The sequence below is a fragment of the Klebsiella sp. G-Nf4 genome (assembly GCF_002810615.1).
Classification (GTDB): Bacteria; Pseudomonadota; Gammaproteobacteria; order Enterobacterales; family Enterobacteriaceae; genus Klebsiella; species Klebsiella variicola.
Map to the genome: position 1 here is coordinate 56,544 of NZ_PION01000002.1, position 55,895 is coordinate 112,438.

Genomic DNA, 55,895 nt, shown 5'->3' on the forward strand with positions numbered 1-55,895 from the left:
TTTTCACCGGGAAGCGCTGCGAGACGTGAACCCAGTTAATGCTTTTCTGGATCAGCGGCAGCCCTTCGATGACGCTCCCACCTTCGGGCTGGACCCCGGAGCCGACCGAATCCACCACGCCGTTAAAGGTCCGGTTGTGGTTGGTCATCACGGTGACCCGCGCCGCCACGCCGGGGCGCACGTTGTTCAGGTCGGTTTCGCGGAAGTTAGCGATCACATACCAGCGATCGTCATCCAGCAGGGTAAAGACTGGCTTCAGCGCCGAGGCGTACTGGCCGACGGTGGTTTTCAGCGCCACCACCACGCCGTTGAACGGCGCGCGCACTTCGGTAAATTCCAGATGCAGTTCAGCGAGGGCGATTTGCGCCAGGATCCCGGCGCGTTGCGCTACCATGGCATCCACGCCGGTCACGGCAGCCGAGGCCTGTCTGGCCTGCAGCAGCGTGGCCTCCAGCTCCGCCCGTGCCGCTTTCTCAGCGGTGCGCGCCTGATCGAGATCTTCCTGGGAGGCAAACCCCTGCGGCACCAGCGGCTCAAGGCGGGTGCGCGTGGAGGTGGTCTGCTTGACCAGCGCTCTGGCGCGCTCGACGGCGGCCGCCACCGACTGGGCGTTATACTCCTGCGCTTTGATGGTGCGCTGGGTCAGCATGATCTGCGCGTCGAGGGTCGTCAGCCGCGCTTTCGCGTCATCGAGCATCGCCTGATAGGGGCGGGGGTCGATGCGGAACAGCAGATCGCCTTTTTTCACCCGCTGGTTATCGCGAATGGGCATCTCCACGATGCGTCCGCTGACCTCGGGCACCACATCAATGGTATCGGCATAAACATAGGCGTCATTGGTCTCCGGCGAGGTTTGCAACTGCCAGATAACCAGGATCAGCGCCAGGATAGCGGCAAGGACCAGCGCCAGCAGAGGCCACTTTTTGCGTAACAGGGGAGTGCGGGAAGTTGTCATAAGCGATCAGTGAACAAAAAACAGAAACCACAGCAGCGTGGCGAACAGGAACATCAGCGCGACATAGCTGAAGACCAGGGGAGAAAAGCGTGGCTGCCAGCCTTTACGGGTAATCAGGATATGGCAGGGGATCAGTAAAAACACCCCGCCCAATAAGCAGAAAAACCAGCCGGGGAACGCGGCGCCCAATACCGGGATCGCGGGCGAAAGTGAGCAGCCGGAAAGCGGTAAGACGAGCAGTAACCGCGCCGGGCGGGCGATGGTGGCAATATGATTCAATAGAGCATCCATGAGTGATCATACCAGTGTGTGATGAGTGTAATCGCCTCGTTGCGGGAATGAAAGTCAATGGATCGCCGACTGCGGGATCCTTACCCGATGGGAAAGCATGATGTGAGGCGCTAATTCCCACGCTTACGCGTAGTCAGCCTCGACGTGTAGGACTATGCTTAGCCTGAAACATAAAAAAAGAACGAGGCAATGTCATGGATAAGGAATTACTGGAAGCGGGCTACCGGGTCTACACCGGAGAGAAAATCGACGTCTACTTTAATACGGCGATCTGTCAGCATTCGGGGAACTGCGTGCGCGGCAGCGCGAAGCTTTTTAACCTGAAGCGTAAACCGTGGATTATCCCGGATGAAGTGGATGTGGCGACGGTGGTAAAAGTGATCGATACCTGCCCGAGCGGCGCCCTGCACTATCGTCATAAATAAGCGAGGAGAAGATGGAAATACTGGAAGGGCACAACAAGTTTTATGTTAACGACGCGCAGGGAAACCAGGTGGCGGAAATTGTTTTTGTTCCCACCGGCGAACACCTCAGTATTATCGAACATACCGATGTTGATCCCAGCCTGAAAGGCCAGGGCGTGGGGAAACAGCTGGTGGCGAAGGTGGTGGAAAAAATGCGCCAGGAGCAGCGGAAGATCATCCCTCTCTGCCCGTTTGCCAAACATGAATTCGATAACACCCGCGAATACGACGATATTCGCGCCTGACGTACCGGCACCGGTGCCAGCCGGTGCGCTTTTCTCGCGCCATCAACGATCCGCCGGATCGCGCTGATGGGAAAAGCGGCGGATCAGATCCGGGAGATGCTCGCGCCGCATCGGCGGTGAAAACAGATAGCCCTGGAAACGGTCAATACCCAACGATTTTAACTGCGTAAACTTCGCCAGCGAATCCACCCCTTCCGCCACACAGCGGCTGTCGCTTAACTGGCAGTAGTAGGCCAGGCTTTTTATCAGCGCAAGCGCTTTTGGATCGTGCTGGGCGTCGTTGACGATGCTCATATCCAGTTTATAAGCATTGAAGTGCAGTCGACGCGCCGGAAAGATGACGCTCCCCTGAGAAAAGCAGTCGTCCAGCATCACCCGCACGCCAGCTCGTTGCAGTTCCTCCACCTGGGCGGTGGAGCGGCTCTGACGGCGAAAATCGATGGTTTCAGCATATTCCAGCACCAGCCTTTCCACGCCCTCTGGCTGCCGGAGCTGCTGGCGAGCGGCTTCCACCATCCGCAGCAGGCTATCACTGGCGGCGAGCGAGGAAGGAATATTGACCGAAAAATAGAAAGTACCCGGATGCTCATTAATATTCTGCACGGCCTCCTGCAGGACAAAAGCCGTGAGCAGCAGCCAGGCGTAGTCGGCGCGAAACTGCGGCAAAAAAGCCTGCGGATGGAGAACCTGGCCGCGGTGGCGCCAGCGGATCAGGATCTCCACCCCCTGTAGCTGTGAGCGACTATCGACGATAGGTTGAAAAACCGGGAAGACCTGACGATCGTGGATCGCTTGTACCCATTCCTGTTCAAACGCCGACAGTGAGCTGGCGGATGAGCGCGGTAGCAGCGTGCGCGGAAAGCGGGGGGCCAGATGCGGGTGATATTCCACCAGCTTTTTCACCCCGGCCAGCCGCTGGGTGTAGAGCGTTTTCTGGCTCAATCGGAGACGCTGGGCCTGCTCGCCTATCGTCTGCCCTTGCAGCAGGGCGAGGATCACTTTGAACTCGGCATGGCTCAACCCGGCGGCTCGTTTGTCGTGGAGCAGGGCGGCTTCACTGGCAAGCCGCTCAAGTCGCGGTGCGTTCTCCAGCCGATCGGCCAGCTCCGTGCAGGACAGATCGGCGGGGGCGGTATGGACGTTGCGCAGACGATCCGGATGACTCACCTGATAAAGCAGCGTTTGCCACAGCCAGATGGCCGGGCTGCGGCTCAGAATCAACATCGGTAACGGCTGCGAGGTCTGGTCGAGCAGCCTGGCCGCCTGGCGCAGCGTGGTGAGCATCCACAGGGGATCGTCAGGGAGAAACACCACGATCCGCTTCACGGCGGTCAGCTCCCGGAGGGACACGCCCTCGACTGGCAGCTCAACGGGCCGCTTCGCGGCGTTCAGCATCAGCTGGCTCAACCCGCGGGCGGCCAGCGAGCAGGGTGAGAGGATATAGTCGGTCATCATTGATAGACAAAGGTGATGCCGATGATCGACTGCACGTTGCCGGCGGTGACCTGGCCTGTGGTCCGGGCATAGGTTGCCGTCAGACCGAGATTAACTGGCGAGGTACTGACGGTGCCCAGCGAGACCGTGCTGTTCGCCGGCACGGCGCTGCCGTTGCGGGTCAGCTGAACGCCTATCCCCTGCGCCGGCGAGGCGGAGGCGGTATTGGTGAAGATCGCGTTGGCGCTATCCGCGGTGGTGCCGGAGAGGTAATACCCCAGCTGCTGGCTTTGCGCGCAGTGCACGGTGAGCGGCACGGCCATCGATCCCGGGTAGTCGGGGAGGGTGACGGTGACATCGCGGGCGGAGACATCGCAGCCGCCGGTGGGGACCACCACGTCGTTGTTGGCGTAAATGTTCCAGATGAACTGGAAGGAGTCGCTATTGTAGTTGTTGGTCTGATGCAGGATCAGCACCGCGATTAACGATCCTGCGGTGATCGCCACCCCACCGGCGGTGCTGACCGGCGTCAGATACAGGACGGTGGGCCAGGGCTTATCGGTCCGTGAATCGTAAACCACCCGCGCCGTTTCCGTGGTGGTCGGGAAGGGGTAAGAGGTGCCGTTATATTTCACGGTGCCGGAGAAACTCGACAGCACGCCGCCGTAGGCGGATCCGCGCTGCAGGGTGACGTAGTCAGTGATCGTTTCCGGATAGTCGTTATGGCAAAAAATCTGCGTGGAGAGGTCGACCACCAGGTTTTGCCCGACATTAACCGCCGGTGTCAGATTAACGTAGACGTTGGCTGACCCGCCGCCGATGGGGATCGTTGCCCCGGTGGCTGTTTTGCAGGCAAAGGACCAGGCGTTCATCGACCAGCCCAGCAGCAGCAGGGTGGTGAACAGGGGGATAATTTTTTTCATCATGATGCTCTCCTGGCTCAGGCGTAGGTATAGGTGACGTTAATCACCGCCTGAATGGTGCCTTGCGTGGCGCCGCCGTTGACGGACAGGGCTCTAACCTGCAGCGGGAAGCGAGCGGACTGGCTGGCCTCATCCACCTGTACCGACTGGCTGCTGCCATTGTTCAGCGTGGTGCCATCCTCGCTCTGCAGTTCGAGCTGAATATTGCCCGCCGTTCCCTGGTTTTTGTAATAGCCGGTACTGTCCGCCGTCCCGCTGAAGGTGGCCTTCACCCGTGAAGTACCCACGGGGCAGTTACTGAGATCCAGCGCCACGCTGTGCCAGGCCGATGCCGAGCCCGCGCCGATCAGGCTAAAGGTATAGAGATCGCCCAGCTCGACGGTGGCATTGACGGTGGAGACCGTGCAGGGTCTGGCCACCACCTTCCCGTTGACGGTGAGGGTGACGTCGGCCGCCCGCAGGGAAGCGCTCGCGGTTAACAGGCCGGCCAGCAGCCAGCCCACGTGGGTCCATTTCATTTCAGCCTCCGCTTACTGAAATTCCAGCGTGAATGTCGCTGTCGCATTGACATGCCCGGCGGTGACGGGCACCTGAGTGGCCATCAGACGGGCGTAAAAGTTGAGAATGTTGGTCTGGCCCGGCGTCAGCGTGGTCCAGGACATGGCTGACGACGGCGCATTGACCGGCAGCCGGGACTGCTGCTGATCGAGAATTTCCACCCCCATTCCCGCCGCCGCCGAGGCGCCGGCATCGAGTTTTAACAGGCTGGTGTTGACGCTGTCCGCCACGCCGGTGAAACCGACCTTCACCGCGGTGACGGAAGTGCCGCAGGGCGACAGCACGATGCGGAACGGCACCGGCGGCGTCGTCGCCCCGACGGCATAAAACTGCTTCGCGGCGTTGTCCTGAAAATCGACGGTGAAGTCCTTCGACTCGCCGGCCACTGCGCAGGCGTTGTCGCGCACATAGCCGCTGATGGTGATCGTGCTATCGGCAGCGAAGGCAAACGGCGTCACCAGGGTGAGCAGGGCGCCCAGCAGATACTGCAGTGTTTTCATCATGATCTCCTTAGCGGCACGCGGCCGACAGCTGGCTGAGCGCCTGCTGCTGACTCTCCGGCGGCAGACGATAATCGGCCACGCACTGAGCGTCCGGGCCATCGCCCCATTTCACCCGCACCTTGCCCGCCAGCGGCATCCCGCTCAGGTAGACCTGGCCGTTATCCGCGACGATGCTGCCGCTCTGGTTGCTGTCGCCGGTGGCGAGGGCGCCAAACGGCACCGGTTTGCCGCGGTGGGTCAGCGTCATCAGGATCTTCATCCCCACCTGCGCGTTAAAGTTGGCGCGGACGATCGCCCCATGGGTGGGCACCACGCTGACCACTGCATCATCAAGGTCGACATTGTCCGCCAGGGTGTTGGTGTCCAGCGCGATCCGGTTTTCGCGATACTCGGTGGCATAGGGCAGGACGGCATACCCACGCCAGTCGGTGCGTACCCCGGTCTGGTTTTCCACTTTCACGCCGCCAGCGCCGGGGGCTTTCACCAGCACCACGGTATCGTTCAACGGCTGGCTCAGGGTAATGCCGTTGGCGTGCGCCAGCACGCCGCCGCTGACCCCGTAGTAGAGCTGTTTAAAGCCGTCGCTGCGGCTGTAGCCGACGTTGGCGTTGCCGTAGCCGCCGCGGTAGTTGAGCGCGGTATAGCCTGTGCTCCCGCTGTCGCCGTTGCCGCCGCCGGCATAGCCGGTCTGTACGCTATAGCTGAGGTTGTTGTCTTCCAGCAGGGTGCCGTACAGGCCCGCCAGATTGGTCATGCGGCCATTAAGATCGTGCGACAGGCTGTAGCTGGCGCTGGCGTGCCGCCAGACCGAGCGGCTATCGGAACGCAGCCAGTGGCTGAAGGGGATATTGACGTTGACCGCCAGCATCTGATCGCGCCCTTGCTGCCAGGCGTTTTTGGTCAGACTGTAGCTTAGCGACCAGTTGATATCGTTTACGGCGGCGTTGAGGCCGGCCTGCAGTTGCTCATCGGCATCGTCGGTACCCCAGTAGGTCTGGTGGCTGCCGCTGAGATAGAGGGTGGCGGTGCGCCCCAGCTGCTGGGTCACGCTCAGCTGCACCTTGCCGCGCTTGCTGTAAGCCAGATTGTAGTAGTCGGTAAATTTGGGTTTCACCTGGATAACGCCGTCCTGGGTTTCCACACTGTAGCCGCTCATCCGGCGGTAGGTGGTATCGGCAAAGTTATAGTAGCCGCGGGTGGAATAGCGGTAGCCCACCAGCTGCAGGTTAGTGCCGGTCTCATCCAGGGATTTGTTATAGAGAAAACGCACCGACTGCCCCTGATGCTCGCTGTCGTCAGCCAGCGTGGCGTTGGCCTGGGTGATATCCAGCGACAGGGCGCCGAAATAGCCCATGTTTTTCCCCACCCCAAGGTTAAAGGCGCGATAGCGGTCCGCCAGCTGAGTGCCGCCGTACAGGGTCCAGCCCGCCGGCAGGCCATGCATGGCCGTGCTCTGGAAAAAATCGGGCGTTTCCTGCTGGCTGTTGCCGCTGCGGTACTCCCCGGCGGTGAGGGCGAAGCGGGTATGGCCTTCACGCTGCAGCACCGGCACCGTTGACCAGGGCACGCTGAAGACCTGGCGGGAGCCATCCGCTTCTTTAATCGTGACCTGCAGATCGCCGCCATTGCCCGCAGCGTAGAGATCGTCGATGGTAAACGGCCCCGGCGGCACCGTGCTCTGATAGATTTCATAGCCGTTTTGCCTGATTGACACCTGCGCCGTGCCGCGGGCGATCCCGTGGATCACCGGCGCGAAGCCTTTCTGGCTGTCCGGTAGCATATTGTCGTCCGAGGCCAGCTGGGCGCCGCGGAAATTGATCCCGTCGAAGACATCGCCGTTGGTATAGCTGTCTCCGAGGGTGAGTCGCGAACGCAGAGGCGTGATGTCCCGCTCAAGCCAGCTGTTAACGTGCTGCCAGCGGTTTTCACTGGAGGAAGCGCTGCCGCTGCCGCTACTGTAGCTCCACGTGCTGTTATCGCGCAGACGCCAGGCGCCAAGGTTCAGGCCGCTCTGCAGATTCAGATAGGCGTAACGGCTGCTGCCACCCGTGGTGTTATGGACGTTATTGCCCGTGAAGTTATAGTTAATCAGCCCGGCGGTGATACCGTCATCCCACAGCTCCGGCGGAATATAGCCGCGCGCGCGGGTGCCCATAAATGCCTGGGGCACGGTGAGATACAGACGCTGTTGGCCAACGTCAAAGCGCGTAGTGGCTTCGCTGATAAGCGTCGTTAGCGGCACGCAGGCTGCGCTGTCCAGCGAAGCCATGCCCGGCACCCGCCCGGTATCCACGCCCATACTCGCCAGCTGGCCGCGCGTCAGACAGGGTGACAAGCCATGGCCCTGCGCGTTGGCCTGGAAAGTGACGTCCCGGGTGGTCATAAAACCATTGTTGAGATAAATATCGACGCGATAGGTGCCTGGAGGCACCTCCTGGCCTTTTTCAAATCCCGACAGGTCAGCCACCGCCGCCGGATCGTCAGCTAAAAAGCGGGGGTTAAAATAGAGGTCCGCCCGCACGGCAAACGGTAGTGAGCTGAGCCACAGCGTCAGCGCCGGAGTAAGCAGGCGCCGGGCGCTTCGGCAACCCCAATGGTCCAGTCCATATTTTCGATGTGACATAATCCCTCCGGTCCGACGTTGCCCGGCTGTCAGTGCTTCTGGTCATGCGCAGCGTGGCCCGCGCGGCGGGGTACTCTGGGTTAACGTAGTACGCCATTCATTTTCGGCGTCAGCGCGCCGTAATCGTTAATCGTGCGATAGGTGATGGTGTTCCCGGCATCTGCGGGCAGCTTGACGCTGGTTTTGCCCATCGGCGGCACGAGGGCGTTTTCCAGAATGCGCGTCCCGGCGTTCAGTTCGGTCACCGTCAGGTAATAAGGGGTTGGGTTCGTCAGCGTCAGCGACGATCCGCTGCGGCTAAAGGTCAGCTTTTCCGCTGCCTGATCCGGGGGCAGGGTCAGTTTTCCCGGACGGTAGTAGAGCTTGATGCGGCTGATAATCGCCAGCTGCAGGGTATTGTCGCTGAGCTTGGATTTATCCATCGAGGGGATCGCCTTCACGTTCATCCAGAACAGGCTTTCCCGATCCTGCGGCAGCTGGTTATTGGTGGCGTCGATAATGCGCAGGGTGTTCTCTTTTTTGCCCTGCATGGCAAACAGCGGGGGAGTGATGACAAACCGGCCATCTCGCTGACCATCGGCATTTTCCACCCATGACTGAATAAGCCAGGTGCTGTTGTCATCATTATTGGTCACCGCGAGCTGGACTTGTTTCTGTCCCGCCGGGTAGATAACCCGGGTCGCGCCCAGCGCGACGCCCGCCTGCGCGCTGGCGCTCAACGCACCGGCGACGAAAAGTAAACATCCCGCCAGTATGCCGCGTGTCGTCGTTGCCATTTTTCTCACGTTATCTCCTTGTCTGCTCACCGTGTTGTCCTGTTTGTCTGCGGATTAATTACTGATAGGTCAATGAGAACCAGGCCTGGGCGTTGGCCGCGCCGCCGGTGACCTGGCGTCCGGTCGCCCGATATTTGGCGACAAAATTGAGCGTCGTTGGTCCGCGGTAGAGCGGTACCCAGCGGTCAGGCGGACGATTGAGCGGCAATTGCTGGCCCTGACTGTCGAACAGCGCAATGCCAATCCCGCTGGCGATCCCCGGGCCTTCGCCCACCGAGAGCACATCGGGATTTTTACCATCAGCCACACCGTGAAATGCCACGCCCACATGCTGGCTGACTGCGGTACTGCAATCCTGTAAATGAATCGCGAAAGGGATCGGGTTACTGTCTTCCCCGACATCATGAAATCGGTTACTGCTGATCTGCCCCAGATTGACTGTCATCTGCCGATCGCCCGCTTCGACGCGGCAGGAACTCGCCATAATCAGGCCCTGAAAACGCATGCTGCCCCCAGGCAGCGTGACGTTCCACTGATTACCGGCCAGGGCCAGCGGGGGTAGTAGCAGCAGCAGACCTGATTTCATTCCCTGCATCGTTTCACTCCAGTTGGAAATAGAGAGCGGGCCCTCCTGGCCCTGATTGCCTCCCTGCGTGGATCGGGCCTTACTCGTACTGCACTTTGAACGTGGCATCCGCGTTCGCCGTACCGGCGGTCGCTGCGCCGGTCGCGTAGTAACGCGCCTGGAACGGGATAATGTTGGTGCCGTCATTCAGCGTGGTCGCGGCACTGAAGGTGGCGCCGTCCAGCGCCAGTGGCGTGCCGGTGTTGTCGAGGATCTGCACGCCAACGTTGGTTGCGCCGCCAGCGGCTGAGTTTTGCAGTGCCAGAACGGTGGTGTTGCTGCTGTCAATGGCGGTACCGGAGAAAGCGACGGAAGCTTTGGTCGCCACTGTGGTGTCGCAGTCATCCAGCTGGATGTTGAAACCGACGGAGGAGCTGGTGCTACCCGCGGTGGCAAGTTTCGCTGAACGCACCTGACCTAACTGGACGGTTTGATCGATAGAGCCGGCATCTACCGCACAGGCCGCATTGACGACTTCCCCTTTAAAATGCACTGTCCCGCCGTTGACCGTGGTGGTATCGGCCAGCGCCGCCGCGGAGCTCAGAGACAGGGCTGACACAACAACCATTGCCAGTGTTTTGATTTTCATACTGTTTTCCTTTGAACGATGTCGAAATAACGAACCGGATTGGCAGCCGATGTGCCTTCCAGGCATTTCAGATTTCAGCCGAGTAGTCAGGCTGCCGGCTCTGCACAGTTTTCACCCAACTGATGAGACAATTGGGGCCATTTTGACTCGTCGGGATAAGTGACCTGTTTTTGGTTTTACTCTGGCGTTTTTGTGGTTTTAAATTCTGCGTGATTGGCTTTTTATGGGTATATTATCTGGATGAGTAGGAGGGAGTGCGAAAGGTATAGCGATGGTGCTGGCGAAGGATCGCCGGTGCAGCTGGAATCTGATGAGAGAAAAGTGAGTGATTTCGGGATTAAAAACACATAATAATCAATACAATATGATTTTTTCTGCAGAAATATGGCGCAGTGAGTTGCAAAACATTACAAAACATTTTTATGATATAAACAGTTTGGCCCCAATTGACCTGTTCGCAATTAATTATATTGCCTTAAATCAATCAGTTAAATCGTTTTTCTGTTGCAAGCCTTTTTCCTCTAAAAGATTATTTCTTTCCCAAATTCCGGCAAAACGTGCCGCATTACTGGCGGTGTAGCGTACCGTGTGACGAATATTACGATGTCCCAGATAATCCTGTATCAAACGGGTATCTGTACCTCTTTCCGCCAGTTCATAGCCGCAGGCGTGACGCAGCATATGGGGGTGCGTGTGCGTGACGGTGCCCGCATTTTCGCCGGCGGAGCGAATAATACGATACGCTTGCTGGCGTGAGAGTGGCGTTCCGCGACGAGAGATAAACAGCGCGTCGGTTTTTGCCGCCGCTTTCCAGCCGGCGCGGACCAGACTCCAGCGTTCGATCGCCTCGCGCTCATCAAAGCGCAGCGGATGAATAGTCGAAAAACCATTCTTTAGCCGCCGTACATTGACCCGTCCTTCATGCAGATCCAGATCGTGATAGTGCAGATCCAGCAGTTCGCTGATGCGCATGCCGTGACGAAAGGCAAGCAGGATGAGACAGTAGTCCCGTTCGCCGGTAGGTCCCTGACGAGCGGCCTGCATCATTGCCTGAACTTCTTTGGCGGTAAGAAAACGACGTCGGTTCACAATATTGGCTCCTGAAAAAGGGGATGAATGACCGTCACGGCGAAACCTTACGCCATGACGAAAAGAATACGTAATGCTAAAACGTTGTAGGGTGAAGTTGATTAACCACGAATAGATAGCACATTACATTGACTGATACTAAAAATATCGCCGGGCGATAATTCTTAATTTTAAAGATTTTAATCGTTGTCTCAATAGCATCTATAGATGTTATCGCCAGGTGTATAAATTAAAAGGACTTTTTTCTGATACGTGCTGCAATTGAAAAAAACGGTGCAGAAATTTTGTTCGAGCAATAAATAATTTGGTCAAATCCAGAATGAACGCAGGGTTAAATTGGCGTGAAGCTGGAGGGAATAAATAAGAACTTGCGGGAACAGTAAGCATAATTAACGCAGGGTTAATGATAATACATATTTTAATTTTCGGGCAGGTTGCGGGACAACGCCATCCGTGGCGTCAAGGTTATTAGATCAAAGACGATCGCTGTTTGTCGCGCGTATTGTCCCAAATGCCATAGAAGCGTCCCGCGTTGCTGGCGGTATACCAGACGGTATGGCGGATATTGCGATGCCCGAGGTAATCCTGGATCAAACGGGTATCGATTCCCATATTGGCCAGCGCAAAGCCACAGGAGTGGCGCAGCATGTGCGGGTGGATCTCCAGCGGTAATCCCGCGAGATCCCCTGATGAGGCGATAATCTGATAAAACTGCTGGCGAGAAAGGGGATTACCTTTGCGGGAGAGAAACAGCCATTCGCTGGCTGCCTGCGGCCAGCTGCTGCGAATGGCCAGCCATCGCTTTAGGGCGTGGATCTCTTTCTCCAGCAATGGATGGGTGGTCGAAAACCCCTTTTTGAGCCGATGGATATAAACACATCGGGCAGCAAGGTCGATATCCGATATTCGTAGACGGCAGATCTCGCTGGCTCGCAGACCATGGATGAAGCACAGTAATGTCAGGCAATAATTCCGTGCGGCATAGAGGCCGGTATCGGCGGCTTTAAGTAAAGACTCGATTTCATTCTGAGTCAGGAAGTTCCTTTTTTTTATATCGGCGTTATTCGTCATGGTTTTCCCTTTTATTGCAGACATATTTCTCTCTGTCCAGGCCTGCGTCAGGTCATTGTTAAATTCGACAGCCTTTTTATTTTGAAGCAGCGTGCTGATAACGTTTTAATCTCATGCGAAAGCGTTTCACCGGGTGAAGGCAAAATCTGAACGTTATCGCTGAGTGAGCGTGCGGTATCATAGGTTATCTCCATCACCAACGATAAGACGCCGCAAGCAGAAGGGTAAAGAAAGGGCTAGCGGGTTGAAGTGGCGTCGCTTTCCTGGTGGTTTCCACGTCCTGTACATCCCTGATCCTCTTGATGATGCCCGCATGATGATGAAGGCACGGGCTTCCGGCCACGGCAAGACGGCCATCAATGCCGTCATGATTTATTGCCTGCATGCTGGGCAACATCGCGCCAGCAAAACACTCTCCCGCGCCGACAACGCCCGGGAATAGCGTGAGAAACCTCTCAGACAGAATACAACTCTGAATCGTCTGGATAGCATTCACTGCAAAACTACAACAGCGATTAAACCATACTGCAAAAAGCCTGGGGATAATAGCCATTGTCTGTATGAGGGCACTTTACGCTGTATTTCAGAAAATAAGCTTAATCTAAAGGGGAGTAAAGTTGATAGGAATCAGGCACGGTAAGCGCCGGTAGCGGCGATATCAGTGGGCTGGAAGAAAGGGGGCATCATGAGTATCGGGATATTGTCTGACGATTAGGTGGGAATATTCTGCTCTATGCTAAGAATAAGGTGCAGGCAAAAAACGTCAGCCAGACAACTGAAGTATGAGGGGGGCGTTAAAGGCTCCGGCGGCGGGAGGGCTTACGTCCTTAAGACGCCGAAGCCTGCAGGTTCACCATTTTTCGTCACGTGCTTCCTGACGACCTTCACGGCGGTTTTCCCGTTTATCGTGACGGCAGCTGGCGTTGCTTTGATTGTTATTGCGGACGCATTCCTGCTTGGTATCACGACCTTGCTCGCGACTATCCTGACGGATATCGCGGGCGTCCTGACGCTTTTCGCCGCGCCAGGTCGCCTGCGCCGAAAGAGAGGGTACCAGCAGCGCGATGCAAAGCAGGGTAAATAAGCCTCTTTTCATTAGGATTGATCCTGTCGTAGAGTACAATAAAAAAATAGCAGTTAAAGAATATTCTTGCCGGAAGCGCAGCATAATAAATGACAAAAAAATGCCCGAACAGAAATAAGTTATTTATTTTTGTCTGTAATTTTTCGAGTCACTATTCCTTTTAAAGGGTATTCGTAAACGATAAGCAATAACTCATAAAAAGATATGTCTATGGTATGCTGAAGATATTGAGGCATTTTGCGCTAATATGGTGTAGAGAAGGCAGCGATCGGTAGATAATGCTGAGCTCTGTGACTACGAACATTCACGTGAACAGCGACGACAAATTCCTCGCCCTTCAGGGCTGACACTCTCGCTCGTCTGTCGTGAAGTTGCTGTCAGGCGGTTTACGTTTACTACAATGGCATAATGATGAATACTCCGATTGCGCAGCGCGACTGGCGCCTGCTGGCGGCCGGGAGCGGCGGGCTCCTTTTGCTGGTGGCCGGCATCATGTTGCATAGCCACTGGGGCGATTTTCTCCAGTGGTGCCTCGCCACCCAAATAACCTTACATCGCTATCTGGTGATGTATCTTTTGCTGCTGAATAACCACCAGTACAGCGGCGGCGTCTGGCTGTTAGTGGGCGCCTTTCTCTACGGCGTGCTGCACGCCATCGGGCCGGGTCACGGCAAGTTTATCGTCACGACTTACCTGAGCACCAACCCGGAGAGCCTGACGGCGGCGCGGGTGGTGCCCTTTCTCGGCAGCCTGTTGCAGGGCGTCAGCGCCATCCTCTTTGTCTTTATTCTCGCGGTAGGACTGAATCTGGCCGCCGGCGATCTCAGCGCCAGCCGCTGGTACGTTGAGAAGATCAGCGCCCTGACCATCGGCGCCTTTGGAATTTACATTATCTTTCGCGCGCTGCAGAGCCTGGGGCCAGGCAAGAGCGTGATTCGCGCCATAACACCGGCGCATCAGCATGATGCCTCATGCGGCTGCGGGCACCACGGCGTGGGGCACGATCTGCACGGCGCCGACTGGAAAACACGCCTTGGCGTGGTGCTGGCCATCGGCGCCCGCCCCTGCAGCGGGGCAATCATGATCTTGCTGTTCGCCAACGCGCTGGGGATTGTCAGCTGGGGCATCGCCGCGGTGATGACCATGGCGCTGGGCACCGGACTTTCGATCCTCGCGCTGTCACTGACGGTGCACTATGCCCGCCACCGGGCGGTCAACAGGCTGACGGTGGGGAGTCGTCCGCGGCCCTGGCTGGTGCCGCTGGTGAAGATCCTCGGCGGGCTGGCGCTGATCCTCTTTGCCGCCGGGTTGTTTTTCACCGTGGTGCCGATCAGCGCCAACGGCGACTTTATCGCCGCCGGCTGTTAACGACTTTCCAGCAGTCGCATCAATACCCGCAGCGCCTGATCCAGTTGCAGGCGTTCGCTGTCACTGAGTCCTGCCAGCAGCTGACGTTCATTATCGACATGGGTCTCCACCGCCTGATCGATCCGCTCACGCCCGACAGGCGTCAGGGCGACCAGCATACTGCGGGCATCCTCCGGGTTCGGCAGGCGGGTAATAAATCCGCGTTTCTCCAGCGCCTTCAGGCGATGAGTCATGGTGCCGGAGGTGATCATCAGCGTGGAGAAGAGCTGGGTCGGCGAAAGAGTGAAAGGGGGGCCGGCGCGGCGCAGCGTCGCCAGCATATCAAACTCCCAGCGCACCAGATCGTGGCGCGCAAAGGCCACTTCCACCTGCGGCTCCAGCAGCATGGCGCATCGTTTCAGGCGGCCTATCGGCCCCATTGGGCTGCAGTCCAGATCCGGTCGCTCCCGCTGCCACTGGGCGAGAATGCGATCCACGGCGTCGATCGCGGGTGATTTGTCCATCAGTGCTCACTTGTCTTGATGTCAAGATACTTGTCGGTACATACTTCAGTCACCAATTTAGCTTGAAGTGAAGATAAAATCATGGCTTTTCTCTCACGTAGTCTGATGATCGACTTACTGCTCACCGCGCTGGCGCCCGCTATCTGGGGGACGACCTACATCGTTACCTCCCAGTTCCTTCCTCCCGATCGGCCATTTATCGCTGCGCTGCTGAGGGTGTTACCGGCAGGCATCGCCCTGCTGATCTGGAGCCGTCGCTTCCCGCAGCGCGGCGAGTGGGCGAAGCTTATCGTTACCGGCATTTTAAATATCGGCGCTTTCCAGGCGCTGCTGTTTATCGCGGCCTATCGCTTACCCGGCGGTTTAGCGGCTGTGATTGGCGCAATCCAGCCGCTGCTGGTGATGCTCCTCGCCTGGTGCGTTGACCGGCAGCGCTCGCCCTGGCTGGCGGTGTTCTCCGCCATCGCCGGCATACTCGGTATGGCCATGCTGCTGCTGTCGCCGCACACTGTCCTCGACCCGCTGGGTATCGGCGCGGCGTTTCTCGGCGCGATCAGTATGGCGCTGGGCACCTGGCTCTCCCGCCGTTGGGCGCTCTCCTTGCCGATTGTCGCGTTGACCGGCTGGCAGCTGGCGATTGGGGGAGTGGTGCTGGCCCCGGTGGCGCTGATCGTTGACCCCCCTCTGCATCAGGTGACAGCGCTGCAGGTCGCAGGCTATCTGTGGCTGTGCGTCGCGGGCGCCATGCTGGCCTATGGCCTGTGGTTCCGGGGGATTGGCCGCCTCTCGCCGGTGGCGGTGTCGGCGATGAGTCTGCTGAGCCCGGTGACCGCTGTGGTGCTGGGATGGATTTTCCTTGGACAAAAGATCCAGGGGATGGCGCTGGTGGGGTTGATCGTGGTGCTGGCGAGCGTGCTGTCTATCCAGCGCGCGCTGGCGCGCCAGGCGGCGGGAGCAAAAACGAAAAAAGCCCCATAACGGGGCTCGACATTGCTGCGTGCGGGGTGGGCGGCGGGAGCCAGACCAGCCACCCGCAGGCGGCCTGTCCGGCAGCTCCCTCTGCAACCATTCGCTTATTTAGACAGCTCGGCGGTCATATGGACCTGGTTGCCGGTGTACGCTTCGGTGATGTGGTAGGAAGCGCCTTGTTCTTTCGCAATGGTCGCGATTTTCGCTTCTGCGCTGTCCAGGGTATCTGCTGTCACGCTCACCGGATGAGCGAAGCTAGCGAAAGAAACCAGGGAGAGCATACCGGCAGCGGCGAGTAATTTTACGTTTTTCATGGTGTTTGTCCTTTTAACTTTTATGGTGGAAAGCGTGTTTGCTTTCGATGGACTTATAATAAGTCTGCTAACTATAACGCGCGTTGCAAAAAGTGCGATTTAGATCACATTTTTATGGCGGTGAGATGATGAAAAGATGACAAAGAGATGAATGAGTTTATTTTTTTTTACTTTAAAAACAATGGATTAAATATTTCCCTCTGGAAGGGGATATCGGACGAACTGCTCACGTTCAGGGGAAGGAATGCGCCTCATTCACGCTGAGGTCATTCAGTGCGTGAATGGATTGGTGCTATTTTCACCACTTTCAGGACGGATTCAGACTTATCGCGATGGCTTCCCGACGGCTTTTTCGGCATGCTATTACGGTCATTTCTCTTATGGTCTTGCGTTAGACTTCCTGCGCTGTAAACAACCACCGCTTCGTTTTCACCTATCAATAACCATTTATTAATAGCTGATTGGTATCTGTTATATAACTTAATGAAACGTGAACAAATGTATATTTGTCGGCGAATAAATAGCATTCTTTGACGCCGATAGCACCAGCGAACTTATATTTTTAAGTTCGTCACCTGACGCCTTAAATATTGCGGCTCCCGGTCAGTCGAAGATTCTATTAGCAGTGGCATAAATCAGCATCGCCTGATGTTTCTGGTTCTATGCGAATTCACAGTGTGCTCATTGATTCGTAATTCACTCTGACAAGGAAATGGCAATGAAAAAGGTTCTTCTCTCTGCAGCAATGGCAACCGCGTTTTTTGGCATGACTGCTGCCCATGCAGCTGATACCAATGTTGGCGGCGGCCAGGTTAATTTCTTCGGTAAAGTTACCGATGTATCCTGTACTGTTTCTGTTAACGGCCAGGGCAGCGATGCGAACGTTTACCTGTCTCCGGTAACCCTGACTGAAGTTAAAGCGGCAGCAGCGGATACTTACCTGAAACCGAAATCTTTCACCATTGACGTCTCTAACTGCCAGGCTGCTGACGGCACCAAACAGGATGACGTAACCAAACTGGGCGTGAACTGGACCGGCGGTAACCTGCTGGCTGGCGCAACCAGCAAACAGCAGGGTTACCTGGCGAACACCGAAGCTTCCGGTGCCCAGAACATCCAGCTGGTGCTGTCTACCGACAACGCCACCGCGCTGACCAACAAAATCATCCCGGGTGACAGCACTCAGCCGAAAGCGAAAGGCGATGCTGCTGCTGTAGCCGATGGCGCGCGTTTCACCTACTACGTTGGTTATGCGACCAGCGCACCGACCACGGTAACCACCGGTGTGGTCAACAGCTACGCGACTTACGAAATTACCTATCAGTAATTCCGCCAGAAAATAAAACTGCCCCGGTATGGGGCAGTTAATAACAATAATAAAGCGGCGATGTCCGCCGCTTGTATTTTTATTCTGAGGTCAGCATGAAGCGTATTGCCCTTTTTTTCTGTTTCATTTTTAGTTTTGCGGCCCATGCCAACAACATTATTGTTAACGGTACCCGCTTTATTTATCCAGGAAATGAAAAAGAAATAACGGTACAGCTTTCAAATAACGCCGACCGTCCGGCACTGGCGCAGGCCTGGCTGGATAATGGCGATGCCGATGCCACACCGGATACCATTACCACCCCGTTTATTATCACCCCGCCGATCTCGCGCGTTGACGCCAAAAGCGGCCAGACGCTGCGTATTAAGCTCGGCAGCAGCGCCGGTCTGGCAAAAGATAAAGAGACATTGTGGTGGCTGAATTTGCTGGAAATTCCGCCAGTGGTGGCCGATCAGAAAAATGAAGGCCAGAACGTGCTGCAGCTGGCGATCCGTTCCCGCTTTAAATTTATTTACCGTCCTGCCGGACTGGGCAACCGCGATGCGGCGGCCGAGAAGCTGGTGCTCACCGCCAGCGGCAGCAGTCTCGCCATCAACAACCCGACGCCGTTCTACATTACCGTCAGCCGTATTTCCCGCGACGGCGGTAAAGCCCTGAACAGCAAAACCGTGATGCTGGCGCCGCAGTCCAGCCAGACGGTAGCACTCTCCTCCGCCGTCAACCGCGGCGAAACCCTGACCGTTAACAACATTAATGACTATGGCGCCGATGTCGCAGTGAAAGTGGCCGTTAAATAAGGGAAAAGCTAATGAAGCAGAGGTCATTCTGCCCGGGAAGATTAAGCACCGCGATCGCCCTCGCGCTGTGCTGCTTTCCGCCATTTTCCAGCGGACAGGAAAACCCGGGAACGGTATATCAATTTAACGACGGCTTTATTGTCGGCAGTCGCGAAAAGGTCGACCTGTCACGCTTCTCGACCAGCGCGATCACCGAAGGCACTTATTCCCTTGATGTCTACACCAACGACGAGTGGAAAGGGCGCTACGATCTGCGCATCGCGCGCGACAAAGACGGTAACCTTGGCGTTTGCTACACCAAAGCGATGCTGACGCAGTACGGTATCGCTGCGGAAAAGCTGAACCCACAGCTCAGCGAAAAGGAAGGCTATTGCGGTAGCCTCAAATCCTGGCGTAACGAAGAAAACGTCAAAGACAACCTGGTCCAGTCCTCCCTGCGGTTGAACATTTCGGTGCCGCAGATCTATGAAGATCAACGTCTGAAAAACTATGTCAGCCCGGAGTTCTGGGACAAAGGCATTACTGCGCTCAATCTTGGCTGGATGGCCAACGCCTGGAACAGTCACACCTCTTCGGTCGGCGGTTCGGATAACAGCAGCGCCTATCTTGGCGTCAACGCCGGTCTGTCGTGGGACGGCTGGCTGCTGAAGCACATCGGTAACCTGAACTGGCAGCAGCAGCAGGGCAAAGCGCACTGGAACAGCAACCAGACCTATCTCCAGCGTCCCATCCCGCAGCTCAACTCCATCGTCAGCGGCGGGCAGATTTTTACCAATGGTGAATTTTTCGACACCATCGGTCTGCGTGGGGTCAACCTTTCTACTGATGACAATATGTTCCCGGACGGCATGCGCTCGTATGCCCCGGAAATTCGCGGCGTGGCGCAGAGCAACGCCCTCGTCACCGTGCGCCAGGGCAGCAACATTATCTATCAGACCACCGTTCCGCCCGGGCCGTTTACCCTGCAGGATGTCTATCCTTCCGGCTATGGCAGTGACCTTGAGGTCTCGGTGAAAGAGGCGGATGGTTCGGTGGAAGTGTTTAGCGTGCCTTACGCTTCCGTCGCCCAGCTGTTGCGCCCGGGAATGACCCGCTACGCCCTTTCCGCCGGTAAAGTGGATGACAGTTCTCTGCGTAACAAGCCGATGCTCTATCAGGCCACCTGGCAGCACGGTATCAACAACCTGCTGACCGGCTACACCGGGGTTACCGGTTTCGACGACTATCAGGCCTTCCTGGTGGGGACCGGGATGAACACCGGCATCGGCGCGCTCTCCTTTGACGTGACCCATTCGCGGCTGAAGAGTGATACCCATGATGATTCGGGGCAGAGCTATCGCGCCACCTTTAACCGCATGTTTACCGATACCCAGACCAGCATCGTGCTGGCGGCGTACCGCTATTCGACAAAAGGCTATTACAACCTCAACGACGCGCTGTATGCCGTCGATCAGGAAAAAAACAGCCGCAGCAACTACACCCTGTGGCGGCAGAAAAACGGCATGACCTTCACCGTGAACCAGAACCTGCCGGACGGCTGGGGCGGGTTTTATCTGAGCGGTCGCGTCTCCGACTACTGGAACCGCTCCGGGACCGAGAAGCAGTATCAGGTCAGCTACAACAACTCATTTGGTCGTCTCTCCTGGTCGGCGAGCGCGCAGCGCGTTTACACGCCAGACAGCTCCGGTCATCGCCGCGACGATCGTATTTCACTTAACTTCAGCTACCCGCTGTGGTTTGGCGATAACCGCACCGCCAACCTGACGTCGAACACCTCGTTCAACAACTCGCGCTTTGCCAGCTCGCAGATTGGTATCAACGGTTCGCTGGACAGTGAAAACAACCTTAACTACGGCGTGTCGACCACCACGGCCACCGGTGGCCAGCACGATGTGGCGCTCAACGGCAGCTACCGTACGCCATGGACCACGCTCAACGGCAGCTACAGCCAGGGCGAAGGCTATCGCCAGAGCGGCCTGGGCGCCAGCGGGACGATGATCGCCCACAGCGGCGGCGTGGTGCTCTCGCCGGAAAGCGGCTCGACGATGGCGCTGATTGAAGCCAAAGACGCTGCCGGCGCCATGCTCCCGGGGTCGCCGGGCACCCGTGTGGACAGCAATGGTTACGCCATCCTGCCGTATCTGCGCCCGTACCGGATTAACGCCGTCGAGATCGACCCGAAAGGTAGCCTTGACGATGTCGCCTTCGATCGCACCGTGGCGCAGGTTGTGCCGTGGGAAGGCAGCGTGGTTAAGGTGGCGTTCGGCACCACGGTGCAGAACAACCTCACGCTGCAGGTGCGCCAGGCGAACCATGAGCCGCTGCCGTTTGCGGCGAGTATTTTCTCTCCTGATGGTAAGGAGATCGGCGTTGTCGGCCAGGGCAGCATGATGTTTATCAGCGATGCGAATGCCAAACGCGCGATTGTGAAGTGGAGCGGCGGGCAGTGTTCGGTGGATCTGGGACCGCAAACAACAAAGGATAGCGTATGTCGCTGAGGAAATTACTAACGCTTTTTATCGTCTTAATGGCGCTGGGAACCACCTCGTCCTGGGCCGTCTGTACGCGCCTTTCTTCGCCAACGGTAATGCTGGACATGGTGGTGGGCAGGGTGGTGGTGCCTCCGGATCTGCCGGTGGGGTCGGTGATCCTCACCCGCGACTGGACGATGAGCGCCCCCGGCGGCGCGAGCTATCGCTGTACCTCCGGCACCAACCGCTTCGCGGCGAAGATTGTTGCGCCAGGGGCCACTGACCTCGGGAATAAAATCTATTCCACCAACGTGCCGGGTATCGGCATGCGTTTCAGCCGCGGCGGCGCGACGGTCAATATCGTCTATCCCGACGTCTTTTCGTCGCGGGTATCAGGTACCACCAACTATTCGCTGGAGGGGTCGCGCTTTACGCTGGAGATTATTAAAACCGCAGCGACCACCGGCAGCGGCACCCTGGCAACAGGGAAATACACCTCCTATGACTGGGAGAGCGGCGGCAACCCGATCCTCGAAACGTATCTGAGCGCCAACGCCATCACCGTGGTCTCGCCCTCCTGTACGGTGATGAGCGGGAAGAATATGAATGTCGATGTCGGTTCCATCAGACGCAGTGACCTGAAAGGGGTGGGGACTACCGCGGGCGGGAAAGATTTTAATATCGACCTGCAGTGCAGCGGCGGCCTGAGTGAAACCGGGTATGCCAATATCAGCACCTCGTTCTCCGGAACGCTGGCTACCAGCACGACGGCGACCATGGGCGCGTTGCTCAATGAAAAGGCCGGCAGCGGCATGGCGAAAGGCGTCGGTATTCAGGTGCTGAAGGATGGATCGCCGCTGCAGTTTAATAAGAAATACACCGTTGGTCGCTTGAACAATCAGGAGACTCGCTACATCACCATACCGCTGCACGCGCGCTTTTATCAGTATGGGCCGACGACCAGCACCGGCGAGGTGGAGTCGCATATGATCTTTAACCTGACGTACGATTAATACGGGAGGGGGAATGAAGGGATTGCCGAAACACACTATCGCGTGGCTGCTATTCTGCGGCAGCCTCGCCGCCCCCTCGGCGTGGGGTTTCGAGACTAATTATGACCGCGGACGGGTCGAATTTGCCGGGCGGGTGACGGATATCTCCTGTAGCGTCGCGCTGAATGGCGGTCAGCATGCCGGCAATGGCAACGTCTGGCTGGCGCCGGTCAGTCTGGCGGAAGTACACGATCGCGGGGCCGGGGCGTTTATGAAGCCGCAGTCTTTTACCCTGGCGCTGTCAAACTGCCAGTTGCGCCATGATGGCGGGGCCGCCTCGCAGGACGAAGTGCGACGTGTCAGCGTTCGCTGGATCGACGGGTTTTTACTGACGGCGGTTGGGAATGAGAATGCGGGCTATCTGGCCAATACCTTGCCAGATGGGGCGCAGAATATTTATCTGGCACTGTCGACCAATGATAATAATACGCTGGATAAAAGTAATAAAATTGTCCCGACGGACCCGCAGCAAAATCAGGTGCATTTGCAGGAAAGCGCGGTCAGCGGTGGCTTGTTTACCTATTACGTGGGCTACGTTTCCCCAACGCCAAAAAGCGCCACTAGCGGGCCGATTACCAGCTGGGCAACGTGGGAATTAGTTTATAATTAAGCAATGTTAAAAAGCCGGGAAATCCCCGGCTTTTTTATCTGCGAATATCGTCAGCGACCAGTTGTTCAATACTGACTTCCTGCCAGTAATGCCCCTGAATGGCAAACCACTCCATTCCCTGCAGCCATTTTTTATGGGCTTCGCTTTCCACACCTTCAATAATCACATTGTGATGATTGCGGGATAAAAAGGTCACCAGTGCATCCATCAACTGGCGGCCGGACTCTTTGCGCATCAGATGCCAGAAAAAATCTTTATCAATTTTGACATAGTCAAAATGATAACCTCTGATGGCGTTAATCCCCGCATAGCCTGAGCCGAAGTCATCGAGCCACAGCGAGGTATCTTGCGGGCTTTGCCAGGCGGCCAGGGAATTATTGAGAAGATTCTCGGCGTTTTCGGTCACTTCAAAATGGACGCAGCTGAGTGCGGTAATTTTATCTTTTATTTCCTTCTGGCGCAGCAGATTCAGGATATGGTCATCGACGTTAATCGTGGCGGAAATGTTGTTGCGTAAAAACCATTCTTTATGTTTTTCAATCAATGCCAGTTGCTCGAGAAAAATACGCTCACGAACCGCCGCGGTAGCATGACGAAAAAAGTATTCAGGAGAGACGGGAAGATTATCGAAGCGGCTCAGGCATTCGACCGCGACTAAGGTACCTTGTGGAGAAAACATTTTCTGAAAGACGTAGCGTACAGCGATATCATTACGAGATAAAATGTTGTCTTCGGTTATTTTAGTGTTCATTATCCCTCATCACGAGGTTAGTCAGACAATAGGCAGAGGATACACTAATTATAGGCTACCTGATGATTAATGGGAATGGCAGGAAATGTAAATCAACAGCGAATAAGTACGCTTTATCCGCTATTGATTTACTGGAGCATAATTTAACATTGATGGAGTGCGGCAATACGCTGGTTCATAGCGCGGGAATTATCAATGCCCAGCTTTTGCATGATATGGATACGATGGCTGTGAACCGTTTTATGGGCAATGCCGAGCAGGGCGGCAATACGCTTGTTATTATTGTTGGCAATCAGCAGTTCGAGGATCTGGCACTCCCGCGGCGACAGCTGTTTGCGCAACCTTCGTGGTGGCAGCTCGCTGGCGCCCTCTGCGCGCTTGACGATAGAAGAAAAAAAAGATAACGGACATTTTTCGCTAATAATCATAGCATTATCAACAGTTATCAACTCTCTGCACAGCCCGGCAATGTCGCTTTTTACTACCAGCACCGGCTGCTGGCAGCGCTGCAGGGAAAGGCGGAGCGCGTTCAGCAGGTCGACGATTCTGATGGCAGAAATATCCTTATTAATTAAATTGAAAATAACCGTCTGGGCCAGAGGTAGATGTTTCCCATGGATAACATCGCCATAACCCAGACGCGTGGTATTTTCATGGCTATCAATAAGGTAGTGATAGATTGAGTGACCAATGAGATTATCATTGGAGTACAGCAATATACTGTCCAAGGGTATCAGATTCTCTTTTTGCGCTTGGCTTCTAAGATCAGGTCCAGCAGTATCTTCTCTATTCTGCGCTGGTCGTCGAGATGGCGGAACTTAAACTGACAAGATATCTGGTAGTAGCTTTCACTCTCTTCATTGGCGTCATCAAGGGTGATAACAATGACATTCTTTACCACCAGGTCGATGGTGATCTCACCATATTCCGCAAGCATCAGCACAGCATTTTTCAGCAAGGCGTTATGGTTGAGAAATTTCAGATTCGGCGTCCTGGTGATCAATGCGCAACCGCCATCTGAAATGTCTTTGATGTCGAAAAGATAGTTTTCGCCATTTTTATGGCGACCGCGGCAATAAAAGTCATGTTCGTGGCGTAAACGAAAGCGGGGATCGCGGCGGCGCTGTACGACCTGCAGACATTCAGGCAAAGAAAAGGCGTAGCGGATACCTTTATCCACACCGCTATTGTCATGTTTTGTCAGGGGGGCATTAAACTCAATTTTCCCTGAATCGCTATGCAGGAGAAAGCGAATTTTATGCCCCGGCGGGATTTTGCGATGGGTCTGAATATGGAACTCGGCAAAATCCACACGTGTCAGTTGGGTTACGATACTCGTGTTGTTAAAAAATATTTCAATTTCAGTACGTTTGCGCAACTCCTCTCTGAAAATAGCAATAATTTCATACTTACTGGTCTTTATCGTTCCCTCTGTCATGTGCTTCCCTTGTAAATAGTTGTCGTGAGGCGTTTGATTTTTCTTATAGCAATAGCAACATTCTGATTGGGTTAATCAGATGTTTTTATGAGCGTTTGATGTTATTGACTATCTTTGCAGCCAGATTGATATGTATAAACTTGGAATTCGATATTGTGTTTCCTGTAATCAAGAGTTTCAAATTTTGGTCATGACAAAAACGACAACGGCCTCCATGCTGGAGACCGGTCGAAGGATAAAAACATAAGTTTGATTAACGGGGATAATGAGAAAACGATCGTCGATCACACCCCATTTGTAAGATCTATAGTGCCAGCAGTGTTGAGGTTTTTCCAGGCAAATATTAAGGATAGATGTCGTTCCCCCCTTTCTCCCCACGGGTCAGGGGCGTGCGCGGGTGGCGATATTATCGAGGATGCGCAGGGCGTCTGCCGGCAGGACCAGCTGCGCGGCGGCAATATTTTCCGCCAGATGCGTGCGGGATGACGTGCCGGGGATCAGCAGAATATTCGGTGAACGCTGAAGCAGCCAGGCCAGGGCGACCTGCATCGGCGTCGCCTCAAGCGAGGCTGCGACCTCGTTCAGCTCCTGCGCCTGCAGCGGCGTAAAACCGCCCAGCGGGAAGAAGGGCACCCACGCGATGTGCTGCGCGGCCAGCGCATCGACCAGCGCGTCGTCGGCGCGATGGGCAATGTTATAGAGGTTTTGCACGCAGACGATGGGCGTCATTTTCTGCGCATCCGCGACCTGTTTTGCCGTCACGTTGCTGAGGCCGATATGGCGGATCAATCCCTGCGCTTTGAGCTCCAGCAGGGTAGTGAGCGGCGCCTCCAGCGAGCCTTCTACCGGGCCGTGGGGGCTGAACATACTGCGCAGGTTCACCACCTCCAGCACGTCGAGCCCCAGGTTACGCAAATTATCCTCGACGGCCTGGGTCAGCTCGGTAGGCGACATGGCCGGCAGCCAGTTGCCCTTCTCGTCGCGGCGGGCGCTAACCTTGGTGACAATACACAGGTCGTCAGGATAGGGATGGAGCGCTTTGCGGATCAGTTGATTGGTCACATGCGGACCGTAAAAATCAGAGGTATCGATATGGTTTACCCCGGCCTCGACGGCAGCCCGCAGGACGCGCACCGCCTCCTCGGGATCTTTCGGCGGGCCGAAGACGCCGGGGCCGGCCAGCTGCATCGCGCCATAACCCAACCGATAAACCTGGCGATCGCCGAGCGTGCCGCGACCGGATAAGGTGACACTGGACATACGAACTCTCCTTACGGTGGCTAAGCCGTAAGTGTAATCCGCTCAGGGGAAAGGGAAGGGCGAGAATGTTGTCAGAATGTGCGGCAGCGGCTCAGGAAAGCCGCTGCCGCCAGAGGCGATTAGCCGAAGAACATCACTGAAACGCAGAGCAGGCCGACCACCAGCGTAATGGCGTTACCCACCGAGCGGTACGGTTTAAGCGCCGGAATAAGCCAGGTGGACAGCGTGGGCATGATAAACAAAATCATGGCGATAAGCGGCCCGCTGATGGCGTAGATCATCGAAATGGCATTTGGATTGATAAAGCACACCGCAAAGGTGAAGGCGGAGACCAGCAGGATCGACATCGCCCGATTGAAGGCGCGGCTCTTGCGCACGCCGACCAGCGCCAGCGAACTCTTGACGATTTCGCTGGCGCCTTCAATCACCCCGAAGTAGGTGCCAAGGAAGGATTTCGACATGGCAACCACGGCGACGATGATGCCGGTCACCGCCAGCCAGCCGGGCGCGCCTGGCACCATCGACAGGGCGGAGAGGATGGTCACCCCCTGATCGCGGGCGCTTTCAATATAGGTCGCCGGGATCGCCAGCAGACAGCTGAAGACGAAAAACAGCACGCTGGCGCAGATGATGGTGTAGGCCACCTTCATGATTTTTTTGCATTTACCCATGGCCAGGTCGCCATGTTTCTCCTGCTGGTCGATAGCAAAAGTAGAAATGATCGGCGTATGGCTAAAAGCGAAAACCATCACGGGAATGGAGATCCAGATCTGGTGGAGCGTGTGGGTGCTGAACTGCATCTGGCTGGTGAGGTGCTCGGGATGCCAGTCGCGGATTAAATAGAGGGAGAGAAACAGGAAGCAGGCGATAAGCGGGAAGACCAGAAAGCCCATCACCCTGATGGTGACCTGCCGTCCCATGAGAAAGATCAGGTTGAGGACCAGCACGACGCCCAGGCTCAGCAGCGCGCGCAGCGCGGGGGTCACCGGCGTACGGTGTGCCACCTGCTCGGCCAGCGAGTTGGTGATGGCCACGGCATAGATGAGCACCACGACGAAGAAGGCGAGGAAATAGAGGCCGGTGATCAGGTTGCCAATTTTCTTACCATAGTAGTGATTGACTGCGCCGGTGATCCCGGTTCCCGGCGCGATATTGGCCGAGAGAATAAACTGGCTCAGCGCTTTGTGAGGCCAGTAGGTGAGCGGCCAGGCGACCAGCGCGGTGATGAAAAGGACAATGGCGCCAGCCGAACCCAGCTGGATCGGTAGAAATAGCGTCCCAGCGCCTACTGCAGTGCCATATAAGGCAAAACTCCATAGAGTTTCTTCTTTAGACCAAATTTTAGACATTATGCGACTTTATCAACCGGTAAACCAAAAAAAAGGAGTGCAATTTACCATATTTATGGTTCGTCTGTTGCGATAGTTTTTGGTGATAAAGTCGCGGCGGATCGTGGAGGATCCGCCCGGGGCGCTACCCGCGCGCCGGCTGGCGTGGGCGGCGGCGGCGGATAACGCGCTCGCGCAGGGTGTCCCATACCCAGTTAAACGCCATGGTGTAGGGCAGGAAGAAGAGCATGAAGCCGATCTCCAGCATAAACGCCTGCAGCAGCGATACGCCCAGCACGATGGCCACCATGGTGACGCCAATGATGACGAAGCCGGTCTCAAAGCCCAGCGCGTGCAGCGCACGTACTTTTAGCTGGCGGGGAAAGCGGGAGACCGGCCACAGGCGATCGAACGCCGCGTTATAGATGATATTCCATACCATCGCCAGGGTGGCGAGCAGAATGCTCAGCCCGCCCATCTCGACGACCGAGCGCTGCATCAGCCAGGCGGCGGTAGGGGCGAGGATCAGCGTCGCCAGTCCTTCGAAGGTGATGGCGTGGATAACGCGTTCCGTGAGCGTCTTGCGCTGATGAGGGATCTGTTGCATGGCGAGCGACCTCCAGTTATAGCCTGAACAGGAAATTACCCGGCATTTTATGGAAAAATATGATAAACAAAAGATAGAAACCATCGATAAAGTAGATAGATTATGCGTTATTCCCCGGAAGCGTTAATCGCCTTTGTGGAGGCGGTCGACAGCGGATCGTTTTCCGCCGCCGCCCGTCGCCTGCGTAAAAGCCAGTCGACGATCAGTACCGCTATCGCCAACCTGGAGGCCGATCTCGGCGTGACCCTCTTTGACAGGGCAACGCGGCAGCCGACGCTGACGCCACAGGGGGAGCAGGTGCTGAGCTATGTCAAAGCGATCCTCGCCGCCAGCGAGCGGTTGGATGAGCTGGCGGTGTCGCTCTCCGGTGAGACGGAACCGCGGCTGACCTTCGTGCTCTCGGACACCCTGCACCCGGACGTGCTGGAAGATCTGCTGGTGCAGTTTGACCGCCGCTTCCCCCACACCGAGTTTGAGTGTTTGATTGGCGAAGACGAGGATGTGATCGATCTCCTGCAAAAAGCCCGCGCCCAGGTGGGGCTGATTGAGGCCAGAGATCGTTACCCGACCGACATCGGCAGCACCCGCCTGCCGCTGCAGACGGCGATGGGCATTTACGTGGCGCCTGACCATCCGCTGGCAGCACAGGGCAAGGTCGTCTGGGATGAGCTGCGCAGCTGGCGTGAGCTGCGGTTGAGCACTTTTTTGGCCAGCGCCACCGAACCTGCCGCAGGTCAGGTCTGGTCGGCGCCAAACTACCTGCTGCTGCTCAGCATGGCAGTACAGGGATTCGGCTGGTGCATTCTGCCCTGTGCGCTGGTGGCGGAGTTTGCCCCACAGGGCGGGCTGGTGGCGCTTGATATTCCCGGCTGGCCGCGGGCGATTTCGGTCGATCTGCTGTGGAATAAGAAAACGCCGCCGGGGGCAGCTGGCAGCTGGTTGCGCGAGCATCTGCAGCGGCGTGAACGTTAATAAAAAGCGGTTTCTTTGTGATTGGCTTCACTTTTTTTAAACAATTACAAAGTTTTTTGATAACAATTATCTAGTATATCGCTGTTTCTTTGCGCAAAAGCACGGGCAGGGGTAGAGGATGAAGGATGTCGTGATCGTCGGGGCGCTGCGAACGCCGATTGGCTGCTTTCAGGGCGCCTTATCGCGCCATTCAGCCGTCGAGCTGGGGAGCGTGGTGTTGAAAGCGCTGGTTGAGAAGACAGGGATCGATCCGCAGAGTGTGGATGAGGTGATCCTCGGCCAGGTGCTGACCGCCGGTACCGGGCAAAACCCCGCGCGGCAGTCCGCAATTCGCGGCGGGCTGCCTAACACCGTATCGGCCATTACCATCAACGACGTCTGCGGTTCCGGCCTGAAGGCTTTGCACCTCGCCACCCAGGCGATCCAGTGTGGGGAAGCGGATGTGGTGATCGCCGGCGGCCAGGAGAATATGAGCCGCGCCCCGCATGTACTCACCGACAGCCGCACCGGCGCCCAGTTGGGCAATAGTCAGCTGATTGACAGCCTGGTGCATGACGGCCTATGGGATGCCTTCAACGATTATCATATGGGCGTCACGGCGGAAAACCTCGCCCGGGAATACGGCATCAGCCGCGAACTGCAGGACGCCTGGGCGCTCAGCTCGCAGCACAAGGCACGCAAGGCGATTGATTCCGGCCGCTTTCGCGACGAGATTGTCCCGGTTATCACCGAGCATAACGGCGCCGCGCGCACTGTGGATACCGATGAACAACCGCGGGTGGATGCCAGCGCGGAAGGGCTGGCCAGCCTGCAGCCTACCTTCGACCGCCTCGGGTCGGTGACCGCCGGCAACGCCTCCAGCATCAACGACGGCGCGGCGGCGGTCATGATGATGAGTGAAGCCAAAGCCCTTGAACTGGGGCTGCCGATCCTCGCGCGGATCCGCGCCTTCGCCAGCGTCGGGGTCGATCCGGCACTGATGGGCATTGCCCCGGTGCACGCCACCCGTCGCTGTCTGGAGCGGGCCGGCTGGCGGCTGGACGACGTCGATCTGATCGAAGCCAATGAGGCCTTTGCCGCTCAGGCGATCTCGGTTGGCCGGGTACTGGAGTGGGATGAACGGCGGGTCAACGTCAACGGCGGCGCTATCGCGCTCGGCCACCCCATCGGCGCCTCCGGCTGCCGGATTCTGGTGTCGCTGGTGCATGAAATGATCAAGCGTGATGCCCGTAAAGGGCTGGCGACGCTGTGCATCGGCGGCGGTCAGGGCGTGGCGCTGGCGGTAGAGCGCGCCTGACGCGCCGACAGTAACACCTCACTGACCATGGCCTCCTGCGGGAGGCTTTTTTATGCGCCGCGCTTTGCCGAACCCTGCTTTTTTCTCCTGTATTTCACTTTCCCCCCAACGAATTTATTGAGCTCCGTCACGTCTTGTTGTGCCACATTTTTTGAAACAAATAACTACGATCCTGGTCACTAAAACTAAGGTGCTTAAAAAATAAAATAACGTTCCATAAAAACGAAATGACATTTTATTTATTATAAGGGGTACCCTATGTTAAAACGATCTCTGGTTCTGGCCGCCCTCTGTGGTATGTCTTTTGCGGCGACTGCGGTAACGATAGATTTACGTCATGAATTTATTGATGGCGGCAAGAGCGATAAAAGTAATGCCGACCGCGTCTCCGTTTCCCACCGTTTTGCCAACGGGCTAGGCTTTACCGTCGAGGCCAAATGGCGTTCGGGTGGCGACAACGGTTCGCAGCCCTATTCAGACGTGGTGGGTAATGGTCATGAAGACACCATCAGCTGGCGCTGGAAAGCAACGTCGAACTTTTTCCTCACCCCCGGGTTTACCATTGAGAGCAACGACAGCCGCTCCATCTACAAGCCGCACCTCCACGTGCAATACAGCTTCGACAACGGCTTCTATGTCGCCGCTCGCTATCGCTATGAATACACCCGCTATCCGAACAACGCCGGCAAAGATGATGACAAAGTTAACCGCGGCGACGCGTGGGCCGGGTTTGCGCTCGGCGACTGGCGTACAGAGCTGAACTATGTCTATGCCCGCAGTTCCGAGGGGGTCAGCCGTAACGACAACAAACCTTACTCGCAGGAATATAACGTGAAGGTGGCTTATAAGCTGGATAACAACTGGTCACCGTATGGTGAAATTGGCAACGTCGGGGTGAACGACCGCAGCGATCGTCAGACCCGCTTCCGCGTTGGGGTGGCCTACTCGTTCTGACAGACCATTCAGCCCTCATCGTTTGTTTTCCCCGGCGCCGTCAGCCGGGGTTTTTTATGGGTGAAAGAGAAGGGACAAAAAAAGCCCTCCGCGAAGGAGGGCAAGGCCAGTGACAGAAAGACGTGTGGCGTGGATCAGGCGCTCAGCATTGGCGGATGCTCGGGTAATTTCGCGATATAAATGGCCGGTTTACCGTCTTTATCGGAGCTGAACAGAATGGCGCTGTCGTCCGGGGTAAACGAGGGGTGTGGGTGAGTCACCTGACGGCTGTTGGCCACCGTCGCCCACGAGGTATCATGACGCGCGACGCGGAAGTAGCGTTTTTGCGCCACGTTAAAGACATACAGATAAGGATCGTTATCAATGGAGTAGCCGCCGGTATCTTTGACATCCACCGGGGTCCCTGAGCCATCGCCCACCAGCAGCGTGCCGTCGAAATTGCTCATCAGATGCGAGCAGGCCGGCATCGTCATCAGGGCCTCGTTGACGCCGCTTTCGGGATCAAAGCGATAGATAGTCCGCCCCTGCTGACCTTTCAGATAGGAGACGTAGATCAGCGCCGAACCGTCCGGTACCCAGAATTCATGGGTGCAGCTTTCGCCCGGGGCATGCGTTTTCACTTTGCGGACGTGGCTGCCATCTTCATTGACCAGCCACATGCGGGCATCCACCAGATCGTGCGGCCCTTCATGGCAGAAGGCGACGGTGTGGTCGTCGAAGGGACGATAGATCGGGTGTCCCAGCCAGATTTTTTCCTCATGGATCACCTGGCTCTCTCCGCTGTGCAGGTCGACGCGCAGCAGGCGGCAGTGCGGTCCTTTGTGGAAGAAGTCATGGAAAATCTGCCAGTCGTTGAGCGGCGTCCAGTCGCTTTTCGCAATCTCAATGCCCACCAGTTTGCTGCAATCGCTGTTTGCCACCCAGGTGCCGTAGCCGACCCAGCCATCACTGACGCGATAAACTTCGCGCTCGGCGAGGGTGGTCAGGTTCACCTCCAGCAGGGTGCGGTCATTTTTCACATAGTAAAGCGACTTATCGTCCGGGGAGAGGAAGCCGCCGAAGGTGTTATCCCCGGCGCCTTCCGTCAGCTGGATGGCCTCGGCGCTGGCGATATTCAGCAGATAGTAGTTCCAGTGGCCGTCAAACTCGCCGGCGAACAGTAAATGGCTGCCATCGTTAAAAAAACACTTCTGATAGAAGTAGTTGCGATGACAGGTGACCTCCGGAGGGGTTAAGCGGGTAACTTCCGCTCCGGTATCCGGATCGTGGCTGACCTGATAATTCAGTTTGACCCGCATGCCTTTAGCCATGTAGTGCTCCTTTCTTTCCTGCGATGCCGCTGGACCAGAGGCGTGTCGCTGAGTGATGTGTTTTAAAAGATGAGTGTTAATTTATCAAAACATCGTTTCATTATTTGTGATGCCTCACGCAGTTCAGCGTAATTCCCGCATTTTCAGCGACCTGTTGGCCTGTCTTCTGCCGTCTTTCCAGACAACCGATTGAATCATCATCCTTTTAAAATCGCTTCCGGCCCGGCGCATGCCGCCAGGTGCCTTCGCTTTTTCTTTTTTTGCAATCGACATCATAAAAAATGAAACATCGTTTTAATTATCATTGAAAATGACAAGGGGCGGGGCTAAGATGGCTCCCATCAGCAAAACGGAACTCTGTTTTATTTTCATTATGGTGGGCTATGCCCGAGAGTTCGCCCCACGCTCAGCTCCGCCATCGGCGTTGGCCGGGCCGAGAGAACCTTGCCTGCATGCAGCAGGCTCTGAACGATTAAGGAACACATTATGATTCTTGATGCATTCTCCCTGCAGGGAAAAGTGGCCGTCGTGAGCGGATGCGATACCGGTTTAGGTCAGGGAATGGCCCTCGGGCTGGCGGAAGCGGGTTGCGATATTGTTGGTATCAATATCGTCGAGCCAGTGGAAACCATCGAGCGGGTGACGGCGCTGGGACGCCGCTTTCTCAGCCTGACCGCCGACCTGCGCCAGATCGACGGTATCCCCCAGCTGCTGGAGCGTGCGGTGGCCGAGTTCGGCCATATTGATATTCTCGTCAATAACGCCGGGCTGATCCGCCGTGAGGACGCGCTGGCGTTCAGCGAAAAGGACTGGGACGACGTCATGAACCTGAACATCAAGAGCGTATTTTTTATGTCCCAGGCGGCGGCGAAGCACTTTATCGCCCAGGGCAACGGCGGGAAAATCATTAACATCGCCTCCATGCTGTCTTTCCAGGGCGGGATCCGCGTGCCCTCGTATACGGCGTCCAAAAGCGCGGTGATGGGCGTGACCCGCCTGCTGGCGAACGAATGGGCCAAACACAATATCAACGTCAACGCCATCGCCCCGGGGTATATGGCGACCAATAACACCCAGCAGCTGCGCGCCGACGAGCAGCGTAGCAGCGAAATTCTCGACCGCATTCCCGCCGGGCGCTGGGGCCTGCCGGCCGATCTGATGGGGCCGGTGGTATTCCTTGCCTCCCCAGCTTCCGATTACATCAATGGCTACACGGTGGCGGTGGACGGCGGCTGGCTGGCGCGCTAAACCCCTCCGCGACGGCCGGGGCGGTGAGTATCGCACCGGCCGAGTGAGCAATTATTGTCCATATCAAGAAGTGATAATCGTCCATATTCCATATCGCCTGATTAATGTTACTGCCCTGTATGAACAGGGTTATTCACTATGACAAAGGCATTTTTTGTTACTTCGAAAGTTTAATGTCCATCACAAAACCTCTCCTGCCAGCAAAATAGTCCATATTTTTGGCTTATCCAGCCTGACAAACTCCTCCGCCAGTCACGTACTTTCGTCCTATGTCTTTCTCTGTGTGGCAGGAATAAAAATGACTTCAATCAGTAACGACTCTGCATTAACGCCGCGGACGCAACGTGACACCCGGCGGATGAACTGGTTTGTTTCTATCGCTGCGGCGGTGGCGGGGTTGCTCTTTGGCCTGGATATCGGCGTGATATCCGGGGCGCTACCCTTTATTACCGACCACTTCACCTTATCCAGCCAGCTTCAGGAGTGGGTGGTCAGCAGTATGATGTTGGGGGCGGCGATCGGTGCGCTGTTTAATGGCTGGCTGTCGTTCCGCCTTGGCCGTAAATACAGCCTGATGGCGGGGGCTGTGCTCTTTGTTGCCGGCTCTATCGGCTCCGCTTTTGCCGCCAGCGTGGAGGTGCTGCTGATGGCCCGCGTGGTATTGGGGGTGGCCGTCGGGATCGCTTCTTATACCGCGCCGTTGTATCTCTCCGAGATGGCCAGTGAGAACGTGCGCGGGAAAATGATCAGTATGTATCAGCTGATGGTGACCCTCGGCATTGTGCTGGCGTTTCTTTCCGATACCGCCTTTAGCTACAGCGGTAACTGGCGCGCCATGTTAGGCGTGCTGGCGCTGCCGGCGGTGATCCTGATTATTCTGGTGGTCTTTTTGCCGAACAGCCCGCGCTGGCTGGCGGAGAAGGGGCGTCATATCGAAGCGGAAGAGGTGCTGCGGATGCTGCGCGATACCTCGGAAAAGGCGCGCGATGAACTTAACGAGATCCGCGAGAGCCTGAAGCTGAAGCAGGGCGGCTGGGCATTGTTTAAGATCAATCGTAACGTGCGCCGGGCGGTGTTCCTTGGCATGCTGCTACAGGCGATGCAGCAGTTTACCGGCATGAACATCATCATGTACTACGCGCCGCGTATCTTTAAAATGGCGGGCTTTACCACTACCGAACAGCAGATGATCGCCACCCTGGTGGTGGGCCTGACCTTTATGTTTGCCACCTTTATTGCGGTGTTCACGGTGGATAAAGCGGGTCGTAAGCCGGCGCTGAAAATCGGCTTTAGCGTGATGGCGCTGGGCACCCTGGTGCTGGGCTACTGCCTGATGCAGTTCGACAATGGCACAGCCTCCAGCGGCCTCTCCTGGCTTTCCGTCGGCATGACCATGATGTGTATTGCCGGGTATGCGATGAGCGCGGCGCCGGTGGTGTGGATCCTCTGCTCCGAGATCCAGCCGCTGAAATGCCGCGATTTCGGTATCACCTGCTCGACCACCACCAACTGGGTGTCGAACATGATCATCGGCGCCACCTTCCTGACGCTGCTTGACGCGATTGGTGCCGCCGGCACCTTCTGGCTCTACACGGTGCTCAACGTGGCCTTTATCGGCGTCACCTTCTGGCTGATCCCGGAAACCAAGAATGTCACCCTCGAGCACATTGAGCGCAACCTGATGGCGGGCGAGAAGCTGCGCAACATCGGTAACCGTTAATGTGAGGCGCGCGGCAACCACGGGCTGGCGACTTTGCGCGTCTCCCGATGGTTGTCGCCATGAATGATATGCAGGGCGCTCAGGCGCCCGATGTCGTAGTGCGGCAGCTGCACCGTGGAGAGCGGCGGCAGAAATAGATCGCCAATGCCCACCATATTGTCGTATCCCACCACCGCCACGTCCTGTGGAATGCGTAACCCCTGACCCAGCAGCGTCTGATAGACCATAAACGCGATGCGATCGTTGCCGCAGATCACCGAGTCAAAGCCAGGTTTACCCTCGCGGATATGCGTCAGCACCACCGTCGGGATATCGTGGTAATGCTCATCGCCCTGGCCCATATACGAATGGATCAGATGGTCCGGTTCGATACCCGCCTCCCGGCAGGCGCGCTCCAGCCCCTGGCGGCGGCGGATCGTCGCCAGCTGGCTGGCGGGTAAGTGCAGGCACAGCGGACGACGATAGCCAGCGGCAAGCAGGGCTTTTACCGCGTCGTACTGGCCCTGTTCATCGTCCGGGATATAGCTGGCCACCGGCTGGCTGAGGCTTTCGCAGTTGGCCAGCACGCAGGGCAGGGTCAGCAGTTTGTCCGGCAGCGGCACCTGGCGCAGGCCCATGGTGGTGAAGATGATGCCGTCCGGACGGTGGGAGAGGAGCAGGTCGACCACCGCTTCCGGGCTATCGTCCGAAAACATGTTGACCACAAAGCTGTTCCAGCCATGGGCGCGGGCGGTCTCTTCGATCGAGAGGGTGATCTCCACCGAAAAGGGTGTGGTGACGGTATCCAGCGCCAGCACGCCGATGGTGCTGGGGGTGGCGCGCGCCCCGCGGATCTTCTTCGCCGACAGGTCGGGGACGTAGTTGGTCTCGGCGATGGCGGCCTGCACGCGGGCCAGGGTCTCCGGCTTGAGCCGCTCCGGGGTGTTCAGCGCCCGCGAGACGGTCATCAGAGATACATTCGCCAGTTTTGCTACATCTTTCAGAGACGCCATTTTTTCCTCCGCCGTGGCTGCAGAGTACAGGCTATACAACTAAGTCGCTGATGTAAAAGAGTGAAACGATTTTCTGCTATCGCCGTCGTGAGCGCTGTTGCGGTTAATATTTGATCGCGATCGCATCTCCATTATGTTAACGTTAACTTTTGTGATTAACATCATGTATCGCAGCAAATCCCCCTGCGTTTTGTTTTTTGTTAACGTTACCATAATCGCATTCCTCTAACACGAGAATGTCATGATGAAAGCGCATCACTCACACAGCTACCCGTTGCTCAGTGCCTTACTGTTTTTCTTTTTCGTGACCTGGTCGTCATCCGGCTCCTTGCTCTCCATCTGGCTTCACCAGGAGGTTGGGCTGAAGGCTGGCGATACCGGCTTCATCTACGCCGTACTGTCGGTTTCCGCGCTGTTTGCGCAAGTTTGCTATGGTTTCATCCAGGATAAGCTAGGGCTGCGCAAACATCTGCTCTGGTATATCACCGCGCTGCTGATCCTCTCCGGTCCGGCGTATCTGCTGTTCGGCCACCTGCTGAAGATTAACGTCCTGTTAGGCAGCATCTTCGGCGGGATCTACATCGGCCTGACTTTTAACGGCGGTATTGGCGTGCTGGAATCCTATACCGAGCGCGTGGCGCGTCAGAGCCAGTTTGAATTCGGCAGGGCACGGATGTGGGGCTCGCTTGGCTGGGCGGTGGCCACCTTCTTCGCCGGCCTGCTGTTTAACATCAATCCGCAGCTTAACTTCCTCGTCGCCAGTTGCTCCGGGCTGGTGTTCTTTATCCTGCTGGCGCGGCTGCGGGTCTCCTCGGCGCCCCATGCGATGCAGGAAGCGGTATCGGGCGGCAAGGTGACGCTGGAAGATGCGCTGCGCCTGCTGACGCTGCCGCGGTTCTGGGCGCTGGTCTTTTTCGTCATCGGCACCTGCATCTACGGCGTCTATGACCAGCAGTTCCCGGTCTATTTCTCATCGCAGTTCGCGACCCTGCAGGAAGGCAATGAGATGTATGGTTATCTCAACTCCTTCCAGGTGTTCCTCGAGGCGGCCGGCATGTTCTGCGCGCCGTGGCTGGTGAACCGCATCGGTGCCAAGAACGGCCTGATTTTTGCCGGCATGGTGATGGCGATGCGCATGGTGGCTTCCGGCCTGGTGGAGGGGCCGCTGCTGATCTCCATTACCAAACTGCTGCACGCGGTGGAGCTGCCGATACTGCTGGTCGCTATCTTTAAGTACAACAGCATCAACTTCGATAAACGCCTCTCCTCCACCCTCTATCTGGTGGGTTTCGCCTGCACCAGCTCGATCATTGCCAGCATCTTGTCGCCGCTGGCGGGTTACAGCTATGAAAAATATGGCTTCGCCCAGTCCTATCTGATCATGGGCCTGTTGGTGTTCTGCACCACCTTTATCTCCATCTTCTTGTTGCGCTCCGGTAAATCCTCGGCCGATCCGCTGGTGTCGCAACCTACCGCTATCTGAATCAAAAAGAGTGAAAATGATGACTTACACAATCTCCCGGGCTGAACAGGTACTGCAGAAACAACGCCAGACGCTCAATCTGCGCTGGTATCCACACTATCACCTGGCGGCCCGCGCCGGGTGGATTAACGACCCTAATGGTCTGGTGTGGTTCGACGGCTGGTACCATGCCTTTTATCAGCATCACCCGTATTCCACCCAATGGGGGCCGATGCACTGGGGGCACGCGCGCAGTAAGGATCTGGTGCACTGGGAGCACCTGCCGGTGGCGCTGGCGCCGGAAGGGCCGGAAGATAAAGACGGCTGCTTCTCCGGTTCGGCGGTGGTTGATGGCGATACCCTGGCGCTGATTTACACCGGGCATAAGTTCCACGGCGATGCTGGCGACGAAGCCAATCTGTATCAGGTGCAGTGTCTGGCCACCAGCCGCGACGGGATCCACTTTGAGCGCCAGGGGATGGTGGTCGACACCCCTCCAGGCATGCACCACTTCCGCGACCCGAAGGTCTGGCGGGAAGGGGATCGCTGGTACATGATCGTCGGTGCGCGTGAAGGCGATACCGGCCAGGTGCGGCTGTACCGTTCAACCGATCTGCGCCAGTGGCAGGATGCGGGCGTGCTGGATGAAGCGGAAAGCTCCATGGGCTACATGTGGGAGTGTCCGGACTTCTTCACCCTCAACGGCAAGCGCGTCCTGATGTTTTCCCCGCAGGGGATGCAGGCCGAAGGGTTCCGCAACCGCAATCTGTTCCAGAGCGGCTATCTGATCGGCGAGTGGCAGCCGGGGCAGCGTTTTATTCGCCACGGCGAATTCAGGGAGATGGACCACGGCCACGATTTCTATGCCCCGCAAAGCTTCGCCACCCCCGATGGCCGGCGGATCGTGATTGGCTGGCTGGATATGTGGGAATCGCCGCTGCCGGAGCAGCAGGACGGCTGGGCGGGCATGCTCTCCCTGCCGCGCGAGCTGAGCCTGAGCGCGGATAACCGCCTGCAGATGCGCCCGGCGAAAGAAGTAGAGAGCCTGCGCGGCGCCTGGTTCCCGTGGCCGGTCAGTACCCTGAACCACCAGCAGACGACGATGGTCGACAACTGCGAGGCGATGGAGGTGCACCTGCACTGGGACTGCGCCCGCAGCAGCGCCGAGCAGTATGGTCTGCGCTTTGGCGATGGCCTGCGCATCTACGTGGATGCCCAACAGCAGCGTCTGGTGCTGGAGCGGCATTATCCGCAGTTTGGCCTGTGCGGGACGCGCAGCGTGCCGTTGACCGCCGGGGCGGATCTCAACCTGCGGATATTTTTCGATAGCTCTTCGGTTGAGGTTTTCGTCAATGATGGCGAAGCCTGCCTGAGCAGCCGTATCTATCCGCAGGTCCCTTGCCGTGAATTAGCGTTATTTGCCTGGAGCGGCTCAGCTGCATTAACTGAAGCCGGCGCCTGGCAGCTCGAATAATAATAAGGCTGTTGTCGTTAATAACCCGTCTTTGACGATGGGCGGGTTATTATTGCCTGCATCGTCGTGCGTTACCCATTAATAACAAATTCAGTTCATTCCATAATAAAAGGGTTTACCGATGAATAAAATCTGGGTCGGGTGTTTTCTCACGTCTCTGTATCTGCCATCCGTTATGGCGCAGGCGCCATTATCGCTGGAGGAGCGACTGGCGCAAATGGAGCAGCGGTTAAAGGTAACGGAGGCGCGCGCCGCCAGCGCAGAGGCGGAAATTAAGACGCTGAAAGGCCAGCAGCAGGCCACGGCGGTCGCCCGCACGGCGCCGGCTACGCCGCGCCTGCAGCTAAACGACAATGGTGAATTAAAATTTTATGGCGACGTCGAATTTAACCTCGATGGCGCCAGCCGCACCGGCAGTCTGACGTCGGTCAAAACCAGCGCGAATAAAAGCTGGGCGCCCGGCGATAAAGAACGCTGGGATATTAATGGTCGTATTCTGCTGGGGATTGACGGCAGGCGTAATGGCGCTGATGGGCAATATGCCGGATTCAGCGTACAGCCCCTGGCGGATATTAACGGAAAAATGAATCTTGATGATGCGGTATTTTTCTTTGGCCAGCAGGATGACTGGAAAATTAAAATAGGTCGCTTTGAAGCCTGGGATATGTTCCCGCTGAATCAGGACACCTTTATTCAATATTCAGGCAATACCGCTAACGATCTCTATTCCGACGGCTATGGCTATATTTACATGATGAAAGAGGGGCGCGGGCGCAGCAGCAGCGGCGGCAACCTCCTGTTCAGCAAAACGGTGGATAACTGGTATTTCGAGGTTAACACCCTGGTGGAGGACGGCAGTTCGCTGTTTGTCGATCAGAACTATCACGGTAACGCGCTGGAAAACCGCAAAAATGTGGTGTATGTGCGGCCAGTGGCGGTGTGGCAGTCTGGCGCCTGGTCGGCGGCCGCGGCCGTAGAGAGCAACCTCGTCAACAATGCTTACGGCTATCAGAACCAGAGCGGACGCTGGGTCGACCAGTCAAACCGCACCGGCTACGGGCTGACCATGAGCTGGAACACCCTGAAAAGCGATCCGCAGGATGGGGCGGTGGTCAATCTGAGTACCGCCCTGCTGGACGCGGCGGACGAAACCGACTTCAGCGCCGGAATTAACGCCCTGTGGCATCGCGTGGAGCTGGGCTATATCTACGCGCATAACAAAATCGACCAGTTCAATATGGCCGGGGTGACCAGCGAATGTGATGGCGACTGCGCAATTCTCGCGCCGGGGCGCTATGACATCCATACCCTGCACACCTCCTGGCAGTTGCCGAATATTATGGCGATGCCGAACTTCAATATTTACCTTGGCGCCTATGCTTCGTGGCTCGATTCCACGGCAGCGAAGAGCGGGAATCCCGATGAACGCTACGGCGCTCGGGTGCGTTTTAAATATTTTTTCTGACAGGATACTCAGGCAGGCTCTCCCGCGGCGGATGCCGCGGGAGCGTTCAGACGGGCAGGTTAGCGCATCGCGCGGCGCAGAATGCGGTCGGTCTGGCGCTGGAAGTCCTCGGCCGCTTCTTCCACCGACTTTTTACCGTAGTCGATGTACTGCAGGGTAGTGCCGAACTGGGCGACAATCTGCGGGTCGTCGAAGTACGGGGAGACCGGCAGGGTCGTGGGCAGGGATTGTGCCAGTTTCAGGCCAGACACCGCCGGATCGTCGGCTTTGATGATCCCGTCCTCGGTCAGGTAGTTGACCGCCGCTTTACTCAGTGGTACCCCACGCTCCAGTCCGAGAATATCCACCCCTTCTTTACTGTTCAGCAGGAAGTTAATCACTTTCGCCGCCGCCTGCGGGTTTTTCGTCGATTTGCCAATCGACAACATTTGCGCAGGCTTGAAGAACAGTCCGGCATCAGTGGCGCCCGGCAGCATCGGGTATTCCCCCAGCACCAGCTTCGCCGGCGGCTTCAGGTTATCGGAATATTTGTTGATGGTGGAGTTCCACATGTAGGTGCCGCCCCATTCACCCTGGATCCACGGCTTCATCTCGTACATGTTGCTCTTGCCAAATGAGGCATAGTAGCGGGTGTCCGGCATCACATGGCTGTCGATAAGCTTCTTATACATGCCGAAGAAATCTGCCCACTGCGCTTTGCTGTAGGAGAATTTGCGGCCCTTCTCATCGATGGCCGGCTGATTGTATTTTTGCACCATATAAGAGTTGAGCAGCGCCAGCACGTCCTGGTGTTCGAGCACGACCGGGTAGTACTGTTTCCCGAGCTTGCTTTCGAAGGTTTTGCCCGCCGCCATAAGCTCATCCCAGGTTTTCGGGAAGGCGATGCCCGCCTTTTTCCACGCTTCGTCGTTAAAGTAGAAGACGCGGGCGGTGACGGAAATGGGAATACCGTTAAGCTTGCCGTTGACCGTGGTGGACTGCAGCTCTTTGGCATCGAACTGGCTGAGGTCGATCTCGTCTTTCAGGGTATTGAGATCGTAAAAGCCATCGCCATTTTTCGAAAAGATCGGCAACCAGTTCCAGTTGGTCTGCATCACGTCAGGCTCAGTGCCGCCGGCAATCTGGGTGGTCAGGCGCGAAAGATGGCCGTCCCAGCCGGTGTATTCTGCTTTGACGTTGATATCTGGATGTTGTTTGTGGAATTCCTCCAGCGCCTTGAGGGTGACCTGATGGCGGCCGTTGCCCCCCCACCAGGACATACGAAGGTCGACATCCTTCGCCATTGAAGGTAATGCGGTAAGGCCCAGAGTGGCGGAGATGACGGCGCTTAAAAGCACGTTTTTCATTTTAATACTCCAGTGTTCACAGAGAGAGGTTCTGTTCGGTTTTCGCGTCAAAGATGTGACACTTATTGAGATCAAATTTGAAATACACCTTGCGATGAAGGCCCTTCTCGAGCATGGGTTTCGCTTCATCGGACGGCACGCGGGCGGTCAGCTCATAATCAGCAACCTTCAGATAAACAAAGAATTCATGTCCCATGTTTTCCACACGTACCATTTCACCCGTGCAGGAGCCCTCGGCAAAGGGTTCATTGGAGAGAGAGACAAACTCCGGGCGCACGCCAAAGAAAACCTGCTGATTCTTATGGGGCTCAACTTTGCTTTGCAGCAGGTCGTTGAGCGGCAGTCGCTGATCGCCCAGCGTCAGATGCAGGCGACCGTCGTGCTCAACCAGCTGGCTGGGGCGAATATTCATCTCCGGCGCGCCGATGAACCCGGCGACAAACATATTTTTCGGCTGGTGGTAGAGATTGTCTGGCGTATCAACCTGCATAATGTGGCCGAGCTTCATCACGCAGATGCGGTCGCCCATGGTCATCGCTTCCGTCTGATCGTGGGTGACGTAGACGGTGGTCGCCGGTTTGCCGGATTTTTTCAACTGCTTATGCAGATCGGAAATGCGGATCCGCATCGAGGCGCGCAGTTTGGCGTCAAGGTTGGAGAGCGGTTCGTCGAACAGGAAAACGTCCGGTTTTTTGACGATCGCCCGACCCACCGCCACGCGCTGCGCCTGGCCGCCGGAGAGCTGGCGCGGCAGGCGATCCAGCAGCTCTTCCAGTTCGAGAATTTTCGCCGCTTCTTCCACCTGTCTGTCGATTTGCGCCTTCGGCAGCTTGCTCAGCTTCAGGCCGAACGCGAGGTTTTCGCGCACCGTCATATGCGGATAGAGGGCGTAGTTCTGGAACACCATCGCGATGCCACGTGATTTTGGCGCCAGGTTGTTGACGATTTTGTCCCCAATCCGCACCTCGCCGCCGCTGATGGTTTCCAGGCCCGCCAGCATGCGCAGGGTGGTCGATTTAGCGCAGCCGGAGGGGCCGACGATCACCATAAATTCGCCATCGGCAATCTTCAGGTCGATACCATGCACCGCTTTAAACCCGTTGGAGTAGACTTTTTCCAGTTTGTTGAAAATGACTTCAGCCATGATATTTCCCTCTTAACCTTTGATTCCGCTGCTGGTCACGCCCTGCACGAAGTAGCGTTGAGCCAGGAAGAAGACAATGATGGACGGCAGAATGGAGATACTCGCCATTGCCAGAATTTCGTTCCACGGCGCGCCTTCCGTGACGTCGATAGACATTTTTAGCGCCAGCGCGATGGGATACTTATCGACGCTGTAGACGTAGATCAGCGGACCGATAAAGTCGTTCATCGACCACATGAACTGGAACAGCGCCACCGAGATAATGGCCGGCTTGAGGATCGGCACGACCACGTACCACAGCACCTGAATGGAGTTGCAGCCGTCGATCTGCGCTGCTTCTTCCATATCGCGTGGGACGCCGCGCAGAAACTGGATCAGCATGAAGACAAAGAATCCCTGGGTGGCGAAGGCCAGCGGCAGGTACAGCGGCAGATAGCTGTTCAGCATCCCCATTTCACGGAACATCAGGTACTGCGGGATCAGCAGGACGGTGCTCGGCAGCAGCATGGTGGTGATGAGCGTCGCGAACCAGAACTTCTTCCACGGGATCTCAAAGCGTGCAAAGCCGTACGCCACGATGGTGGAGGAGATGATCGTTAACACCACCTTCGGGATCACATACTTAAAGGTGTTAAGCATATAGTGGCCGAAATGGTATTCGGTGCCGGTCTTCCAGCCGTTGATAAACCCGTCCCAGGTTGCGTGGGCAGGCCACAGTCCGAGGGTGGTGAAGATCTCATGGTTCGGCTTGAACGAGGCGGAGAACATCCATGCCAGCGGGTAGAGCATCAGCAGGCCGACGAATATCAACACGACGTAGCGCACCACCCGACTCACCTTTTCCCGACGCAGCGTACGAGCGACCTCACGATCGGCGTTGCTCATTACCGGCGTCATCTGTTGAATATCAGCCATTTTTGCCTCCCTTATCGGCGGAGTAGAAGACCCAGTATTTCGATGACTTAAAGGCTATCGATGCAAAGACCGCGACGACGAGGAACAGCACCCACGCCAGCGCGGCGCCATAGCCCATGTCGAAGTACTTAAAGGCGGTATCGTAGATATAGAGTGAGAACAGGTAGGTGTAATAGGTCGGGCCGCCGCCGGTTATCACGTACGGGCCGGTAAACTCCTGGAACGCCTGGGTGGTCTGCATAATAAAGTTGAAGAAAATGACCGGGGTAATCAGCGGCACGGTGACCTTCATGAACATCTGCCACTTTGAGGCGCCGTCGATCATCGCCGCCTCATACTGCGACTGCGGAACGTTCTGCAGCGCGGCGAGGAAGATGACCATCGCGGAACCAAACTGCCAGACGCGCAGCAGGGTGACCGACATCAGCGCCAGCGAAGGCTCCCCCAGCCAGTTGACGGCATCGATGCCAAAGACGGCGAGGAAGCTATTCAGCAGGCCGTCAATGGCGAACAGGGCGCGCCACAGTACCGCAATAGCCACTGAGCTGCCGAGAATCGACGGAATGTAGTAGGCGGTACGGAAAAAGCCGATGCCGCGCAGTTTGAAATTGAGCACAAAAGCAATGCCGAGGGCGAAAGCCAGTTTTAAGGGAATAGTTAAAAAAACGTAGGCAAAGGTCACGCCCATCGATTTCCAGAACAGGCTGTCCTCGGTCAACATATAGCGATAGTTTTCGATGCCGTTAAATACCGGCGGGCTCATCAAGTCGTACTCAGTAAAACTGAGAAAGAAAGATGAAACAAAGGGAAAAGCGGTAAAGACGATCAGCCCGATGATATAGGGCGATATCCATGCCAATCCCAGCAGCTTGTTTTCATTCATACATACCTACCTGGCTTACGCGTTGTAATACGGATTCGGTGATGCGGCGCTGTCGGCCTTTTACTGCTGACAACGCAAAAGTGTCTGAACGCTTCCTCTGATTAACATATCATTGTTAATTAATGGGTTAGTATTTAAGTGAGCCAGCAAGTGGCGTGCTTTCAGGCTCGCTTTTATACGGCTATATTTTTTATAAAACACCGTTTTAATTTCATTTTATTGCAATTTGTTTCTGCGTCATGCAGATCTGGGCGGAAATGTGATCAAAGTCGAAACGATGTTTCAAAAAGGTGAGGTGGTAAGCATTTTAGGGGTCTGCGGGAGCCTGAAAAGAATGAAGGTTCAGCGTTAACTGAGCGAAAAATATTATTACCAGGATAATGATTGTGACGGCATCTTTTTTAATGCCTGCGATAAGACGTAAACCGGGGACGGTGAATGCCCCCGTCATGGATCAGCGTGAGAGAAAATCTTCGCGGACCGGCGTGAAGGTATCGAGCAGCGTGCCGGGCTGCAGGCAGACGCAGCCGTGCATGATCCCTGGCTGCTTATACAACGTATCGCCGGCACTGACGACGCGCGTCTCCTCGCCGATGGTGAATTCAAACTCACCGGAGAGCACATAGGTGAGCTGTTCGTGGGGATGGTTATGCATCGGGCCGACGGCGCCGGCGGCAAAATTCACCTCCACGGCCATCATTTTACCGTCATGGGCCAGAATGCGGCGAGTTACGCCATTGCCGAGGTCTTCAAGGGTGGTGTCTTTATGGAAAATAAACATCGGGCGGTCCTGTTGTTAAAGTGAAACATTGTTTCACTTTAACTTATCCCACTCTTCATGAAAAAGAAATACGCGGCCAGAGAAGTGGAAAGTTGATCACAAGTTTGCTTCACTGGCAGAAACGACATAAGGAGCAGAAGATGAAAACCATTGGCCTGTTAGGCGGCATGAGCTGGGAGTCCACGATCCCCTATTATCGGTTGATCAATGAGGGCGTTAAGGCGCGACTGGGCGGCCTGCACTCTGCCAGCCTGGTGCTGCACAGCGTCGATTTTCACGACATCGAAGCCTGCCAGTCCGCCGGCGACTGGGATCGCGCCGGGGAGATCCTTGCTGAAGCCGCGGTTGGGCTGCAGCAGGCGGGGGCCGAAGGCATTGTCCTGTGCACCAACACTATGCATAAAGTCGCGGATGCCATCGCCGCCCGCTGCCAGGTTCCCTTCCTGCATATTGCCGATGCCACCGGGCGGGCGATTGCCGCCAAAGGCCAGCGCCGGGTCGCGCTGCTGGGCACCCGCTATACCATGGAGCAGACCTTTTACCGCGGTCGTCTGCTGGAGCAGTTTGCCATCGAGACGTTGATCCCCGAGGCTGACGATCGGGCGCGGATCAATCAGATCATCTTCGATGAACTCTGTCTCGGCACCTTCAGCGAGGCGTCGCGGGATTATTATCTGCAGGTGATCGCCGCCCTGGCGGAGCAGGGGGCGGAAGGGGTTATTTTCGGCTGTACGGAAATTGGCCTGCTGGTGCCTGCCGAGCTCAGCCCGCTGCCGGTCTTTGACACTGCGGCGATCCACGCAGAAGACGCGGTCAACTTTATGCTCTCTGCAGGACCGACGCCAGCGGCGTGAGGATCTGCGGCAGACTCTCCTGCAGGTGTGCAACAAAGGCGTCGACCAGCGCCGATCGCGGGCGGTGGAGGGGGCGGATCAGGCTGACGGTAAACAGCACCTCGACGCTAAAGCGGCGCACCACCACGCCGCTATCGGCATAGTCCAGAGCGGTCAAGGGATTCACCACCGAGATCCCGGCGCCGGCGCGCACCATGGCGCAGATCGAGGCCGCGCTGTGGGTTTCGACCACCATCCGCCGTTTAACCTGATGCTCAAGGAACAGGGCGTCGAGCAGCTGGCGATAGCTGTCGGTGCGCGACAGGCTGATGTAGTTTTCGCCCTGAAAATCGGCGGGGGTCAGCGTCGTCTGCACCGCCAGCGGATGGCCGGCAGGCAGCACGCAGACTTCATTCAGCGTCAGCAGTGGGGTGCGTTCGGTGCCCGCCGGGGTATGCAGGGTCTCCGTCAGGCCGAGGTCATGGCGCTGGGCGGAGAGCCACTCCTCCAGCAGCGGCGACTCCTGGGGGACGATCTGCAGGCTGACCTCCGGGTAGCGAGCGAGAAAGGGCGGCAACAGCAGCGGCAGAAAGGACTGGGAAAAGACCGGCAGGCAGGCGATCGACAGCTCGCCCTGGCGGAACTCGCGCAGGCTCTCGGCGGCGCTGACGATGCGGTCCAGGCCGTACCAGGAACGCTGAACCTCCTCAAACAAACGCAGGCCCTGCACCGTCGGTTGCAGGCGACCGCGGGTCCGTTCAAACAGCTGCAGGCCGAGCACTTTCTCAAAGCGCGCCAGCTCGCGGCTGACCGTGGGTTGTGAGGTGTGCAGCATCCGCGCCGCTTCGGTCAGATTGCCGGTGGTCATCACCGCGTGAAAGATTTCGATATGACGCAAATTAACGGCTGGCATGCGGTCTCCATGAGGCTCGGCTGTAACCATATCATTTTTGCATAGAGTCGCGATAAAACGATATTTTTTATTCGTCCGCCACTGTGGCGTAATCGAAAAAAAACAGCGACCAACACACGCACTGCACCGGAGTTCTTATGCCACACTCGCTTTACGCCACCGATACTGACCTGACCGCGGATAACCTGCTGCGCCTGCCCGCGGAATTTGGCTGTCCGGTCTGGGTCTATGATGCGCAGATTATTCGCCGCCAGATTGCCCAGCTCAGCCAGTTTGACGTGGTACGTTTTGCGCAAAAAGCCTGCTCTAACATTCATATTCTGCGTCTGATGCGTGAGCAGGGGGTGAAGGTGGACTCGGTGTCGCTGGGGGAGATCGAGCGGGCGCTGGCGGCGGGCTACGATCCGCAGCAGAATCCAGAGGATATCGTCTTTACCGCCGATCTGATCGACGACGCCACCCTCGATCGGGTGAAAGCGTTACAGATCCCGGTGAACGCCGGCTCGATCGACATGCTGAGCCAGCTGGGCGAGGTGTCGCCGGGCCATCGCGTCTGGCTGCGCGTCAACCCGGGCTTTGGTCACGGCCACAGCCAGAAAACCAATACCGGCGGGGAGAACAGCAAGCATGGCATCTGGTACAGCCACCTGCCGGCGGCGCTGGAAGTGATGCGTCGCTATCAGCTGCAGCTGGTCGGGATCCATATGCATATTGGCTCTGGCGTTGACTACGGTCACCTGGAGCAGGTGTGCGGCGCGATGGTGCGTCAGGTCGTCGACTTTGGCCAGGATCTGCAGGCCATCTCCGCCGGCGGCGGTCTGTCGATTCCTTACCGCGAAGGCGAAGAGGCCATCGACACCGCCCACTATTATGGCCTGTGGAACCGCGCCAGGGAGCAGATCGCGGCCCATCTGGGGCACCCGGTGAAACTGGAGATTGAACCCGGACGCTTCCTGGTGGCCGAGTCCGGCGTGCTGGTGTCGCAGGTGCGCAGCGTGAAAGAGATGGGAAGCCGTCACTTTGTGCTGATTGACGCCGGCTTTAACGACCTAATGCGCCCGGCGATGTACGGCAGCTATCACCATATCACCGCTCTGGCGGCGGATGGTCGCGATCTCAGCGCCGCGTCGCAGGTGGAAACCGTGGTGGCCGGGCCGCTGTGCGAATCCGGGGACGTCTTTACCCAGCAGGAAGGGGGCAAAGTCGAGACCCGCCTGCTGCCGGCGGTGGTGCCTGGGGACTATCTGGTGCTCCATGACACCGGCGCCTACGGGGCTTCGATGTCATCCAACTATAACAGCCGTCCGCTGCTGCCGGAGGTGCTGTTTGATGGCGGCAAGGCGCGGCTGATCCGCCGTCGCCAGACCATTCAGGAGCTGCTGGCCTTAGAGCTTATTTAAAAAAGGTCCCGTCGTTACCGACTCGCGCAACACCAGCGTGCCGGTAAACGGCGGGATCGTTTCTATCGGCTGCTGGTTAGCAAGCTTGATCGCCTGATCGATAGCCGTGGTGATCATGTTGTCGATCGGCAGATAGACCGTCGACAGCCCCGGCTCCAGCCATTTCGCGCTTGGCGCATCGTCGAAGCCAAACAGTGACACATCCTGTGGAATACGCAGCCCCGCCTGATGCAGCGCCTTTGACGCCCCCAGCGCCATATCATCGTTACAGGAAAACAGCGCGCTAAAGCGGGCTTTCTCGTCCAGCAGTTCCCGGCACAGTTCGTAGCCGCGGGTCATCGTCGAGTCCCCGTACTTCACCCGGCTCGGATCCCACTCAATACCATGTTTTATCAGCGCGTTGCGGTAGCCCTGCAGGCGAGCCTGGCCGGTAGGGGTGTGCATCGGGACGGTCATGCAGGCGATATCGCGGTGGCCCTGGGTAATCAGATACTCCACGGCCTGAAAGGCGGCTTCCTGCTGCTCGAAGAACACGCAGCGTTCGCGGGCCTGCGCCACATCGCGGTTAATCACCACCAGCGGCATGGCGATCGAATTAATCAGCGACATGATCGCCTTTTCGCTCATGTGCCGGGTATAGAGGATGATCGCATCGCATTGCCGGTCGGCGAGCATCTGCACCGCTTCCTCTTCGCGCTCCGGCGTATCATGGCCGTCAGTGACGATAAGCTGCTTTCCCCAGGCTTCCGTCTGGCGTGAAGCCTGCTGCAGCAGACGGCCAAAGTAGAACCCGTCAAAGGTGGAGACGACCAGCCCGATACTATTGCTGGTCTGATTGGCCAGCGAGCGCGCGAGAAAATTCGGCCGGTAGCCCAGCTCTTCCATCGCTTTAAAGACCTGTTGGCGGGTGCTCTCTTTCACCTGACCTGTGCCGTTCAACACGCGGGAAACCGTCGCTTTCGAGACGCCTGCGCGAATTGAGACATCCAGCATTGTAGCCATTCATCGATTCCTGATTTCACGTGGTAAGGCGCAGTTTATCACAGACCGAAAAGGGACATATCGACGGGGCGGGGCGGAAAAACCATCGCGATCACGCTTTTGGCAGGAACTGACGAGCCGGCATAGTCTGGTATGCCAATGTCGATTTTATCAGTTATTTGGGATACCACACTGCGCGTTGCGAGCGCTGTCACAGAACTTTTTTTGCCTGGCGACTATGTTTTGGTATGCCAAAAGTCTCTGGCTGTTCACCTGGCCGCAATAAGCCCTTTACTCTGAGGTACTCTTTTATGGCATTACAGGACAAACTGATCGACGCGCTGGGGCGTTTCGCGACGACATTCAACAGCTATCGCTACATTATGGCGATCAAATCGGCGTTTATTACCTTGATGCCGGTGATCATCGTCGGGGCCTTTTCGGTACTGATCTCCAATATGGTGCTGGATCCGAAGAATGGGCTCGCCAGCTTTTCCTCGCTCTCCTTTCTCGCGGCGCTGAAGCCGATCACCAGCGCGCTTAACTACGCCACGCTCAATTTCCTCAATATCGGCGCCGTGTTTCTGATCGGTATTGAGCTGGGGCGGATCAACGGCATCAAAAGCCTGTTTCCCGGCCTGCTGGCGGTGATCTGCTTTATCTGCGTGACGCCGACGACGGTGGAGATGATGGTCGATGGCCAGATGCACGTGGTGAAAGATGTCCTGCTGCGCCAGTTCTCCGATACCCGCAGTCTGTTCCTTGGGATGTTCATCGCCATTCTGTCAGTGGAGATTTACTGCTGGCTGGAGGGGCGCAAGGGACTGAAAATTAAAATGCCGGATACCGTGCCGCCGAACGTTTCCGCCTCTTTTTCGGCGCTGATCCCGGCGATCATCACCACCACCGCGATCGCCACCCTGGGTTTTCTCTTTCACCAACTGACGGGAATGTATCTCTACGATGCGGTCTACCAGGTGGTGCAGCAGCCGCTGGAGCGGGTGGTGCAGAGCCTGCCGGGGATCCTGCTGCTGATGTTCGTCGCCCAGCTGTTCTGGGTGATCGGCATTCACGGCAACCAGATGATCAAGCCGATCCGCGAGCCGCTGCTTCTGGGGGCGATCACCGTCAATATGAGCGCTTTTGAGCAGGGAAAAGAGGTACCGAACATTATCACGATGCCCTTCTGGGACGTCTACATGAGCATCGGCGGCTCGGGGCTGACCATCGGCCTGCTGATTGCGGTGATGATCGCCACGAAGCGTAAAGAGATGAAAGAGATCGCCAAGCTGTCGATAGGCCCGGGGCTGTTCAATATTAACGAGCCGGTGATCTTCGGGATGCCGATCATGCTCAACCCGATCCTCGCTATCCCGTTTATCATCACCCCGCTGGTGACCGGCAGCATCGGCTATTTCGCCACCCTGACCGGCTTCGCCGGCAAGGCGGTAGTGATGGTGCCCTGGACCACGCCGCCGCTGATCAACGCCTGGCTCTCCACCGCCGGCTCGATGGGGGCGGTGGTGACCCAGCTTATCTGCATCGTGACCGCGGTGCTTATCTATCTGCCTTTCGTCAAAATCGCCTCCCGCCGTGCCGATGCCGCACAGCGTCAGGCCGACAATCAACAGACCGCCAACCCTGTCTGAGGAGCCTATGACTACCGTACGGATGACCATTCCCGATGATTTTATCCTTGGCGCGGCGGCTTCCGCCTGGCAGACCGAGGGCTGGAGCGGGAAAAAAACGGGGCAGGACTCCTGGCCCGATCTCTGGTACAAAAACGACCGCCACGTCTGGCATAACGGCTATGGCCCGGCGGTGGCCACCGATTTTATCAACCGTTTTCAGGAAGATGTGCAGCTGATGAAGCTGGCCGGGCTGACCCACTATCGCACCTCAATCAACTGGTCGCGCTTTCTGACCGACTATGAAAACGTCACGGTGGATGAGGAGTATGCCGCCTATTACGACCAGCTGTTCGATGCGCTGCTGGCCAACGGCATCACGCCGATGATCTGCCTTGAGCATTATGAATTACCCGGCTATCTGCTGGAAAAGTATGGCGGCTGGGGGTCGAAAACGGTGGTCGAGCTGTTTGTGCGCTACGCGGAGCAGGTCTTTGCCCGCTACCACCCGAAGGTGACCCGCTGGTTTACCTTTAATGAGCCAATTGTGGTACAGACCCGGGTCTATCTGGATGCCCTGCGCTGGCCCTATGAGCAGAACACCAGCACCTGGATGCAGTGGAACTATCATAAGGTGCTGGCGACCGCCAGCGTCGTGAAGCGGTTTCGCGAGCTCGGCTATCCTGGGACCGTCGGCTGCATCCTCAATCCGGAGGTGACCTACCCACGCTCACGCGCCCCCCATGACCTGCGCGCGGCGGAGATCTACGATCTGTTCTACAACCGCATGTTCCTCGACCCGCTGGTGCACGGGGTCTGGCCGCCGGCGCTTCTCGCGCTGCTCGAGCAGCATCAGGTGACGTGGGAGACCAGCGAGGAGGATCTGGCGATTATCCGCGAGCACACCGTCGATGAGCTGGGGATTAATCTTTACTACCCGCACCGGGTCAAAGCCCCGTCGCGGGCCTGGCATCCGCATACCCCGTTTCATCCGGCCTGGTATTATGAGCCGTTTGAGCTGCCCGGCCGGCGAATGAACGCCTCCCGCGGCTGGGAAATCTACCCGCAAATCATCTTTGATATGGCAATGCGGATAAAAAATGACTATCGCAACATCCCCTGGTTCGTGGCGGAGAGCGGGATGGGCGTGGAAAACGAAGACCAGTTCCGTAACCGCGAAGGCACCATCGATGACAGTTACCGCATCCGTTTCATCAGCGAACATGTGTGGCACACCCTGCGCGCCCGTGAGGCAGGGGCCAACTGCCAGGGCTATATGTTGTGGGCTTTTACCGACAACGTATCGCCGATGAACGCTTTTAAAAACCGCTACGGGCTTATCGAAATCGACCTGCAAAACCATCGCGCCCGGCGACCCAAAGCCTCGGCGCACTGGTTTCGTCAGCTGGGCGAACGGCGTGAACTGGTGCTGGATATCGATGATGAATACCGCTAGCCGGTGGCAATATTTGCTAAGATAGCGGCGTATTTGACTCGCAGGCATGTAACGCACAGGTGATTTTGTGGAAAAAGCGATAATTCCGCCGGAAAAGAAGCCCTATCAGGAGATTGGTGATGACTTACGCGCCCAGATCGCGCAGGGGCGCTACCCGGTCGGGTCGCGTTTGCCGCCGGAACGTCATATTGCCGAAACCTACGGCGTCAGCCGGACCATCGTGCGCGAAGCGCTGCTGATGCTGGAGCTGCAGGGGACGGTGGATATTCGTCAGGGATCCGGGGTGTACGTCATGCGTATTCCCCACGAGAACGACAGCGAAGAGGAGCAACTGCTCAGCAGCGACGTCGGTCCGTTTGAAATTCTGCAGGCGCGCCAGCTGCTGGAGAGCAATATCGCCGCCTTTGCCGCGAAAATGGCCACCCGCGCCGATATCGACAATCTGAAGCGGATTATCGAGCAGGAGCAGCGGGCTATCGCTCTCAACGACACCGCGCAGGATAACGCTCGTCTGTTCCATCTGGTGCTGGCCGGGGCGACGCAGAACCAGATGCTGCTGGCGACGGTAGAGCGGATCTGGCTGCAGATGGACAGCAGCCCGCTGTGGCAGCAGTTCAATGTGCATATTGCCAGCCGCGCCTGGCGGCTGAAGTGGCTCGGTGACCGACAGACGCTGCTCGCCGCGCTGCGGCGTCGCGATGTGATGGGCGCCTGGCAGGCGATGTGGCAGCATCTGGAAAACGTCAAAAACAGTCTGCTGGAGCTGTCCGATGAAGACGCCCCCGACTTTGACGGCTATCTGTTCGACTCGGTGCCGATTTTTCAGGGGAAGCTGGTATGACGATCCTGCCGCTGTACGCTGCGCCGCAGTACGCCCCGCAGGTGACCGACTGGCTGTGGCGCGCCTTTGGCGGCGAGACGCTGCCGCGGGAGTTTTTCGCCAGCATTGTGCAGCATAGCCAGACGGCGGAGGCGCTGCCGTTGACCTTTATTGCCGTGGAAGGCGAGCAGTTGCTCGGCACGATTGGCCTCTGGCGCTGCGATTTGATCAGCCGCCAGGATCTGTTTCCCTGGCTGGCGGCGCTGTACGTCGCGCCCGCCGCCCGCGGTCAGGGGCTGGCCGGAAAACTGCAGCGGCATGTGATCGATTATGCCCGCCGCGCGGGCTTTCGGGAGCTCTATCTCTACTCCGCCTGCCGGGATTTCTATGAACGCTTCGGCTGGCGCTACCTCGGCGAGGGGCTGGATTACCCGGCCACCGCCGTGCATCTCTATCGCTACGATTTATCGCCTTCCAGCGGGGCCACCACCGAGTGACGGCGCACCAGCGTCGGGCTGAACAGGTGGGTGATCTCCGGCGCCGGGCGGTGCTCCGCCAGCGCTAATGCCAGCTCGGCCGCCTGGGTCGCCATGGTGACGATCGGGTAGCGCACAGTGGTCAGCCGCGGGCGGACATAGCGGGAGATCAGGACATCGTCGAAGCCAATCAGCGAAATCTCCCGCGGCACGTCGATGCCGTTGTCGTTGAGTACGCCCATCGCGCCGGCGGCCATCGAGTCGTTATAGCAGGCGACGGCGCTAAAGTGGCGGCCGCGGCCAAGCAGTTCGGTCATGGCCTGTTCGCCGCCGCTTTCATCCGGTTCAGCAAAGGCGACCAGCCGGTCGTTGCACGGCAGGCCGCTCTCTTCCAGCGCCGCGTAGTACCCCTGCAGCCGATCTTCCGCATCGGAGATATGGTGGTTTGAGCACAGATAGCCGATACGCGTGTGCCCCTGCTGGATCAAATGGCGGGTCGCCAGCCAGGCGCCATAGCGGTCGTCCAGCGCGACGCAGCGGGTTTCGTACCCGGGCAGGATGCGGTTGATCAGCACCATGCCGGGGATCTGCTTCATTAACCCCGCCAGTTCCTCATCGGGGATCATTTTGGCGTGCACCACCAGCGCCGCGCAGCGGTGGCGGATCAACTGCTCTATCGCCTGGCGTTCCTTCTGCACGTTGTGGTAGCCATTGCCAATCAGCAAAAAGTTGCCGGTGCGATAAGCCACCTGTTCGACGGCTTTGACCATCGCGCCGAAGAAGGGGTCGGAGACATCACCCACCACCAGGCCGACGGTTTCCGTTGACTGCTGGGCCAGGGCCCGGGCGTTCGCGTTGGGGTGATAGTTCAGGGTTTCCATCGCCGCGCCCACGGACTGACGCGAGGCTTCGCTGGCTTTGGGAGAGTTATTGATGACGCGGGAGACGGTAGCGACGGAGACTCCTGCGAGTCGGGCTACATCCTTAATTGTCGCCATACCATGCCTTTTATAGGGTAAGCGTTTACATACTGCTATGTTACGGGAAAGAGCGGCAGATTCAAGGCGCGGCGGCGAAGGAATGGCGCAAATGTGATTCAGACCGGGCTTATGGGTAACCTGTTTACATTGACGCCATCGCTAATTGAAACCGGCGCAGGGAAATACAAACCTTTGCTTACACTTTGCGATGTGCTGTTGCGAATGTTCGCTGGTTTGTTCGCGGATCAGGTTGATATTCTGGCTATCCCAGAGGTATTGATAGGTGGAGTCAACGCCAAGTTGACCACTTTACTTACACCAGCCTGCGCAGATGCGCAGGTTTTTTTTTGCCCGCCGTCGACGTTGTTACAGATACCGAAAATCGTAATACCTGGTTGCACTTAGGCTCACTCCCTTGCG

The 55,895-nt window shown here is 57.1% G+C and carries 57 protein-coding genes (1 of these 57 only partly in view); 25 read left to right on the forward strand and 32 right to left on the reverse strand.

Features of this window, described 5'->3' with window-relative positions; genetic code table 11:
- Both mdtN and CWM57_RS06365 read right to left on the reverse strand, forming a co-directional pair.
- Nucleotides 1–955 carry the 5' portion of a multidrug transporter subunit MdtN gene (mdtN, locus tag CWM57_RS06360; protein WP_074387631.1) on the reverse strand. The gene continues 71 nt to the left of window position 1, outside the view, so the window shows 955 of its 1,026 coding nt (coding positions 1–955); the start codon lies at nt 953–955; the stop codon falls past the left edge of the window.
- A gap of 6 nt (nt 956–961) precedes the next feature.
- Nucleotides 962–1,234, reverse strand: coding sequence for a YtcA family lipoprotein (locus CWM57_RS06365; protein WP_100730060.1), 273 nt, complete (start codon nt 1,232–1,234; stop codon nt 962–964).
- Between the two features lie 206 nt (nt 1,235–1,440).
- On the opposite strand from CWM57_RS06365, the gene yjdI reads away from it, so the two are divergent.
- Both yjdI and CWM57_RS06375 read left to right on the forward strand, forming a co-directional pair.
- Nucleotides 1,441–1,671: a 4Fe-4S mono-cluster protein YjdI gene (gene yjdI / locus CWM57_RS06370; protein WP_074387633.1), complete on the forward strand. Its 231-nt coding sequence runs from the start codon at nt 1,441–1,443 to the stop codon at nt 1,669–1,671.
- Nucleotides 1,672–1,682: 11 nt separating this feature from the next.
- The gene (locus CWM57_RS06375; RefSeq protein WP_002916201.1) at nt 1,683–1,955 is read left to right on the forward strand and encodes a GNAT family N-acetyltransferase; all 273 of its coding nucleotides are present in this window, start codon (nt 1,683–1,685) and stop codon (nt 1,953–1,955) included.
- A 42-nt stretch (nt 1,956–1,997) separates the two neighbouring features.
- Here the strand turns inward: CWM57_RS06375 and CWM57_RS06380 are convergent, their stop codons facing one another.
- The 10 genes from CWM57_RS06380 to fimB form a co-directional block, all read right to left on the reverse strand.
- Nucleotides 1,998–3,410: a cyclic diguanylate phosphodiesterase gene (locus CWM57_RS06380; protein WP_077268444.1), complete on the reverse strand. Its 1,413-nt coding sequence runs from the start codon at nt 3,408–3,410 to the stop codon at nt 1,998–2,000.
- Nucleotides 3,407–4,312 carry a fimbrial protein gene (locus tag CWM57_RS06385; protein ID WP_012540615.1) on the reverse strand — a complete coding sequence of 302 codons (906 nt, stop codon included), beginning with the start codon at nt 4,310–4,312 and terminating at the stop codon, nt 3,407–3,409. Before CWM57_RS06385 ends, CWM57_RS06380 begins: the two co-directional genes overlap by 4 nt.
- A 17-nt stretch (nt 4,313–4,329) precedes the next feature.
- A complete protein-coding gene (locus tag CWM57_RS06390; protein ID WP_074194464.1) occupies nt 4,330–4,815 on the reverse strand; it encodes a fimbrial protein in 486 nt (161 codons plus the stop codon).
- A 27-nt stretch (nt 4,816–4,842) separates the two neighbouring features.
- Nucleotides 4,843–5,370 (reverse strand): fimbrial protein, encoded by a 528-nt coding sequence (locus CWM57_RS06395; RefSeq protein WP_012540617.1) that lies wholly within the window; start codon nt 5,368–5,370, stop codon nt 4,843–4,845.
- Nucleotides 5,371–5,380: 10 nt separating this feature from the next.
- Nucleotides 5,381–7,996 (reverse strand): fimbrial biogenesis usher protein, encoded by a 2,616-nt coding sequence (locus CWM57_RS06400; protein WP_100675800.1) that lies wholly within the window; start codon nt 7,994–7,996, stop codon nt 5,381–5,383.
- 80 nt (nt 7,997–8,076) lie between these two features.
- A complete protein-coding gene (locus CWM57_RS06405) occupies nt 8,077–8,781 on the reverse strand; it encodes a fimbria/pilus periplasmic chaperone (RefSeq protein WP_165784154.1) in 705 nt (234 codons plus the stop codon).
- A 49-nt stretch (nt 8,782–8,830) separates the two neighbouring features.
- Entirely contained in the window at nt 8,831–9,367 is a 537-nt protein-coding gene (locus CWM57_RS06410) for a fimbrial protein (protein ID WP_012967260.1), read from the reverse strand.
- A 70-nt stretch (nt 9,368–9,437) separates the two neighbouring features.
- On the reverse strand, nt 9,438–9,986 hold the full coding sequence (gene fimA, locus CWM57_RS06415) for a type 1 fimbrial major subunit FimA (protein WP_061153378.1): 549 nt from the start codon (nt 9,984–9,986) through the stop codon (nt 9,438–9,440).
- A 480-nt stretch (nt 9,987–10,466) separates the two neighbouring features.
- Nucleotides 10,467–11,075, reverse strand: coding sequence for a type 1 fimbria switch DNA invertase FimE (fimE, locus tag CWM57_RS06425; protein WP_074387636.1), 609 nt, complete (start codon nt 11,073–11,075; stop codon nt 10,467–10,469).
- 468 nt (nt 11,076–11,543) lie between these two features.
- Nucleotides 11,544–12,146 (reverse strand): type 1 fimbria switch DNA invertase FimB, encoded by a 603-nt coding sequence (fimB, locus tag CWM57_RS06430; protein WP_074387637.1) that lies wholly within the window; start codon nt 12,144–12,146, stop codon nt 11,544–11,546.
- 313 nt (nt 12,147–12,459) lie between these two features.
- On the opposite strand from fimB, the gene CWM57_RS28295 reads away from it, so the two are divergent.
- Nucleotides 12,460–12,588: a hypothetical protein gene (locus tag CWM57_RS28295; RefSeq protein WP_264755188.1), complete on the forward strand. Its 129-nt coding sequence runs from the start codon at nt 12,460–12,462 to the stop codon at nt 12,586–12,588.
- Nucleotides 12,589–12,996: 408 nt separating this feature from the next.
- On the opposite strand, the gene CWM57_RS06440 is transcribed toward CWM57_RS28295, so the two are convergent.
- A complete protein-coding gene (locus tag CWM57_RS06440; RefSeq protein WP_074387638.1) occupies nt 12,997–13,242 on the reverse strand; it encodes a hypothetical protein in 246 nt (81 codons plus the stop codon).
- Between the two features lie 399 nt (nt 13,243–13,641).
- Here CWM57_RS06440 and CWM57_RS06445 point away from each other — a divergent pair, with 399 nt between their 5' ends.
- Nucleotides 13,642–14,598 carry a nickel/cobalt transporter gene (locus tag CWM57_RS06445; protein ID WP_100675890.1) on the forward strand — a complete coding sequence of 319 codons (957 nt, stop codon included), beginning with the start codon at nt 13,642–13,644 and terminating at the stop codon, nt 14,596–14,598.
- On the opposite strand, the gene CWM57_RS06450 is transcribed toward CWM57_RS06445, so the two are convergent.
- Nucleotides 14,595–15,101 (reverse strand): MarR family winged helix-turn-helix transcriptional regulator, encoded by a 507-nt coding sequence (locus CWM57_RS06450; protein ID WP_074387639.1) that lies wholly within the window; start codon nt 15,099–15,101, stop codon nt 14,595–14,597. The two genes, CWM57_RS06445 and CWM57_RS06450, sit on opposite strands and share 4 nt — an antisense overlap.
- 81 nt (nt 15,102–15,182) lie before the next feature.
- On the opposite strand from CWM57_RS06450, the gene CWM57_RS06455 reads away from it, so the two are divergent.
- A complete protein-coding gene (locus CWM57_RS06455) occupies nt 15,183–16,079 on the forward strand; it encodes an EamA family transporter (RefSeq protein WP_012540631.1) in 897 nt (298 codons plus the stop codon).
- Nucleotides 16,080–16,174: 95 nt separating this feature from the next.
- Here the strand turns inward: CWM57_RS06455 and CWM57_RS06460 are convergent, their stop codons facing one another.
- Nucleotides 16,175–16,384 (reverse strand): DUF1471 domain-containing protein, encoded by a 210-nt coding sequence (locus tag CWM57_RS06460; protein WP_002916131.1) that lies wholly within the window; start codon nt 16,382–16,384, stop codon nt 16,175–16,177.
- 718 nt (nt 16,385–17,102) lie between these two features.
- Here CWM57_RS06460 and mrkA point away from each other — a divergent pair.
- From mrkA to mrkF, 5 genes are all read left to right on the forward strand, one after another.
- A complete protein-coding gene (gene mrkA / locus CWM57_RS06465; protein WP_008806369.1) occupies nt 17,103–17,711 on the forward strand; it encodes a type 3 fimbria major subunit MrkA in 609 nt (202 codons plus the stop codon).
- Between the two features lie 95 nt (nt 17,712–17,806).
- On the forward strand, nt 17,807–18,508 hold the full coding sequence (gene mrkB / locus CWM57_RS06470) for a type 3 fimbria chaperone MrkB (RefSeq protein WP_061153388.1): 702 nt from the start codon (nt 17,807–17,809) through the stop codon (nt 18,506–18,508).
- A gap of 11 nt (nt 18,509–18,519) precedes the next feature.
- Nucleotides 18,520–21,006 (forward strand): type 3 fimbria usher protein MrkC, encoded by a 2,487-nt coding sequence (mrkC, locus tag CWM57_RS06475; protein ID WP_074387640.1) that lies wholly within the window; start codon nt 18,520–18,522, stop codon nt 21,004–21,006.
- Complete coding sequence (gene mrkD, locus CWM57_RS06480) at nt 20,997–21,992, forward strand: type 3 fimbria adhesin subunit MrkD (protein ID WP_012967267.1); 996 nt, start codon at nt 20,997–20,999, stop codon at nt 21,990–21,992. Before mrkC ends, mrkD begins: the two co-directional genes overlap by 10 nt.
- Before the next feature lie 13 nt (nt 21,993–22,005).
- A complete protein-coding gene (gene mrkF / locus CWM57_RS06485; RefSeq protein ID WP_049008697.1) occupies nt 22,006–22,641 on the forward strand; it encodes a type 3 fimbria minor subunit MrkF in 636 nt (211 codons plus the stop codon).
- 34 nt (nt 22,642–22,675) lie between these two features.
- Here mrkF and mkrJ read toward each other — a convergent pair whose 3' ends face one another.
- The 6 genes from mkrJ to CWM57_RS06515 all read right to left on the reverse strand — a co-directional run bounded on the left by mkrJ (nt 22,676) and on the right by CWM57_RS06515 (nt 28,025).
- Entirely contained in the window at nt 22,676–23,392 is a 717-nt protein-coding gene (mkrJ, locus tag CWM57_RS06490; RefSeq protein ID WP_100675802.1) for a phosphodiesterase MrkJ, read from the reverse strand.
- A 143-nt stretch (nt 23,393–23,535) separates the two neighbouring features.
- Nucleotides 23,536–24,108: a LuxR C-terminal-related transcriptional regulator gene (locus CWM57_RS06495; RefSeq protein WP_100631292.1), complete on the reverse strand. Its 573-nt coding sequence runs from the start codon at nt 24,106–24,108 to the stop codon at nt 23,536–23,538.
- A 17-nt stretch (nt 24,109–24,125) separates the two neighbouring features.
- Nucleotides 24,126–24,830, reverse strand: coding sequence for a transcriptional activator MrkH (gene mrkH / locus CWM57_RS06500; RefSeq protein WP_061153394.1), 705 nt, complete (start codon nt 24,828–24,830; stop codon nt 24,126–24,128).
- Between the two features lie 381 nt (nt 24,831–25,211).
- Complete coding sequence (locus CWM57_RS06505; protein ID WP_100675803.1) at nt 25,212–26,090, reverse strand: aldo/keto reductase family oxidoreductase; 879 nt, start codon at nt 26,088–26,090, stop codon at nt 25,212–25,214.
- Between the two features lie 119 nt (nt 26,091–26,209).
- Complete coding sequence (locus tag CWM57_RS06510) at nt 26,210–27,439, reverse strand: amino acid permease (protein WP_061153396.1); 1,230 nt, start codon at nt 27,437–27,439, stop codon at nt 26,210–26,212.
- Between the two features lie 124 nt (nt 27,440–27,563).
- Entirely contained in the window at nt 27,564–28,025 is a 462-nt protein-coding gene (locus CWM57_RS06515) for a multidrug/biocide efflux PACE transporter (RefSeq protein ID WP_061153397.1), read from the reverse strand.
- Nucleotides 28,026–28,127: 102 nt separating this feature from the next.
- On the opposite strand from CWM57_RS06515, the gene CWM57_RS06520 reads away from it, so the two are divergent.
- The 3 genes from CWM57_RS06520 (at nt 28,128) to ompK26 (ending at nt 31,248) form a co-directional block, all read left to right on the forward strand.
- Entirely contained in the window at nt 28,128–28,997 is an 870-nt protein-coding gene (locus tag CWM57_RS06520) for a LysR family transcriptional regulator (RefSeq protein ID WP_074387645.1), read from the forward strand.
- A 118-nt stretch (nt 28,998–29,115) separates the two neighbouring features.
- On the forward strand, nt 29,116–30,294 hold the full coding sequence (locus tag CWM57_RS06525; RefSeq protein WP_074387646.1) for an acetyl-CoA C-acetyltransferase: 1,179 nt from the start codon (nt 29,116–29,118) through the stop codon (nt 30,292–30,294).
- Nucleotides 30,295–30,552: 258 nt separating this feature from the next.
- Nucleotides 30,553–31,248, forward strand: coding sequence for a KdgM family porin OmpK26 (gene ompK26 / locus CWM57_RS06530; RefSeq protein WP_012967271.1), 696 nt, complete (start codon nt 30,553–30,555; stop codon nt 31,246–31,248).
- 134 nt (nt 31,249–31,382) lie between these two features.
- Here the strand turns inward: ompK26 and CWM57_RS06535 are convergent, their stop codons facing one another.
- Together CWM57_RS06535 and CWM57_RS27465 are read right to left on the reverse strand one after the other, a co-directional pair.
- Entirely contained in the window at nt 31,383–32,558 is a 1,176-nt protein-coding gene (locus tag CWM57_RS06535) for an oligogalacturonate lyase family protein (protein WP_100675804.1), read from the reverse strand.
- 123 nt (nt 32,559–32,681) lie between these two features.
- Nucleotides 32,682–32,834 carry a hypothetical protein gene (locus tag CWM57_RS27465; RefSeq protein ID WP_165784155.1) on the reverse strand — a complete coding sequence of 51 codons (153 nt, stop codon included), beginning with the start codon at nt 32,832–32,834 and terminating at the stop codon, nt 32,682–32,684.
- Nucleotides 32,835–33,044: 210 nt separating this feature from the next.
- On the opposite strand from CWM57_RS27465, the gene kduD reads away from it, so the two are divergent.
- Both kduD and araE read left to right on the forward strand, forming a co-directional pair.
- Complete coding sequence (gene kduD, locus CWM57_RS06540) at nt 33,045–33,806, forward strand: 2-dehydro-3-deoxy-D-gluconate 5-dehydrogenase KduD (protein ID WP_057213035.1); 762 nt, start codon at nt 33,045–33,047, stop codon at nt 33,804–33,806.
- 298 nt (nt 33,807–34,104) lie between these two features.
- Nucleotides 34,105–35,526, forward strand: coding sequence for an arabinose-proton symporter AraE (gene araE / locus CWM57_RS06545; protein ID WP_061153401.1), 1,422 nt, complete (start codon nt 34,105–34,107; stop codon nt 35,524–35,526).
- Here araE and CWM57_RS06550 read toward each other — a convergent pair.
- The gene (locus tag CWM57_RS06550) at nt 35,523–36,518 is read right to left on the reverse strand and encodes a LacI family DNA-binding transcriptional regulator (RefSeq protein WP_100675805.1); all 996 of its coding nucleotides are present in this window, start codon (nt 36,516–36,518) and stop codon (nt 35,523–35,525) included. The two genes, araE and CWM57_RS06550, sit on opposite strands and share 4 nt — an antisense overlap.
- Before the next feature lie 94 nt (nt 36,519–36,612).
- On the opposite strand from CWM57_RS06550, the gene CWM57_RS27470 reads away from it, so the two are divergent.
- The 4 genes from CWM57_RS27470 (at nt 36,613) to CWM57_RS06565 (ending at nt 40,919) form a co-directional block, all read left to right on the forward strand.
- Nucleotides 36,613–36,747, forward strand: coding sequence for a hypothetical protein (locus tag CWM57_RS27470; RefSeq protein ID WP_165784157.1), 135 nt, complete (start codon nt 36,613–36,615; stop codon nt 36,745–36,747).
- A gap of 12 nt (nt 36,748–36,759) precedes the next feature.
- Complete coding sequence (locus CWM57_RS06555) at nt 36,760–38,001, forward strand: MFS transporter (protein ID WP_074387650.1); 1,242 nt, start codon at nt 36,760–36,762, stop codon at nt 37,999–38,001.
- 19 nt (nt 38,002–38,020) lie between these two features.
- Nucleotides 38,021–39,454: a glycoside hydrolase family 32 protein gene (locus tag CWM57_RS06560; protein WP_100675891.1), complete on the forward strand. Its 1,434-nt coding sequence runs from the start codon at nt 38,021–38,023 to the stop codon at nt 39,452–39,454.
- Between the two features lie 121 nt (nt 39,455–39,575).
- On the forward strand, nt 39,576–40,919 hold the full coding sequence (locus CWM57_RS06565) for a carbohydrate porin (RefSeq protein ID WP_100675806.1): 1,344 nt from the start codon (nt 39,576–39,578) through the stop codon (nt 40,917–40,919).
- A 59-nt stretch (nt 40,920–40,978) separates the two neighbouring features.
- Here the strand turns inward: CWM57_RS06565 and CWM57_RS06570 are convergent, their stop codons facing one another.
- From CWM57_RS06570 to CWM57_RS06590, 5 genes are all read right to left on the reverse strand, one after another.
- Complete coding sequence (locus tag CWM57_RS06570; protein WP_061153405.1) at nt 40,979–42,265, reverse strand: ABC transporter substrate-binding protein; 1,287 nt, start codon at nt 42,263–42,265, stop codon at nt 40,979–40,981.
- A 16-nt stretch (nt 42,266–42,281) separates the two neighbouring features.
- Complete coding sequence (locus tag CWM57_RS06575; protein WP_100631297.1) at nt 42,282–43,409, reverse strand: ABC transporter ATP-binding protein; 1,128 nt, start codon at nt 43,407–43,409, stop codon at nt 42,282–42,284.
- A 12-nt stretch (nt 43,410–43,421) separates the two neighbouring features.
- A complete protein-coding gene (locus CWM57_RS06580) occupies nt 43,422–44,324 on the reverse strand; it encodes a carbohydrate ABC transporter permease (protein ID WP_023323240.1) in 903 nt (300 codons plus the stop codon).
- Nucleotides 44,317–45,207 carry a carbohydrate ABC transporter permease gene (locus CWM57_RS06585; RefSeq protein ID WP_004205419.1) on the reverse strand — a complete coding sequence of 297 codons (891 nt, stop codon included), beginning with the start codon at nt 45,205–45,207 and terminating at the stop codon, nt 44,317–44,319. Before CWM57_RS06585 ends, CWM57_RS06580 begins: the two co-directional genes overlap by 8 nt.
- Before the next feature lie 454 nt (nt 45,208–45,661).
- Nucleotides 45,662–45,988, reverse strand: a complete 327-nt coding sequence (locus CWM57_RS06590; protein ID WP_012540645.1) for a cupin domain-containing protein — start codon at nt 45,986–45,988, stop codon at nt 45,662–45,664.
- Nucleotides 45,989–46,128: 140 nt separating this feature from the next.
- Between CWM57_RS06590 and CWM57_RS06595 the strand changes: the two genes are divergently transcribed.
- Nucleotides 46,129–46,842 carry an aspartate/glutamate racemase gene (locus CWM57_RS06595; RefSeq protein WP_008806343.1) on the forward strand — a complete coding sequence of 238 codons (714 nt, stop codon included), beginning with the start codon at nt 46,129–46,131 and terminating at the stop codon, nt 46,840–46,842.
- Here CWM57_RS06595 and CWM57_RS06600 read toward each other — a convergent pair.
- A complete protein-coding gene (locus CWM57_RS06600; RefSeq protein ID WP_100675807.1) occupies nt 46,808–47,734 on the reverse strand; it encodes a LysR family transcriptional regulator in 927 nt (308 codons plus the stop codon). The two genes, CWM57_RS06595 and CWM57_RS06600, sit on opposite strands and share 35 nt — an antisense overlap.
- 137 nt (nt 47,735–47,871) lie before the next feature.
- On the opposite strand from CWM57_RS06600, the gene lysA reads away from it, so the two are divergent.
- A complete protein-coding gene (gene lysA, locus CWM57_RS06605; protein WP_023340698.1) occupies nt 47,872–49,134 on the forward strand; it encodes a diaminopimelate decarboxylase in 1,263 nt (420 codons plus the stop codon).
- Here the strand turns inward: lysA and CWM57_RS06610 are convergent.
- Nucleotides 49,120–50,127 carry a LacI family DNA-binding transcriptional regulator gene (locus tag CWM57_RS06610; protein ID WP_162708846.1) on the reverse strand — a complete coding sequence of 336 codons (1,008 nt, stop codon included), beginning with the start codon at nt 50,125–50,127 and terminating at the stop codon, nt 49,120–49,122. The genes lysA and CWM57_RS06610 overlap by 15 nt on opposite strands.
- Nucleotides 50,128–50,426: 299 nt before the next feature.
- Here CWM57_RS06610 and CWM57_RS06615 point away from each other — a divergent pair, with 299 nt between their 5' ends.
- The 4 genes from CWM57_RS06615 (at nt 50,427) to CWM57_RS06630 (ending at nt 54,516) form a co-directional block, all read left to right on the forward strand.
- Nucleotides 50,427–51,764, forward strand: coding sequence for a PTS sugar transporter subunit IIC (locus CWM57_RS06615; protein WP_008806339.1), 1,338 nt, complete (start codon nt 50,427–50,429; stop codon nt 51,762–51,764).
- 7 nt (nt 51,765–51,771) lie between these two features.
- Nucleotides 51,772–53,199, forward strand: a complete 1,428-nt coding sequence (locus CWM57_RS06620; protein WP_100675808.1) for a glycoside hydrolase family 1 protein — start codon at nt 51,772–51,774, stop codon at nt 53,197–53,199.
- A 67-nt stretch (nt 53,200–53,266) separates the two neighbouring features.
- Complete coding sequence (locus CWM57_RS06625) at nt 53,267–54,040, forward strand: GntR family transcriptional regulator (protein ID WP_004205433.1); 774 nt, start codon at nt 53,267–53,269, stop codon at nt 54,038–54,040.
- A complete protein-coding gene (locus CWM57_RS06630) occupies nt 54,037–54,516 on the forward strand; it encodes a GNAT family N-acetyltransferase (RefSeq protein ID WP_074387654.1) in 480 nt (159 codons plus the stop codon). The genes CWM57_RS06625 and CWM57_RS06630 overlap by 4 nt, the downstream gene beginning before the upstream one ends.
- On the opposite strand, the gene galR is transcribed toward CWM57_RS06630, so the two are convergent.
- Nucleotides 54,477–55,493, reverse strand: a complete 1,017-nt coding sequence (gene galR / locus CWM57_RS06635; RefSeq protein WP_061153410.1) for an HTH-type transcriptional regulator GalR — start codon at nt 55,491–55,493, stop codon at nt 54,477–54,479. The genes CWM57_RS06630 and galR overlap by 40 nt on opposite strands.
- Between the last annotated feature and the right edge of the window lie 402 nt (nt 55,494–55,895).

Excerpts from the sequence above, each read along its gene's own strand:
- yjdI (WP_074387633.1), top strand. The coding sequence starts at position 1,441 with ATGGATAAGGAATTACTGGAAGCGGGCTACCGGGTCTACACCGGAGAG.
- CWM57_RS06375 (WP_002916201.1), top strand. The coding sequence starts at position 1,683 with ATGGAAATACTGGAAGGGCACAACAAGTTTTATGTTAACGACGCGCAG.
- CWM57_RS06380 (WP_077268444.1), bottom strand. The coding sequence starts at position 3,410 with ATGATGACCGACTATATCCTCTCACCCTGCTCGCTGGCCGCCCGCGGG.
- CWM57_RS06385 (WP_012540615.1), bottom strand. The coding sequence starts at position 4,312 with ATGAAAAAAATTATCCCCCTGTTCACCACCCTGCTGCTGCTGGGCTGG.
- CWM57_RS06395 (WP_012540617.1), bottom strand. The coding sequence starts at position 5,370 with ATGAAAACACTGCAGTATCTGCTGGGCGCCCTGCTCACCCTGGTGACG.
- CWM57_RS06400 (WP_100675800.1), bottom strand. The coding sequence starts at position 7,996 with ATGTCACATCGAAAATATGGACTGGACCATTGGGGTTGCCGAAGCGCC.
- CWM57_RS06410 (WP_012967260.1), bottom strand. The coding sequence starts at position 9,367 with ATGCAGGGAATGAAATCAGGTCTGCTGCTGCTACTACCCCCGCTGGCC.
- fimA (WP_061153378.1), bottom strand. The coding sequence starts at position 9,986 with ATGAAAATCAAAACACTGGCAATGGTTGTTGTGTCAGCCCTGTCTCTG.
- fimB (WP_074387637.1), bottom strand. The coding sequence starts at position 12,146 with ATGACGAATAACGCCGATATAAAAAAAAGGAACTTCCTGACTCAGAAT.
- CWM57_RS28295 (WP_264755188.1), top strand. The coding sequence starts at position 12,460 with ATGATGATGAAGGCACGGGCTTCCGGCCACGGCAAGACGGCCATCAAT.
- CWM57_RS06440 (WP_074387638.1), bottom strand. The coding sequence starts at position 13,242 with ATGAAAAGAGGCTTATTTACCCTGCTTTGCATCGCGCTGCTGGTACCC.
- CWM57_RS06445 (WP_100675890.1), top strand. The coding sequence starts at position 13,642 with ATGAATACTCCGATTGCGCAGCGCGACTGGCGCCTGCTGGCGGCCGGG.
- CWM57_RS06450 (WP_074387639.1), bottom strand. The coding sequence starts at position 15,101 with ATGGACAAATCACCCGCGATCGACGCCGTGGATCGCATTCTCGCCCAG.
- CWM57_RS06455 (WP_012540631.1), top strand. The coding sequence starts at position 15,183 with ATGGCTTTTCTCTCACGTAGTCTGATGATCGACTTACTGCTCACCGCG.
- CWM57_RS06460 (WP_002916131.1), bottom strand. The coding sequence starts at position 16,384 with ATGAAAAACGTAAAATTACTCGCCGCTGCCGGTATGCTCTCCCTGGTT.
- mrkA (WP_008806369.1), top strand. The coding sequence starts at position 17,103 with ATGAAAAAGGTTCTTCTCTCTGCAGCAATGGCAACCGCGTTTTTTGGC.
- mrkB (WP_061153388.1), top strand. The coding sequence starts at position 17,807 with ATGAAGCGTATTGCCCTTTTTTTCTGTTTCATTTTTAGTTTTGCGGCC.
- mrkC (WP_074387640.1), top strand. The coding sequence starts at position 18,520 with ATGAAGCAGAGGTCATTCTGCCCGGGAAGATTAAGCACCGCGATCGCC.
- mrkD (WP_012967267.1), top strand. The coding sequence starts at position 20,997 with ATGTCGCTGAGGAAATTACTAACGCTTTTTATCGTCTTAATGGCGCTG.
- mrkF (WP_049008697.1), top strand. The coding sequence starts at position 22,006 with ATGAAGGGATTGCCGAAACACACTATCGCGTGGCTGCTATTCTGCGGC.
- mkrJ (WP_100675802.1), bottom strand. The coding sequence starts at position 23,392 with ATGAACACTAAAATAACCGAAGACAACATTTTATCTCGTAATGATATC.
- mrkH (WP_061153394.1), bottom strand. The coding sequence starts at position 24,830 with ATGACAGAGGGAACGATAAAGACCAGTAAGTATGAAATTATTGCTATT.
- CWM57_RS06505 (WP_100675803.1), bottom strand. The coding sequence starts at position 26,090 with ATGTCCAGTGTCACCTTATCCGGTCGCGGCACGCTCGGCGATCGCCAG.
- CWM57_RS06510 (WP_061153396.1), bottom strand. The coding sequence starts at position 27,439 with ATGTCTAAAATTTGGTCTAAAGAAGAAACTCTATGGAGTTTTGCCTTA.
- CWM57_RS06515 (WP_061153397.1), bottom strand. The coding sequence starts at position 28,025 with ATGCAACAGATCCCTCATCAGCGCAAGACGCTCACGGAACGCGTTATC.
- CWM57_RS06520 (WP_074387645.1), top strand. The coding sequence starts at position 28,128 with ATGCGTTATTCCCCGGAAGCGTTAATCGCCTTTGTGGAGGCGGTCGAC.
- CWM57_RS06525 (WP_074387646.1), top strand. The coding sequence starts at position 29,116 with ATGAAGGATGTCGTGATCGTCGGGGCGCTGCGAACGCCGATTGGCTGC.
- ompK26 (WP_012967271.1), top strand. The coding sequence starts at position 30,553 with ATGTTAAAACGATCTCTGGTTCTGGCCGCCCTCTGTGGTATGTCTTTT.
- CWM57_RS06535 (WP_100675804.1), bottom strand. The coding sequence starts at position 32,558 with ATGGCTAAAGGCATGCGGGTCAAACTGAATTATCAGGTCAGCCACGAT.
- CWM57_RS27465 (WP_165784155.1), bottom strand. The coding sequence starts at position 32,834 with ATGATGTCGATTGCAAAAAAAGAAAAAGCGAAGGCACCTGGCGGCATG.
- kduD (WP_057213035.1), top strand. The coding sequence starts at position 33,045 with ATGATTCTTGATGCATTCTCCCTGCAGGGAAAAGTGGCCGTCGTGAGC.
- araE (WP_061153401.1), top strand. The coding sequence starts at position 34,105 with ATGACTTCAATCAGTAACGACTCTGCATTAACGCCGCGGACGCAACGT.
- CWM57_RS06550 (WP_100675805.1), bottom strand. The coding sequence starts at position 36,518 with ATGGCGTCTCTGAAAGATGTAGCAAAACTGGCGAATGTATCTCTGATG.
- CWM57_RS06555 (WP_074387650.1), top strand. The coding sequence starts at position 36,760 with ATGATGAAAGCGCATCACTCACACAGCTACCCGTTGCTCAGTGCCTTA.
- CWM57_RS06560 (WP_100675891.1), top strand. The coding sequence starts at position 38,021 with ATGACTTACACAATCTCCCGGGCTGAACAGGTACTGCAGAAACAACGC.
- CWM57_RS06565 (WP_100675806.1), top strand. The coding sequence starts at position 39,576 with ATGAATAAAATCTGGGTCGGGTGTTTTCTCACGTCTCTGTATCTGCCA.
- CWM57_RS06570 (WP_061153405.1), bottom strand. The coding sequence starts at position 42,265 with ATGAAAAACGTGCTTTTAAGCGCCGTCATCTCCGCCACTCTGGGCCTT.
- CWM57_RS06575 (WP_100631297.1), bottom strand. The coding sequence starts at position 43,409 with ATGGCTGAAGTCATTTTCAACAAACTGGAAAAAGTCTACTCCAACGGG.
- CWM57_RS06580 (WP_023323240.1), bottom strand. The coding sequence starts at position 44,324 with ATGGCTGATATTCAACAGATGACGCCGGTAATGAGCAACGCCGATCGT.
- CWM57_RS06585 (WP_004205419.1), bottom strand. The coding sequence starts at position 45,207 with ATGAATGAAAACAAGCTGCTGGGATTGGCATGGATATCGCCCTATATC.
- CWM57_RS06590 (WP_012540645.1), bottom strand. The coding sequence starts at position 45,988 with ATGTTTATTTTCCATAAAGACACCACCCTTGAAGACCTCGGCAATGGC.
- CWM57_RS06595 (WP_008806343.1), top strand. The coding sequence starts at position 46,129 with ATGAAAACCATTGGCCTGTTAGGCGGCATGAGCTGGGAGTCCACGATC.
- CWM57_RS06600 (WP_100675807.1), bottom strand. The coding sequence starts at position 47,734 with ATGCCAGCCGTTAATTTGCGTCATATCGAAATCTTTCACGCGGTGATG.
- lysA (WP_023340698.1), top strand. The coding sequence starts at position 47,872 with ATGCCACACTCGCTTTACGCCACCGATACTGACCTGACCGCGGATAAC.
- CWM57_RS06610 (WP_162708846.1), bottom strand. The coding sequence starts at position 50,127 with ATGCTGGATGTCTCAATTCGCGCAGGCGTCTCGAAAGCGACGGTTTCC.
- CWM57_RS06615 (WP_008806339.1), top strand. The coding sequence starts at position 50,427 with ATGGCATTACAGGACAAACTGATCGACGCGCTGGGGCGTTTCGCGACG.
- CWM57_RS06620 (WP_100675808.1), top strand. The coding sequence starts at position 51,772 with ATGACTACCGTACGGATGACCATTCCCGATGATTTTATCCTTGGCGCG.
- CWM57_RS06630 (WP_074387654.1), top strand. The coding sequence starts at position 54,037 with ATGACGATCCTGCCGCTGTACGCTGCGCCGCAGTACGCCCCGCAGGTG.
- galR (WP_061153410.1), bottom strand. The coding sequence starts at position 55,493 with ATGGCGACAATTAAGGATGTAGCCCGACTCGCAGGAGTCTCCGTCGCT.